At 59.5% G+C, this 45609-nt stretch carries 37 protein-coding genes and 1 tRNA gene (1 of these 38 cut by a window edge); 21 read left to right on the plus strand and 17 right to left on the minus strand.

Annotated features, from left to right (window positions below; translation table 11 throughout):
* On the minus strand, positions 1-61 hold the start of the coding sequence (locus ASD50_RS22030; RefSeq protein WP_056246615.1) for a GNAT family N-acetyltransferase. It extends 614 nt beyond the left edge of the window; 61 of the gene's 675 nt are visible here — the first part of the coding sequence; its start codon is at positions 59-61; the stop codon falls past the left edge of the window.
* Positions 62-142: 81 nt separating this feature from the next.
* Between ASD50_RS22030 and ASD50_RS22035 the strand changes: the two genes are divergently transcribed.
* Complete coding sequence (locus tag ASD50_RS22035) at positions 143-1330, plus strand: pyridoxal phosphate-dependent aminotransferase (protein ID WP_056246618.1); 1188 nt, start codon at positions 143-145, stop codon at positions 1328-1330.
* Positions 1331-1343: 13 nt separating this feature from the next.
* On the opposite strand, the gene ASD50_RS22040 is transcribed toward ASD50_RS22035, so the two are convergent.
* From ASD50_RS22040 to ASD50_RS22050, 3 genes are all read right to left on the minus strand, one after another.
* Complete coding sequence (locus ASD50_RS22040) at positions 1344-2099, minus strand: SDR family oxidoreductase (protein WP_056246620.1); 756 nt, start codon at positions 2097-2099, stop codon at positions 1344-1346.
* A gap of 263 nt (positions 2100-2362) precedes the next feature.
* Positions 2363-3103 carry a tellurite resistance TerB family protein gene (locus ASD50_RS22045; RefSeq protein WP_056246622.1) on the minus strand — a complete coding sequence of 247 codons (741 nt, stop codon included), beginning with the start codon at positions 3101-3103 and terminating at the stop codon, positions 2363-2365.
* 117 nt (positions 3104-3220) lie between these two features.
* Entirely contained in the window at positions 3221-4147 is a 927-nt protein-coding gene (locus tag ASD50_RS22050) for a rhodanese-related sulfurtransferase (protein ID WP_056246625.1), read from the minus strand.
* A gap of 118 nt (positions 4148-4265) precedes the next feature.
* Here ASD50_RS22050 and ASD50_RS22055 point away from each other — a divergent pair, with 118 nt between their 5' ends.
* Positions 4266-5138 (plus strand): N-acetylmuramidase domain-containing protein, encoded by an 873-nt coding sequence (locus tag ASD50_RS22055; RefSeq protein ID WP_056246628.1) that lies wholly within the window; start codon positions 4266-4268, stop codon positions 5136-5138.
* 90 nt (positions 5139-5228) lie between these two features.
* Positions 5229-5867 (plus strand): 2-dehydro-3-deoxy-phosphogluconate aldolase, encoded by a 639-nt coding sequence (locus ASD50_RS22060; RefSeq protein ID WP_056246631.1) that lies wholly within the window; start codon positions 5229-5231, stop codon positions 5865-5867.
* A gap of 85 nt (positions 5868-5952) precedes the next feature.
* Here ASD50_RS22060 and ASD50_RS22065 read toward each other — a convergent pair whose 3' ends face one another.
* The gene (locus tag ASD50_RS22065) at positions 5953-7701 is read right to left on the minus strand and encodes a DUF882 domain-containing protein (RefSeq protein ID WP_056246636.1); all 1749 of its coding nucleotides are present in this window, start codon (positions 7699-7701) and stop codon (positions 5953-5955) included.
* 304 nt (positions 7702-8005) lie between these two features.
* Positions 8006-9535 (minus strand): sigma-54-dependent transcriptional regulator, encoded by a 1530-nt coding sequence (locus ASD50_RS22070; protein ID WP_056246641.1) that lies wholly within the window; start codon positions 9533-9535, stop codon positions 8006-8008.
* 139 nt (positions 9536-9674) lie between these two features.
* Between ASD50_RS22070 and ASD50_RS22075 the strand changes: the two genes are divergently transcribed.
* From ASD50_RS22075 to ASD50_RS22120, 10 genes are all read left to right on the plus strand, one after another.
* The gene (locus ASD50_RS22075) at positions 9675-11510 is read left to right on the plus strand and encodes a M3 family oligoendopeptidase (RefSeq protein ID WP_056246745.1); all 1836 of its coding nucleotides are present in this window, start codon (positions 9675-9677) and stop codon (positions 11508-11510) included.
* Between the two features lie 40 nt (positions 11511-11550).
* Positions 11551-12702, plus strand: coding sequence for an aminodeoxychorismate synthase component I (locus tag ASD50_RS22080; protein WP_056246646.1), 1152 nt, complete (start codon positions 11551-11553; stop codon positions 12700-12702).
* Entirely contained in the window at positions 12651-13313 is a 663-nt protein-coding gene (locus ASD50_RS22085) for an aminotransferase class IV family protein (protein ID WP_056246649.1), read from the plus strand. The genes ASD50_RS22080 and ASD50_RS22085 overlap by 52 nt, the downstream gene beginning before the upstream one ends.
* Before the next feature lie 68 nt (positions 13314-13381).
* Complete coding sequence (locus tag ASD50_RS22090) at positions 13382-14296, plus strand: heme-dependent oxidative N-demethylase family protein (RefSeq protein WP_056246654.1); 915 nt, start codon at positions 13382-13384, stop codon at positions 14294-14296.
* A gap of 225 nt (positions 14297-14521) precedes the next feature.
* A complete protein-coding gene (locus tag ASD50_RS22095) occupies positions 14522-15967 on the plus strand; it encodes a homospermidine synthase (RefSeq protein WP_056246658.1) in 1446 nt (481 codons plus the stop codon).
* An 81-nt stretch (positions 15968-16048) separates the two neighbouring features.
* Positions 16049-16426, plus strand: coding sequence for a hypothetical protein (locus ASD50_RS22100; RefSeq protein ID WP_056246662.1), 378 nt, complete (start codon positions 16049-16051; stop codon positions 16424-16426).
* Positions 16427-16676: 250 nt separating this feature from the next.
* On the plus strand, positions 16677-18638 hold the full coding sequence (locus ASD50_RS22105; RefSeq protein WP_056246667.1) for a bifunctional metallophosphatase/5'-nucleotidase: 1962 nt from the start codon (positions 16677-16679) through the stop codon (positions 18636-18638).
* Between the two features lie 121 nt (positions 18639-18759).
* Positions 18760-19824: a ferrochelatase gene (hemH, locus tag ASD50_RS22110; RefSeq protein ID WP_082549793.1), complete on the plus strand. Its 1065-nt coding sequence runs from the start codon at positions 18760-18762 to the stop codon at positions 19822-19824.
* A 145-nt stretch (positions 19825-19969) separates the two neighbouring features.
* Entirely contained in the window at positions 19970-20917 is a 948-nt protein-coding gene (locus ASD50_RS22115; protein WP_056246673.1) for an SPFH domain-containing protein, read from the plus strand.
* Between the two features lie 23 nt (positions 20918-20940).
* Entirely contained in the window at positions 20941-21408 is a 468-nt protein-coding gene (locus ASD50_RS22120; RefSeq protein ID WP_056246676.1) for an NfeD family protein, read from the plus strand.
* 18 nt (positions 21409-21426) lie between these two features.
* On the opposite strand, the gene ASD50_RS22125 is transcribed toward ASD50_RS22120, so the two are convergent.
* Positions 21427-22431, minus strand: a complete 1005-nt coding sequence (locus tag ASD50_RS22125; protein WP_056246678.1) for a KpsF/GutQ family sugar-phosphate isomerase — start codon at positions 22429-22431, stop codon at positions 21427-21429.
* A gap of 145 nt (positions 22432-22576) precedes the next feature.
* On the opposite strand from ASD50_RS22125, the gene ASD50_RS22130 reads away from it, so the two are divergent.
* Positions 22577-24271 (plus strand): outer membrane beta-barrel protein, encoded by a 1695-nt coding sequence (locus tag ASD50_RS22130; protein WP_056246681.1) that lies wholly within the window; start codon positions 22577-22579, stop codon positions 24269-24271.
* Positions 24272-24289: 18 nt separating this feature from the next.
* On the opposite strand, the gene galU is transcribed toward ASD50_RS22130, so the two are convergent.
* Positions 24290-25192, minus strand: a complete 903-nt coding sequence (gene galU, locus ASD50_RS22135) for a UTP--glucose-1-phosphate uridylyltransferase GalU (RefSeq protein WP_056246750.1) — start codon at positions 25190-25192, stop codon at positions 24290-24292.
* Between the two features lie 228 nt (positions 25193-25420).
* Here galU and ASD50_RS22140 point away from each other — a divergent pair, with 228 nt between their 5' ends.
* Positions 25421-26647 carry a lytic murein transglycosylase gene (locus ASD50_RS22140; protein WP_056246752.1) on the plus strand — a complete coding sequence of 409 codons (1227 nt, stop codon included), beginning with the start codon at positions 25421-25423 and terminating at the stop codon, positions 26645-26647.
* 28 nt (positions 26648-26675) lie between these two features.
* Entirely contained in the window at positions 26676-27905 is a 1230-nt protein-coding gene (locus tag ASD50_RS22145) for a DUF459 domain-containing protein (protein ID WP_056246684.1), read from the plus strand.
* A gap of 27 nt (positions 27906-27932) precedes the next feature.
* On the opposite strand, the gene ASD50_RS22150 is transcribed toward ASD50_RS22145, so the two are convergent.
* Both ASD50_RS22150 and gltB read right to left on the minus strand, forming a co-directional pair.
* Positions 27933-29387 carry a glutamate synthase subunit beta gene (locus ASD50_RS22150; RefSeq protein ID WP_056246689.1) on the minus strand — a complete coding sequence of 485 codons (1455 nt, stop codon included), beginning with the start codon at positions 29385-29387 and terminating at the stop codon, positions 27933-27935.
* Positions 29388-29567: 180 nt separating this feature from the next.
* Positions 29568-34295, minus strand: coding sequence for a glutamate synthase large subunit (gene gltB / locus ASD50_RS22155; RefSeq protein ID WP_056246693.1), 4728 nt, complete (start codon positions 34293-34295; stop codon positions 29568-29570).
* A gap of 430 nt (positions 34296-34725) precedes the next feature.
* Between gltB and ASD50_RS22160 the strand changes: the two genes are divergently transcribed.
* Entirely contained in the window at positions 34726-35778 is a 1053-nt protein-coding gene (locus tag ASD50_RS22160; RefSeq protein WP_056246698.1) for a threonine aldolase family protein, read from the plus strand.
* A 65-nt stretch (positions 35779-35843) separates the two neighbouring features.
* On the opposite strand, the gene ASD50_RS22165 is transcribed toward ASD50_RS22160, so the two are convergent.
* Entirely contained in the window at positions 35844-36314 is a 471-nt protein-coding gene (locus tag ASD50_RS22165; protein ID WP_056246701.1) for an Hsp20 family protein, read from the minus strand.
* Positions 36315-36479: 165 nt separating this feature from the next.
* Between ASD50_RS22165 and ASD50_RS23340 the strand changes: the two genes are divergently transcribed.
* Together ASD50_RS23340 and ASD50_RS22170 are read left to right on the plus strand one after the other, a co-directional pair.
* Complete coding sequence (locus ASD50_RS23340) at positions 36480-36764, plus strand: hypothetical protein (RefSeq protein ID WP_156465223.1); 285 nt, start codon at positions 36480-36482, stop codon at positions 36762-36764.
* Positions 36761-37720, plus strand: coding sequence for an alpha/beta fold hydrolase (locus ASD50_RS22170; protein WP_056246704.1), 960 nt, complete (start codon positions 36761-36763; stop codon positions 37718-37720). Before ASD50_RS23340 ends, ASD50_RS22170 begins: the two co-directional genes overlap by 4 nt.
* Positions 37721-37725: 5 nt before the next feature.
* Here ASD50_RS22170 and hisN read toward each other — a convergent pair whose 3' ends face one another.
* Positions 37726-38499 carry a histidinol-phosphatase gene (gene hisN / locus ASD50_RS22175; RefSeq protein ID WP_056246707.1) on the minus strand — a complete coding sequence of 258 codons (774 nt, stop codon included), beginning with the start codon at positions 38497-38499 and terminating at the stop codon, positions 37726-37728.
* Between the two features lie 258 nt (positions 38500-38757).
* Positions 38758-39699, minus strand: a complete 942-nt coding sequence (locus tag ASD50_RS22180) for an N-formylglutamate amidohydrolase (protein WP_056246711.1) — start codon at positions 39697-39699, stop codon at positions 38758-38760.
* Between the two features lie 159 nt (positions 39700-39858).
* On the opposite strand from ASD50_RS22180, the gene cpdR reads away from it, so the two are divergent.
* Together cpdR and ASD50_RS22190 are read left to right on the plus strand one after the other, a co-directional pair.
* Positions 39859-40221, plus strand: a complete 363-nt coding sequence (gene cpdR / locus ASD50_RS22185) for a cell cycle two-component system response regulator CpdR (protein WP_006199474.1) — start codon at positions 39859-39861, stop codon at positions 40219-40221.
* A gap of 60 nt (positions 40222-40281) precedes the next feature.
* Positions 40282-40356: transfer RNA gene (locus ASD50_RS22190), tRNA-Val, on the plus strand.
* A gap of 336 nt (positions 40357-40692) precedes the next feature.
* On the opposite strand, the gene ASD50_RS22195 is transcribed toward ASD50_RS22190, so the two are convergent.
* The 4 genes from ASD50_RS22195 to istA all read right to left on the minus strand — a co-directional run bounded on the left by ASD50_RS22195 (position 40693) and on the right by istA (position 45441).
* Positions 40693-42474, minus strand: coding sequence for a recombinase family protein (locus tag ASD50_RS22195; protein ID WP_056246713.1), 1782 nt, complete (start codon positions 42472-42474; stop codon positions 40693-40695).
* On the minus strand, positions 42471-42701 hold the full coding sequence (locus ASD50_RS22200; RefSeq protein ID WP_056246717.1) for a DUF2924 domain-containing protein: 231 nt from the start codon (positions 42699-42701) through the stop codon (positions 42471-42473). Before ASD50_RS22200 ends, ASD50_RS22195 begins: the two co-directional genes overlap by 4 nt.
* A 380-nt stretch (positions 42702-43081) precedes the next feature.
* Positions 43082-43921 (minus strand): IS21-like element helper ATPase IstB, encoded by an 840-nt coding sequence (istB, locus tag ASD50_RS22205; RefSeq protein ID WP_156465225.1) that lies wholly within the window; start codon positions 43919-43921, stop codon positions 43082-43084.
* A gap of 20 nt (positions 43922-43941) precedes the next feature.
* A complete protein-coding gene (gene istA / locus ASD50_RS22210) occupies positions 43942-45441 on the minus strand; it encodes an IS21 family transposase (protein WP_056246723.1) in 1500 nt (499 codons plus the stop codon).
* Positions 45442-45609 lie beyond the last annotated feature (168 nt).

Here is a 45609-nt window from a genome sequence, read left to right on the forward strand (position 1 = left end):
CTTCCAGAACCTTTCTTTCCGGGCGCGGACGTGGCTGCCAGTTTTTCAGATCGTCGGACACGTGACACTCCAATCCATTGACTTTGGGCGGACACGCTCACAAGAAAGTGACCGCTTCGAAAGAACCACAGGAACCCGGAAAATGCTCCACACCATTTCGGCTTTCGACCGCCTTGGCGAAGAAAACGCCTTCGCCGTTCTGGCGCGGGCGACCGCCCTTGCTCACGAGGGCCGCGACATCGTTAATCTCGGTATCGGCCAGCCCGATTTCCAAACCCCGCCACATATTGTCGAAGCAGCGATCAAAGCACTGCGCGATGGTCACCATGGCTACACGCCGGCTACCGGCCTTTTGGCCGTGCGTGAAGCAGTCGCACGCCGCACGCTGACTACCACCGGCGTCGAGGTCTCACCTGAAACGGTGATGATCCTGCCGGGCGGCAAACCGACCATGTTCGCAGCCATCTTGATGTTCGGCGAACCGGGCGCGGAAATCCTCTATCCTGACCCCGGCTTTCCGATCTACCGCTCGATGATCGAATTCACCGGCGCAAAACCGATCCCGGTGCCGATTCGTGAGGAAAACGGGTTTTCCTTCTCCGCCGAAGAAACGCTGGCGCTGATCAACTCCAGAACCCGTTTGCTTATCCTTAATTCACCGGCGAATCCGACCGGCGGCGTCACACCACGGTCCGAGATCGAAAAGCTGGTGAAAGGACTTCAGGCGCATCCCGACGTCGCCATAATGTCAGACGAGATCTACGACGTCATGACCTATGACGGCGAGACGCACTGCTCGCTGCTGCAGTTTCCCGAAATTCGCGACAGGCTCATCGTACTGAACGGGTGGTCGAAGACCTGGGCGATGACCGGCTGGCGTATGGGCTGGTCGATCTGGCCGAATGGCGACAAGGGCGCGCATCTCTATGACAAGGTTCGCAAGCTGGCGGTCAACTGCTGGTCGTGCGTCAACGCGCCCAGCCAATACGCCGGCATTGCCGCAATTGATGGTCCGCAGGACGACGCCGACAAGATGATGCGCGCCTTCGACCGCCGCCGCAAACTTGTTGTCGAAGGACTGAATGTCCTTCCTGGCGTTTCCTGCATCACGCCAAAGGGTGCCTTCTATGCGTTTCCAAACATCTCAGGCACAGGTTGGAAAGCCAAGAAACTCGCTTCGGCCCTGCTCGAAGAAGCCGGTGTTGCACTGATTGGCGGCCCCGATTTCGGCGTTCTGGGCGAAGGCTACATGCGTTTGTCCTACGCCAACTCGGAAGAGAACATTCTCCGTGCGCTGGAGAGGATCGAAGCTTTCCTGAAGTCGAAGTAACCGTGGGGTCGGTCTACCCTCGCCCGACGTAAGGCATCTTGGTGGCCATTACGGTCATGAACAACACGTTGGAGTCGAGCGGCAGGCCAGCCATGTAGACCACGGCCTCGGCTACGCGACTGACGTCCATGACCGCTTCAGCGGCGATCGTGCCATTGGCTTGCGGAACGCCAACCGCCATTGGCGCTGCCATCTCCGTCAGGGCGTTGCCGATATCGATCTGGCCACAGGCGATGTCGAAAGGCCGCCCGTCGAGCGCGAGTGTCTTCGTCAGGCCGGTGATGGCATGTTTGGTCGTTGTATAGGGAACCGAGCCTGGGCGAGGCGCATGCGCCGACACAGAGCCATTGTTGATGATGCGCCCGCCCACCGGGTTTTGCCGACGCATAGTACGAAAAGCAGCTCGCGCGCAGAGAAATGAACCGGTGAGATTGACCGCCAGCACATCATCCCACGCATCGACCGGGATTTCATCGATAGTTGTTGATTTGTAGGCAATGCCTGCATTGTTGAACAGAAGATCGACCCGGCCAAACGTCTTTACTGTCTCTTCAAACAGATGATCGACCTGATCAGGGTTAGTGATGTCGCAGGATATGGCCAGCGCCCGCGCCTGCTTTTGACCTGCTTCCGACACGGCGGCATCAAGCAATTCCTTACGACGGCCGCAGAAAACTGTATTCCAGCCAGCCTCAAGCAGCGCCTGGGCGACGCTTTTGCCAATGCCGGTCCCGGCACCGGTTACGATTGCAGTTCCCTTGATAGCCATGCCTTTTCCTCCGCCGAACGTGCATCGCAAATGGCAGGGCGCATATCAAGCTACAGAACGAGATTGAAAGCAGCATCGGAGTGCCGGGGGGCTTCACCCGGCGAAGGCAAAAAAGGCCCTGCGGGCACGAAAAAAGGGCGGTCATTGGCGACCGCCCCTGATCTGGGCCACGCTCGGGAGGAGGAAAGCGGGTCCGACTGACGAAAATGATGCGCTCGTTGAATTAACAGAAGCCTAAGCCGTCAGCCTTGGCCGCAAAGCACTCACCAAGGTGATTTCGGATTGGACGCCTGCGCTGGAACCGGTGCCTTTGCGACACTGACTGTCGCCTCGACGTGCTCGACCAATGCGTCCGGCAACCCCAGCCGTCCGGCCAGCAGATCCAGATAGCCCCGCTCCGCACGTGTATCAGGGTCGATGGCCAGGCGCGATGCCGTGTAAAGCTCGACCTTCTGTGCGTCCGTTTGCGCAGCTGCGACCAATACATCCAGGTCCAGCGGAGCATCCAATTCGGCCTTCAGGAAGGCTTCGGCATCTGCATCCAAGCCCGCAAGGCTTAGCTTGTTGCCGATCTTGCGGCGCTCGTCGTCATCGATGCGTCCATCTGCCTTCGCAGCGGCGATCATTGCCCGAACAAGTGTGGAGGCGAACTCGGATTCACCCTGCGGTGCTTGGGAAGGATGGAAAGCGGTATCTGCGGGGGGCGGGAGCAATTCCGGTTGCCCCGCACTTGTGGTCTCGGCAGGAGCCTTGCCGTTCTGGTAGTTTTGATAGGCCTTGTAGGCGAGACCGCCGATTGCAGCGAGGCCGCCAAGCTTAAGCGCGGTGCCTGTAACCTGCCGGCCGGCACCCGTGCCAAGCAGAACCGCAGCGAGAGCGCCCGCCGCCAGCGGATTATCCTTCGCCATCTGCACGGCCTGCCCCGCCTTGTCCCGTACGGTGGAACCAGTTCCCGGAACCTGTGAACCCAGCAGATCGTCGAGCAGTTTCTTGGGGTCGAACATCAGCACCTCCGCAGTTGGCCCGGCTGGGCACGTTTCCTGTGTCGGTGAGGTAGGCGTCGAACCTTGGCATTACAATGACGGAACGACGTTTTGCCCGTTTGGCGCTCCGGCCAAAATTCAGCTGCCGATATGGCCCCTGCCCCGGCTTTCGGCCAACTGGACCTGACGCTGCCGTTCAGCATAGCGTGCCCGATCAGAGTCCGAGCGCTGATCATGGCAATAAGAGCATGAAATGCCTGCTTCGTACTTGGGCGATGCGATGTCCCTCGCCGTCAGTGGGTGGCGACAGGCCCTGCATAGCTCCGCCTCGCCCTCCTCCAACCCGTGCGACACAGAGACACGTTCGTCGAAAACAAAGCACTCGCCCTGCCACCGGCTCTCGGCTTCAGGCACTTGCTCGAGATATTTGAGGATGCCACCCCTGAGATGGAATACATCCTCGAACCCCAGCGACTTCACGAATGCGGTCGCCTTCTCACAGCGGATGCCACCGGTGCAGAACATTGCGATCTTCTTGTTCTCAAGATCGGCGCGATGTTCCTCGATCCAGCGGGGAAATTCGCGGAAACTTGAGGTATGCGGATCGACGGCGCCTTCAAAACTCCCGAGCGCCACCTCATAGTCGTTACGCGTGTCGATCAGGATCGTATCGGGATCGGAAATCAGCGCGTTCCAGTCACCAGCTTCCACATAGGTACCGACACTCCGGATCGGATCGACATCGTTGACGCCCATGGTGACGATCTCACGCTTGAGACGCACCTTCATACGGTGGAACGGCATTGCCGCTGCATGGCTATGCTTCACTTCCAGCCCGGAAAACTCGGGGATCGATTGAAGATGCGCAATCAGCTCTTCAATTGCGGCCCCGCCGCCTGCGACCGTTCCATTGATACCCTCGCGCGCCAGTAGAAGCGTACCCTTGATGCCGCGCGCGCAGCAGAATTCGGCCAGCGGCGTGCGCAAGCTTTCGAAGCGCTCCAACCGGCAAAATCGGTAAAGTGCGGCAACACGGAACGGCTCTTGCACGGTCTTTTCGTTCATGATGAGTGCCCGTATCGTTTCACAGGCGTGGATTCAAGCCGCAGATTTTTGTTCGGGATGCGCACGTCCCCATGGTTTGCGCAACACTGGCCGAGCCAACAGGAGATTCAGGGCCACCATGTTTAGCGATAGCGTTGTCAACGAGATCAAGCAGGCAGCCAACGATGCCGGCCTTGAGCCGGCTGCGTTGCTGGCAGTAACGGCCGTTGAGAGCGCGGGCCAGGTATTCGCGCTGGTCGAAGGCAAGCAGGAACCATTGATCCGTTTCGAAGGTCACTATTTCGACCGCCGGCTGAGCGGCGAAAAGCAGGAGCAGGCCCGAGCACAGGGACTTGCCTCCCCTTCGGCCGGAGCCATAGCCAACCCCAGGACCCAGGCCGGCCGCTGGAAGATGCTGGAAAAGGCAGCGGCGATCGACGCACAGGCGGCTTACGAATCCGTCTCCTGGGGCCTGGGTCAGGTCATGGGCGCGCACTGGCAATGGCTGGGCTATGCAAGTGTGGAAGCGCTGGTTGAGGAAGCTCGCTCTGGTGCTTTCGGTCAAGTCAGGCTGATGGTCAGGTACATCGAGAAAGCCGGCCTGGCGGATGCACTGCGAAGCCATGACTGGCCAGCTTTTGCCCACGGCTATAACGGGCCAGGCTACAAGAAGAATGCCTATGACGAGAAGATCGCCGACGCCTACGAACACTATGCCACCGGCAAGCCTTTAAGGGCCGCCACACAGTCTCCGCTACTACGGCCGGGGTCGCAAGGAAAGACGGTAGCAAACCTCCAACGCTCCCTTACGGCGCTTGGCTATCCAGCGTCAGTCGATGGCATCTTTGGCCCCGCAACCCTCGCAGCCGCCCAAAAATTCCAGGCGGATCACGGCCTCGACGCCGATGGCATCATCGGGAAAAGGACCAGCGAGGCGATCGAGGCAGCCCTTGCTTCAAGCGGGCTCTTCCGTCGTTTCTGGCTATGGTTGAAGAACTGGTTTGCAGGCTGATTTCCGTTCGTTCACTTGCGCCTCCCATCGTGGACATGCCGTTTTCCATCTGTTAAATCGGTTGAATTATCAAAATACCGAAAGCTCACCATGCCAACCAAGACCGAAAAGCTGCTCGCCCTGCTCAATGGCCAGCCTGTCATTCCTGTGTTGAAGATCTCCGATGTTGCCCACGCCGTGCCATTGGCGCGGGCTTTGGCGCGCGGTGGACTGCCCGCCATCGAGATTACGTTGAGGACAGCCGATGCTCTGGAAGCCATTCGCCGCGTTGCCGGCGAGGTCGAGGAAGCCATCGTCGGCGCAGGCACTATTCTCGACCGCAATCAGTTCAAGCAAGCGGTTTCAGCCGGCTCGAAATTCATCGTCAGCCCCGGCATCACACGCGAACTGTTGATCACAGCGGACGATAGCGAGGTTCCGTTTCTCCCTGGCGCCATAACACCCGGTGAAATCATGACGGCACGGCAGGCGGGCCTGGATTTCCTGAAATTCTTCCCCGCCGAACAGGCTGGCGGCGCCGCATTCCTGAAAGCCTTGGCGTCACCGATTGCCGATGTGAAGTTCTGCCCCACCGGCGGCGTCAGTGCCGCCAACGCCAGGGACTATCTAAATCTGCCGAATGTCGTTTGTGTGGGCGGTTCCTGGATTGCCCCCGACGATCTCGTCAGAGCAGGAGAATGGGCCCGGATCGAAACTCTCGCCCGCGAGGCGGCCACGTTGCGAAAGTAACTTAAGTCCGACAGTCTGCGATCTTCCAAAGACAAAAAGCCCCGCCTGTCATCAGGCGCGGCTTTTTGATTGAGCTAGCCGAAGCCTACTTGGCCTGGAAGCGCGCCACCGACAGGAACTTCACGGCGGTTCCCGTAAAGCGGTTGGCGTTGTTCATTTCGTCACCGGACTGGAAGCCGTTCGTATAGACTTCGGTGGGTGCGGTGCGAACGAGATTATAGGCATAGCGCGGCGCTGTCGTGGAATCCGATGCCTTGGCGACATAGTCGTTGCTGTGCAAGGCCCAGCGAGCGAGCTTCGGTTCCGCCGCCATGACGACAGCCTTTGGCTCCGGCTTGAGGTCTTGCGGCGTGGCGCGCGATTCCTTGCGCGTCGTCTTGACGTTGCCGCCGATTGCTCCGGTCGGATCTGCAGGGGTTCCAATCGCCGCAGTGCGTGGCGAAGCCTGATCGACAGCAGGATTGTTGAACGCCGAACGTTCCAGCGACACCGCAGCGACCTGATACTCATCGGCCGCGGCCTGCTCAAGCAGGGCCTTGACCTCGTCGTCAGGGCGCGCCGACGGGATTGCCGAGAAAGCGTCCGTGGCAGTCACATCATGCTGGCTGTTGTCGGCCAACGCCAACAGCGTCGAACCGTTGTCCTGCTGCGGCGCTGCGGAAGGCATGCCATGTTCCGGACGCCAGGTCGGCAAGGGGACCTTGCCAGCCATCACATCACTCGATGCCAGCTGGGTTGCTCCTTCGGTCGCCTGTGCAGCAGCAAAAGGAACATTCGCTGGCGCCTGAGTGAGCGCAGCCATATCGACCGCGCCGGCATCAGCCGCACCAAACGGCGCGGTATCCGGTGTAGCAGCACCTACGTCAGCCTTGGGCCGCGGCGCAAAGCCCGGCAGCGGGACGCTGCGCGCAGGCAATGCCGCAATGATGGTTTCAGGCGTCTCCTGCGGCGGGGCCGCTTCTTCCTCGGCAAGTTGAGGAACTTCAGCGCGTTGCGCATCCTTCGGCGACACGATCGCAATGCCCGGAACGCTCTTCTCAGCGGCAGCAGTCGCGACAGTCTTCTTGGGCGCCGGGGCGGCAGCCACTACGACATCGCTGTTATCCTCTTCCTCGTCGGCGCCACCGCCGAAGAATGCAGCCAGGAGGCCGCCGGATTTGCTGCTGCCCGAACCACCGGCGCTCGCCAGGGCAATAGCCGGGCTACCAGAACTCTTTCGGGACTTGTAGGCCGCCAGTGCCTGCTCATAGCCAGGCAATGGCTTGCCGTCGCTTGGAACATGCAGCGTCTTGCCATTCGGGAAAACCCGGGCAAGTTCCTGGCGACTGATGCCCGGCCAGTGGCGCACATTGCCGACATCCATGTGAACGAATGGCGAGCCTGAAGTTGGATAATAACCAACGCCACCGCCTTGCATCTTCAAGCCGATGTCACGGAGCTTCTTGAGCGGCACGCCGGGAATGTAGAAGTCCATCGCCTTGCCAAGCATGTGCTGGCTCTTCTTGGCGACGCCGCGGCTGCGGGTGCGCAGCATCGAATTGGTCGCCGGAGCGCGATAACCGCAAATCACGTTGATATAGCCGTTCGACCCGCTGGCGCGATACGCTTCCCATACGAGGTCAAGCAGGCGCGGGTCCATCTTGGTGGGCTCGTTGCGACGCCAGTCGCGCAAAAATGCGTTCGCCTCGCGCAGGCCGGACTGATCGTATCTGCCATTACGCTTGAAGACGATTTCCGCCTTCTCCTTCGTATGCAGATTGAAAAGCTTCAGGGTCCGCACTTCCGCACTTGCGGTCGTCGCCGAAGCTGAGACAACACCTACGGCCAAAGCCACCGCCGCCAGCCACTTTGACCAGACGTTGTGAGATTGCCGCCCGTTTTTTTGTCGTTCGATTCTGTTCAAATCAAAAGGCCTTGCAGGCTGCCGTTTGTCCCCGGATTTGCGCAAACGGATGTGGAGAATTCACATCCGAATATCAATCCTAATGGTTAATCATCGCTTATTGAAGCCGAAATGCGGTAACACCGTGGCGATATCCCGGCAAAAAATGCCCACCCGTTTTCTTGGTAAACCACCCGTTTAAGGCGCGTTAACAGGGTCTTAACGCGAAAAGCTAACCTCTGGCAAGCGCCGTATGTTATGAGGCCATGCGCTCGGGGCGACCGGTTTCGGGGTCGATGCCATATTCCTTGAGCTTACGGTATAGGGTCGAGCGTCCGATACCGAGTCGGCGCGCGACTTCGCTCATCTGGCCATTATAGTGGTCGATAGCGAACTTGATCATCTCAAGTTCGACCGACGCAAGCGGGCGCACATTGCCGCGTTCGTCCAGCACTTGCAGCAGTCCAAACCCGCCTTGCGCGCTACCCGAAACAGCATCATCGTCAACAGCGACAATCGCCGCGCTCGCGGGTTCGTCGTGGGCCGAAGGATCTTCGACTTTGACTCCGGCAACGGGGCGATCGAGATTGACGGTTCCTTCGACCTGCGCCCGGATCTGAGGGAACTCTTCCTCGGTCAAAACGTCGTCTTCGCACAATACGGATGCACGGAAGACCGCGTTTTCCAGCTGCCTGATGTTGCCCGGCCAGTCATAGGCCTGCAGCAGCGCAAGCGCATTTCTGGAAATGCCGCGCAGCCGCCTTCTGGGATCGGCGGGCGCCACCTTTTCCATGAAATGTTCGACCAGCAACGGAATGTCTTCCTTGCGATCCCTAAGCGGCGGCACGAAAATCGGATAGACGTTCAGGCGGTAGAAAAGGTCCTCGCGGAACTTGCCATCCTTGACCTGCTGCAAGAGGTTTCGATGGGTTGCAGAGATCAGCCGGATATCGACCTTCACGGTCGCGCGACCGCCGACCGGGTCAACCTCACCATCTTGAACGGCGCGCAGGAGCTTCACCTGAACGTCAAGCGGCAGGTCGCCGATCTCGTCCAGAAACAGCGTTCCGCTGTGCGCTTCGACGAATTTGCCGGTGTGCTTATCGGTCGCGCCCGTGAACGAGCCTTTTTCGTGGCCGAACAGGATGCTCTCGACAAGATTGTCGGGGATCGCGCCGCAGTTCACAGTAACAAAGGGTCGCGACCGGCGGTCGCTCGTGCCCTGGATGGCTCGCGCCACCAGTTCCTTGCCGACACCGGATTCGCCCTCGATCAAAATCGGAATATGCGACGCAGCGGCCTTCTGGCCCAGCCTGATGACACGCTCCATCGTCGGGCTATGCGTGACGAGATCCTTGAACGTAAGGGAACCGCTGCCACGCCGCGCGCTGCGCTTCACCTCGCCCTCGACGGCCTCGACCTTGAGCGCATTGGTGATGGCCGTTTGCAACCGGTCAGGAGAAGCAGGCTTCACCACGAAGTCGAAAGCGCCGTGTCGCATGGCCAGCACGACGGTTTCGATACCGCCTTGTGCAGTCTGGACGATAACCGGAATGGCGATGCCTCGTTCGCGCATGGCCTTGAGCACGCCGATGCCGTCAAGCCCGGGCATGGATAGATCAAGGATGACGACCGAGACGTCGCGCGCATTCGGCCCGTCTATCGCCTGAAGGCCTGCTTCGCCGCCGTCAGCGACAATCGCAGTGTGGCCGAATTTCACCACAGCCGCCTCCAGCAACCTGCGCTGCACCGGATCGTCATCGACTATAAGAATGGAACCTGCCATGAGTGCCCGAAACTATCCGCCCTTGGATTCTCCCCTATGGATCATCTTGGCACAGGGTTCTAAATAAGGTTTCAAAAAAGCCGGTGAATGAAATCCTTAGGATTTGACCGGCATTCAGCCCATCTCGAAAGGTATTGCGATGCGCACGGTTTCGGATCGACAGTTCGCGGCGGCCCCTGCCGGACACGCAAGCACCGATCTTGGCGATCTCCCCGAGTGGAATCTGTCCGATCTTTACTCGGGCATGGACGCGCCTGAACTGAAGCGCGATCTGGACAAGGCGGCGGCCGACGCGGTTGCCTTTGAAACCAGTTGGAAGGGTACTTTGGCCGCCGAGGCAGGGCGCGAGGCCCAGGGCAAGCTCGGTCAGGCGATGCGCGAATATGAGGCGCTTGAAGACCTCGTTGGTCGTATCGTCTCATATGCTGGCTTGGTCTATGCGGGAGATACGTCTGATCCGAAACGCGCCAAGCTTTATGGCGACATCCAGGAAAAGATGACCGATGCCAGCGCGCATCTTCTGTTCTTCGCCCTGGAGTTGAACCAGATCGACGACGGCGTGATTGAGAAGGCGCTGGCGACGGATGCCACGTTCGGCCACTACAAGCCTTGGATTCTCGATCTCAGGAAAGACAAGCCGTTTCAGCTTGAAGACCGTATTGAGCAACTTTTCCATGAGAAATCGATAACGGGGCGCGGGGCCTGGAACCGCCTGTTCGACGAGACGATGACGGACCTGCGCTTCGATATCGATGGCGAAGCGCTCACGCTGGAACCGACGCTTAACCGGCTCCAGAATGCGGATGGCGAGGTCCGGCGCAAGGCATCGGAAGCTCTTGCCGCGACCTTTTCGAAGAATATTCGCACCTTCACGCTGATCACCAACACGCTGTCCAAGGATAAGGAAATTTCCGATCGCTGGCGCGGCTTCGTCGACATCGCCGATTCACGCCACCTCGCCAATCGTGTCGAGCGCGAGGTGGTGGATGCACTGGCGAGCGCCGTGCGTGATGCCTATCCGCGCCTGTCGCACCGCTACTACGCCATGAAGGCGCGCTGGCTTGGCATGGACGTCATGAACCATTGGGACCGCAACGCGCCCTTGCCCGAGACCCCTCAGGCCACCATCGAGTGGAGCGATGCCAGGGACACCGTCCTGACCGCCTACAATCGCTTCTCGCCGCAGATGGCCAACATCGCCCGCACCTTCTTCGACCGCAACTGGATCGACGCGCCGGTGCGGCCCGGCAAGTCGCCCGGCGCCTTCGCGCATCCCACAGTACCCTCGGTCCATCCCTATGTATTGCTCAACTACATGGGCAAGCCGCGCGATGTGATGACGTTGGCGCATGAGCTGGGTCACGGCGTGCATCAGGTGCTAGCAGGCGGCCAGGGCACGCTGATGGCCTCGACGCCATTGACGCTTGCCGAAACGGCCTCCGTCTTTGGCGAAATGCTCACCTTCCGCTCGCTGCTCGACCAGACAAGCGACCGCCGCGAACGCAAGGCAATGCTGGCGCAAAAAGTCGAAGACATGATCAATACGGTCGTGCGCCAGATCGCGTTCTACGAGTTCGAGCGCAAGGTCCACACCGAGCGCAAGAACGGCGAGCTCACCTCGGACCAGCTTGGCAAGTTCTGGCTGGAAGTTCAGGCCGAAAGCCTCGGGCCGGCGATCAAGCTGCGCGAAGGCTATGAGACCTTCTGGACCTACATTCCGCATTTCATCCATTCCCCTTTCTACGTCTATGCCTACGCCTTCGGCGATTGCCTCGTGAACTCGCTCTACGCGGTCTATCAAAACGCCGAGCGCGGTTTCCAGGAGAAGTATTTCGACATGCTGCGCGCAGGTGGCACCAAGCACCATTCGGAACTCCTGAAGCCGTTCGGGCTCGATGCAACCGACCCGACTTTCTGGCAGATCGGGCTCGGCGTCATAAGCAACCTCATCGACGAACTGGAAGCGCTGGACTAAGGAACGGCTTTTCCCGGCAATATCGGCTGGTGCTCCCAAAGTGCTTAACTCGCCCTTCGCCCTGTTTCGTGACGACCTTGCCGGACGCGAGGTCCTGTTCGAGCGGCCCTCGGCCCTCATCACGCCAACCGAGGCGCATGAGTTCGAAGCGGCGTGGGCTGAAGTGCAACAGGCCTATGAAGCCGGCAAATGGCTTGCCGGCTATTTCTCCTATGAGGCCGGTTACCTGCTCGAGCCCAAGCTTGTGCCGCTTTTGCCCAAGGAGAGGCGAGCGCCGCTTTTCTGCCTCGGCGTCTTCGACCAACCGTCCGAACGATTGCCCGTCGCACAGGGCAGCACCGCCACCAACGGCCCGATCTTCGACGCGCGGGCAAGCTGGTCGTTCGATGTCTACCAACCCAGGTTCAACCGCTTGCATCGGCATATCCGCGAAGGTGATTGCTATCAGGGCAACCTGACCTTCCAGGTCGACGCCCACTGGTCCGGCACGCCGCTGGCCGCCTTCAACGCCCTCACCGAGCGCCAGCCGGTCCGCTACGGTGCGCTGGTCTCGCTCGGCGATGGCCCCGTCGTCTTGTCCCGCTCGCCCGAACTGTTCTTCGAGGTTTCCCGCGACGGCATCATAGAAACGCACCCCATGAAGGGCACTGCGCCTCGCGGCGCGACCCCGGAAGAAGACCGCAGGCTCAAGGAGTTCCTGCGCAACGACGAGAAGAACCAGGCCGAGAACCGGATGATCGTCGACCTTCTGCGCAACGACATTTCCCTGATCAGCGAAGTCGGCAGCCTGGACGTGCCGGAGCTGTTCCGCATCGAAAGCTACCCGACCGTGCACCAGATGGTGAGCCGCGTGCAGGCAAAACTCCTGCCCGGCCTCTCCATCCGCCAGATTTTCGCGGCGCTGTTTCCCTGCGGCTCGATCACCGGCGCGCCCAAGATCCGGGCGATGGAGGTGCTGCACGACCTGGAAAGCGGGCCGCGCGACGTCTATTGCGGCGCCATCGGCTGGATCGCACCCGGCGGCACGATGCGCTTCTCCGTCGCCATCCGCACCATATCGCTCTACCCGAACGGCGAAGCCGTCTACAATGTCGGTGGTGGCGTCGTGTTCGATTCCACGGCTGAGGAGGAATACAAGGAGTGTCTGCTGAAAGCACGCTTCGCGACGGGAATGCCGCCGGCTTCGACCTGATCGAAACGCTGCGCTGGGAACCGGACGCCGGTTTCGTCCGGCTGGAGCGGCACCTTGCCCGGCTTTACAATTCGGCTGCGGCGCTCGGCTTCTCGTGCCATCCCGACGATATCGGGCAAGCGCTGGGCAGGGTTGTCGCAAATGCCCAGTTCCCCCAGCGCGTGCGGCTCGTCCTGACAAGAGGGGGAACGGCCGACGCCACGGCACAGCCGTTCACGCCTTTGGCCGCGGACAAGATCTGGCGCCTGCGTTTTGCCCGCGCGAGGCTGGATTCCAGCGACGCGCTGCTCGCCTACAAGACCACGCGTCGCCAAATCTATGTTCGCGCCCGGGCCGAACATCTGGCCACGCAGGCCGACGAAGTCTTGCTGATGAACGAGCGCGGCGAAGCCTGCGAAGGCACCATCACCAATCTGTTCGTGGATTTCGGCGACGGCGCTCTAGCCACCCCTCGCCTCGACTGCGGTCTCTTGCCGGGCGTTTTACGCGAAGAACTGCTTGAACAGGCTCGCGCCGTTGAAGCCGTCATCCCCTACGAAGCATTGGCCAATGCCAGGGCGATTTTCGTCGGCAATTCGTTGCGTGGCCTGATCCCCGCAGAACTGGCCTAAACGGCATGAATTGCAGCAGCGCCGTCCCCTTGCTATCGACATGGCGCTAAACAACAGCCGGAACCGCCTTGGCATCCACTCCCGCCCACACACCCTATGATGGTTCGTCCAAGCTCTTTGCCATCGGGTTGAAGCCGCTCGACCTCGACGAATGGATCGAGATCGACGATACGTTCGATTTCCACCTCGCGGAAAAGCGGCGCATTCATGCCCAATATGGCTCCAGCGTCTTTGTTGAGGAACCGGACACAAGAGCCGCGCAGGCGGAAGTACTCGCCCTGCTTGTCGACCATCTCCCTGCCCGCCATGCGCAACACTACAAAACCGATGGCGCAAGGCTGACCGTTGCCGGGCAGCCCGAAATCGGTGCCGGTCTGCCGCCGCTCCACATTGCCTCGCTGCTGGTGCAGGAAGACCTGATCCTGATGCGCAAGAGCGCCGAAGGTTGGCGGCTGGTCGCGGGTGCGTTGTGCTTCCCCTCGTCATGGTCGCTCACCGAAAAATTCGGCAAGACGATGCAGGACATCCACATTCCGGTACCGGCTTTCGGCCCCGGCACACGCATGGCCGGCATGATCGAACGCATCTTCGACAACTTGGCCGTCGAGTTGCCCGTGGAGCGATACAACTGGTCGATCCAGGCCGGCGACGCCCTCTATCATCCGCTGTCTGACGAGCAGCGCATCGACCGCGCCACCATGCGCCCTTCCCGATTCAACGATAAGAACATCAACGCCAGCGCCTTCATCCGGGTCGAGCGGCAGACGTTGAGGAAGCTGCCCGTTTCCGGAGATATTCTTTTCACAATCCGCATCTTTCTTGACCCGCTTGCCGTGCTCTCGCGCCATGACGAGCGCAAGCGGATTGCCATCTCCTTCGCTGCGCAATTGGCAGCGCTGGACGAGGCGCAGCTTGACTATAAAGGTCTGACCGGCGACCGCGACCGGCTTGTTTCCGCACTGGAGCGCCTCGCCGGGCTTTGACGCCGAACCGTCCGCCCCCCGCAACGACCCTCGAAGGGGCGTGATTCCGGCATACGGTTAAATCGAATAAAGCAAAATAATAACAATGAATTAGCTGTTATCCGAACGAACGGCGCTTCCTTCGCGCGTCAATCGCTCTAGCATATGACATTAAACTATGGTTTAGCCCGCCGTTTGCGGGCAGTGCCCTTGGTAACATTTTGCGCGAATGGAGTTTGCAAAAGAATGGCGAATGAAAAGTGGCCGGTCCACGGTGAGATAACAGGTCCCATTGTCATGATCGGCTTTGGCTCGATCGGACGCGGAACATTGCCGCTCATCGAGCGTCATTTCAAATTCGACAAATCGCGCATGACCGTCATCGATCCCGATGACGCCAACCGCAAGCTGCTCGACGAGCGCAAGATTGCCTTCGTGCAGGAAGCGGTGACGAAGAAGAACTACAAGGAATTGCTTGCACCGCTTCTCACCAAGGGCGGCGGGCAAGGCTTCTGCGTCAACCTGTCGGTCGACACCGGTTCCGTCGACCTCATGCGGCTCTGCCGCGAGCTCGGCGTCCTCTACGTCGATACCGTCATCGAACCCTGGCTCGGCTTCTACTTCGACACCGAAGCGGACAACGCCTCTCGCACCAACTACGCTTTGCGTGAATCGCTGTTGAAGGAAAAAAGCAAGCATCCGGGCGGCACCACCGCCGTGTCCACCTGTGGCGCCAATCCCGGCATGGTGTCGTGGTTCGTCAAGCAGGCGCTCGTCAACCTCGCCACCGATCTCGGCCTCGATTTCACCCGGCCGGAACAGCATGACCGCGAGGGCTGGGCCGAACTGATGCAGAAAGCCGGCGTCAAGGGCATCCACATCGCCGAGCGCGATACGCAACGCGCCAAGAACCCGAAGCCGCTGGACGTGTTCTGGAATACCTGGTCGGTGGAAGGCTTCATCTCGGAGGGCCTGCAGCCTGCGGAACTCGGCTGGGGCACGCACGAGAAGTGGATGCCCAAGAACGCCAAGGATCACAAAAGCGGTTGCAAGGCCGGCATCTACCTAGAACAGCCGGGCGCCAACACCCGCGTCCGCAGCTGGTGCCCGACGCCCGGCCCGCAATACGGGTTTCTCGTCACCCACAACGAAGCGATCTCGATCGCCGACTTCTTCACCGTGCGCGGCAAGAAGGGCAAGGTTCACTACCGCCCGACCTGTCACTATGCCTATCATCCGTGCAACGATGCAGTCCTGTCGATGCACGAGATGTTCGGCGCAGCCGGCAAGCCGCAATCCGTGCATCACGTTCTCGACGAAGACGAGCTGGTTGACGGCGTCGATGAGCTGGGCGTGCTGCTCTACGGTCACGACAGGAACGCCTACTGGTACGGCTCGCAATTGTCGTTGGCCGAGGCGCGCAAGCTTGCGCCATATCAGAACGCCACCGGCCTTCAGGTCACCTCTGCCGTGCTTGCGGGCATGGTATGGGCGCTGGAACACCCAGAAGCCGGCATCGTCGAAGCCGATGAGATGGACTATCAGCGCTGCCTGGAAATCCAGTCCGCTTACCTTGGCCCGATGAAGGGCTATTACACGGACTGGACGCCGCTCGATAATCGCCCGGGCTTGTTCCCGGAAGACATCGACCACAAGAATCCGTGGCAGTTCCGCAACATACTGGTCCGATAGCGTAGCTCCTACCTCACCTGCACACCTTGCAATCGCCCGGAAATCGGGCGATTGAAAGGTTGCGGACCGAGGAGAAAACACATGAGCATCGCGCAAAAAGTTCTATCAGTCGGCTTGGGTCTGGCGGCCAGCGCTGTGCTCGCCGCTTGCACGACCAGCGGCCCGTCGGCGCCACCTGTCGCCGCCGCCCCTACAGGGGTCGAAGGTTCATGGATCGACGCCCAGGGCACAGGCTTGTCCACGCTCAACGCTGGCACATTCCAGACCGTAGCTACCGACACCGGCCAGAAGCTGTCTGACGGAACCTATACATTGACCGGGCCGACTTCTGTCGAGATCACCGGAACTTCGCTGATCCGCCAGTCGCCGATCAGCTTCAACTGCTTGCTGGTATCGACCAGCCAGTTGAACTGCACCAGCGCTGCCGGCCAGAACTTTGTTCTGACGCGTCGCGCCTGAGCGATGTCAGCGGTAAGGGCGCCTCTTTGGGCGCCCTGCCTTCCCGGCAATCGTCCGGGTGCTTCTCCCCCGTAACAATTTGAACCTACCCGGCGGGCATCGATCACGGTGCGCTCGTTCAATCGATTCCGCTTGCAACCAAAAATCGGCAATGTGAACATGTCGGGTGCCGACTGTTATATTGCGGTCAATTAAGGCAGCCAGGATCAGAAACCCAGCGCCGTCGGCCAAGTCCATCCGGGAGAGCATCATGAAAAAGTTCGTTGCCATAGCCGCCTTGTCGGCATCCACGCTCGGTCTGTCGGCCGGAGCTTCCTTTGCCGACTACACGCTCAACATTCTCCACATAAACGACTGGCACAGCCGAATTGAATCGAACAACAAATACGAATCCACCTGCTCTGCCGAGGAAGAGACCAAGGGCGAATGCATCGGAGGCGCAGCGCGCCTCATCACCGCCATCGCCCAGGAGCGCAAGAAGCTGGACGGCCAGAATGTGATTTTGCTGAACGGCGGCGACAACTTCCAAGGCTCGCTGTTCTACACGACCTACAAGGGCAAGGCCGAGGCCGAATTTCTCAACCAGATGAAATTCGACGCCATGACCGTCGGCAATCACGAATTCGATGACGGCGAAGACGCGCTCGCTCCCTTCCTCGATGTCATCCAGTTTCCCGTGCTGAGCGCCAACGTCAAGGCGAGCGCCGCGGCAAAGGTCGGCGACCGCATCAAGCCTTCGATTGTTCTCGAAATTGGCGGTCAGAAGATCGGCATCGTCGGTGCGGTCACGACGGAAACACCGGAGATCGCCTCTCCCGGACCGAACATCACCATCGAAGATGACGTGAAGACAATCACCGCCGAAGTCGAGAAACTAAAAGCCGAAGGCGTCAACAAGATCATTGCCCTGACCCATGTCGGCTACCCGCGCGACAAGGAAATGATCGCGAAAATTCCGGGCGTTGACGTCGTGGTCGGCGGCCATACCCATTCGCTGCTGTCGAACACCGACGCCAAGGCTGAAGGCCCTTATCCGACGATGATCGATAACCCTGAAGGCTACAAGGTGCCGGTCACCCAGGCTGCCTCCTATTCCAAATATCTCGGCGAATTCAAAGTGGTGTTCGACGACAACGGCGTCGTCAAGGAGGCCTCGGGCGATCCGATCTTTCTCGACAAGTCGATTACGCCCGACCAGGCGGTGCTTGACCGCATCAAGGAACTCGGCGCACCGATCGAAGAACTCAAGACCAAGCTCGTCGGCGAAAGCACCGCGCCTATCGATGGCAGCCGCGAGGCCTGTCGCGCGCGGGAATGCGAAATGGGCAACCTCGTTTCCGACGCGGTTCTCGACCGCGTCAAGGATCAGGGCGTGAGCATCGTCTTCACCAATGGCGGCGGCTTGCGAGCTTCCATCGACCAAGGCCCCGTGACGATGGGTGAAGTCCTGACGGTCCTCCCGTTCCAGAACACCATTGCCACCTTCCAGATCAGCGGCAAGGATATCGTCGCAGCACTTGAGAACGGCGTCAGCCAGCTTGAAGAAGGTGCTGGCCGCTTCGCCCAGGTCGCCGGCCTCAAATACGCCTTCGACAAATCGGCGGCTCCGGAAAGCCGGGTCAGTGCGGTCGAAGTCATGGACAATGGCAACTGGGTGCCGATCGATCCGGCCAAGGACTATCTGGTCGCCTCCAACAACTACGTCCGCCAGGGCGGCGACGGCTACAAGATTTTTGCCGACAACGCCAAGAACGCCTACGACTACGGTCCGGGCCTCGAGCAGGTCGTCGCCGACTACCTCGGCGCCCACAACCCTTACACCCCCAAGCTTGAAGGCCGTATCACCGAGATTGCCGCTGGTCAGGCTGCGACGGCCCCTGCGGCGGAGCCTGCAAAGCCGGCTGAACCGGCAGCCGCCGAGACCACGACACCGGCCCTGCCGTCCGCGTCGAGCGATATTGCAAACACGCCGCCGACAGTTTCGCCAGAGCCTGCACCGGCAGCTTCAACGGCAGCCGAGCCGGCTGCTGCAACGCCAGGTCAGGCGGCTGAAACGAGCCATGTCATCGTCGCCGGCGACACGTTCTGGGATCTGGCGGTCAAAGCCTATGGCGACGGCGCCAAGTGGAAAGCAATTGCCGAAGCCAACTCCGCCTACAGGCCGCGCCATCTTCCAATCGGCAGCACGTTGCAAATCCCGGCAGCGAACTGAAAAACAGACTTGTCGTCACCGGAAAGGCTGGTGACGACAAGTTGAACCAAGGTGCGGCCACAAGCTGCATTGCATCCACGCAGCGTATCGCTACCTTTACGGCGCGTGGAGAAATGACTGCATGACCCTTTCCGAACGGACCAGAACCCAGCCCTTGGAGAACTCTATTCCGACGACTACCGCGGCGCCCCCAACCAAGGCCGCCAAGGTGGGAGTCATGCTGGTCAATCTCGGCACGCCCGACGGCACCGATTTCAAGCCGATGTGGCGCTATTTGAGGGAATTTCTGTCGGATCCGCGCGTCATCGAGCTAAACAAGCTCATCTGGTACCCCATCCTGTATGGGCCGGTTCTGACCTTCAGGCCCAGCAAATCCGGGGCAAACTACGCGAAAATATGGAACCGCGAGCGCAACGAGTCCCCCCTCCACACCTTTACCCGTTCGCAAGGTGAAAAGCTCGCCGCCTCCCTCCGCGATCTCCCAAATGTCACGGTCGACTGGGCCATGCGCTACGGAAATCCCTCCACCGGCAGCGTCGTGCGCAAGCTGGTCGAACGCGGTTGCGACCGAATCCTGACCTTTCCGCTCTATCCGCAGTACTCGGCGACGACGACTGCCACCGCAAATGATCAGCTCTTCCGCGCCTTGATGAAAATGCGCCGCGCACCGGCCGTGCGTAGTGTACCGCCCTACTATGACGAGCCTATCTATATTGATGCTCTAGCCACCTCGATCATCAGACACTTGAAATCGCTGGATTTCGAGCCAGAGATGATCCTAACCTCCTATCACGGCATCCCGAAACCCTATTCAGACAAGGGCGATCCCTATCGACGCCACTGCCTTGAAACGACGCGGCTGCTCCGAGAAAAGTTGGGGTGGAGCGAGGACAGGCTCATTACCACGTTCCAGTCGCGCTTCGGAGCGCAGGAATGGCTGCAGCCTTACACGGACAAGACTGTCGAGAAGCTTGCCCATGACGGCGTGAAGCGCATCGCCGTCGTCAATCCCGGCTTCTCTTCCGACTGCATCGAGACGCTGGATGAGATCGGACGCGAAGTCCGCGATGAATTCCTTGGCGCAGGTGGTGAAAAATTCTCCCACATCTCGTGCCTGAACGACAGCTCAGAGGGGATGGCTGTTATCGAGATGCTGACGAGACGCGAACTTTCCGGCTGGGTTTGAGACAACCCGCCAATTGGTGTCCAAGCCGGTAGATACACAACTGGCTGCAATCAATGACGTGATTGTAACGTTATGGAAACGCACTTAAGTGTTTCTGTGATGCTGCTGTCACGGGCGGTTGGCCCACTATTCGAGGGGGAAGCAAATGGCGTTCACTGGTCTCGATGTAGTCATCCCGGTGCTTGTCGTCCTTGTGCTGCTGGTGCTGTTCACCGGCATCAAAACGATTCCGCAAGGCTATAACTACACCGTCGAACGTTTCGGCCGCTACACCAAGACGCTGACGCCCGGTCTCAATCTTATTGTCCCGTTTGTCGATCGCATTGGTGCGAAGATGAACATGATGGAACAGGTTCTCGACGTTCCGACGCAAGAGATCATCACGCGTGACAACGCTATTGTGGCAGTAGATGGCGTCGCTTTCTATCAGGTGTTGAACGCACCGCAGGCAGCCTATCAAGTCGCGGGTCTCCAGAACGCCATTCTCAACCTGACCATGACCAATATCCGCACGGTCATGGGTTCGATGGACCTGGACGAATTGCTGTCCAATCGAGACGCCATCAACGAACGCCTGCTGCGTGTCGTCGATGAGGCAGCTCACCCATGGGGCATCAAGGTAACGCGCGTCGAGATCAAGGACATCAACCCACCGGCAAATCTGGTTGAATCGATGGCACGGCAGATGATGGCTGAACGCAACAAGCGCGCTCAGATCCTCGAAGCGGAAGGACTTAAACAATCCCAAATTCTTGAAGCAGAAGGCCGTAGGGAAGCAGCCTTTCGAGATGCCGAAGCTCGAGAACGCGCTGCAGAGGCTGAAGCCCGAGCCACCCAAGTCGTGTCCGACGCCATTTCCAAGGGCGACGTTCAGGCGCTGAACTACTTCGTTGCCCAGAAATATACGGAGGCATTGGCCAAAATCGGTTCCGCCGGCAACTCCAAGGTTGTGCTGATGCCCATGGAAGCTTCTTCGCTAATCGGTACGCTCGGCGGAATCGGCGAAATTGCCAAGGATGTTTTTGGTGGCGACGGCGGCAAGCAGTCACGCCAGTCCGCCCGGCCACCCGTGGTCCGCTCCACCGAAAGCTGACAGCAACAGGTTAGATAATGCCCATGCTGGAACGCATATTCAACGAACTCGGCCCCTGGAACTGGATGGTCATCGGCTTCATCCTGCTGGTGCTCGAAATCATGGTTCCAGGCGTCTTCCTGTTGTGGATCGGTATCGCGGCGCTGATTACCGGCACGGTCTCGCTGGTCATCTGGGATGCCGGTTTCTGGATTTGGCAGACGCAGGTCGTTGTCTTCCTGATTTTGTCGCTGATCTGCGCCTATGTCGGAAAGCAGATCGTCTGGTCACGGCAGCGCGACACCGACCAACCGATGCTCAACCAACGTGGCGAACAGATGATCGGCCGTACTGCCACTTTGACAGAGCCGATCAGGGAGGGCCGTGGGCGCATCCAGCTTGGCGACACTTTGTGGCGCGTTTCGGGGCCTGACTTACCAGTTGGCGCACGTGTGCGTGTGACCGGGGCGACCGCGGCAGATCTGGAACTGACCGTCGAGGCCATCCAGTAGAGTCACGGCAATCCGGGATCAGGCAGCGCCGATGCGCAGCAGGTCGTGCAGATGCACAAGCCCGACCGGGCGATCATTCTCAACCACCATCAGCGTCGTAATCGCAGACGAATTGAGGATCTGCAGGGCGGTCGCGGCAAGCATTTCCGGACCGATTGCCTTGGGCTGCGTTGTCATCACTTGATCGACGTTCATCGCCAACAAGTCGCTACCGATCTTCCGTCGGATATCACCGTCCGTGATAATGCCAGCCAGAGCGCCATCGTCAGATACGATTGCGACGCAGCCAAAGCCCTTGCCGGACATTTCAAGGATTGCGTCGCGCATCCCGGTTCCGGCCTGTACGAGCGGAAGCTTGTCGCCGGTATGCATGATGTCGCGGATTTTGGTCAGGTTGGCGCCGAGTTGCCCACCGGGATGAAAGGTGCGGAAATGGTCAGGCGTGAAGCCCCTCGCCTCCAGAAGGGCAATCGCCAGCGCATCGCCGACGACAAGTTGAAGAAGTGTAGACGTCGTCGGGGCAAGCCCATGCGGACAAGCTTCGGCGACGCGCGGCAGGAGCAGCACCACGTCTGCCTCGCGCGCAAGCGCCGACTTTTGTCCGGCCGTCACGGCGATCAAAGGTATTGAGAAGCGGCGTGAATAGGCAATTATTCCCTTCAGTTCGGCCGTCTCGCCCGACCATGACAGGGCAATGATTGCATCATCGGCAGCAATCATGCCGAGGTCACCATGATTGGCCTCGGATGGGTGGACGAAAAAGGCCGGCGTTCCGGTTGAAGCCAAAGTGGCAGCAATTTTCGAACCGATATGCCCGCTCTTGCCGACGCCGGTGACGATGACACGCCCGCTAATGCCGGAGATCGTCTCGACAGCTTCTGCAAATGGCGAGGCAAGTCCGTCCTGAAGTGCCTTCACCAGCGCTTCTAGGCCACCTTGACTGGTGGATACGGTTCGAAGAGCCGACGCGATCGAAGCTTGACGATCCGGCTGAGTCTTCTTGGTGGAGATGCCCGCGCTCATGGCGAATGCGCTTAGCGCGTTGCACTTTGCCTGTCCAACAATTTGCTTTGTCCCAGTGTTCCAAAAGGCCGCGCCTCAACCCTCCGTTAACCATCCCAATTTACGGTTCGGTAAGCATGGCGCGCCGGCGCCTTTCGAGGTTGTAATGCCGCGTCTTCAATCCAGAACCAGAACAGCCGAGCGGGCCGAAACGATCCGCATGCTGCTTTTGGCGGCAACTGCCCTGTTGCCGATGTCAACCGTTTCAGTGCTGGCGCAGAACCTGGAACTGCGCGGTGAGGTTTCTGAATCTGCGATTCTGAGCGATCAACAGACCAAGACGCGGGAAATGGCCCAGGCTCAGGCTGCCCAGGGAACAAGCTCCACGAGCGGGGTGCCCTCTCCCGTCTACCACCCATCGAACGCAACCAGCGACAGCACCGACACTGGCCTTTCAACCGGCAGCATCTTTGGGGCACAACAACCCACCGACACTTTCGCAGACGACGCGCCTCCGCTGCCGCGTCGCCGCCCGGCGGCTACATCTTCACAGCCCGAACAGGCCACGACCGAGGAAATCTCGCCGCCAGCGCAGGATGATGATCCTCCGCTAGACTTGCCCACCAATAGCCGCGCCACCACCATCGATACAGAGGAAGACCTTCGGCTCAATCCTCGCGCCGAGCGCACTGGCGCAATCGAATCCGCCACGAGAGAGCAGGAGGCAGATCCCTTCGCCCCTACGGGCATTCGCGTTGGATCGTTCACCTTGCGGCCATCCGTGGAGCAAGGCATCACCTCGACGTCAAATGCAGACTCAAGCAATGGCGGACGCCCGGCAACGCTTTCCGAAACGGCGTTGCGCCTCAATGCGACCTCAGACTGGAGCAAAAACTCCGCCAGTATCGACGGCTATGTGCTTCTTCGAAAGACCTTGTCCGGTGACGAAGTTGAAGACGCACGTGGCCGCCTCGATACAAATCTCAACATCGACCTCGACAATGAGTGGCGAGCAGTCGGCAAGCTGGGATACGAAGCAGCGCCTGAATCCGCATCATCACCGGTCGTGATCACCGGCACCACCTCAGAGCCACTACGACAGACCATCGACGGCAGTCTTGGTATCGAGAAGGATGTCGGCAAGGCGCGCATCGGCCTGACCGGCGCTGTCGAGCGCGATATCTACGGCGACGCCGAGCTTTCAACGGGTGGCCTGCTGTCCCAGAAGGACCGCAACTCCACCCTTTATACGGCCACCTTGCGTACGGGGTACGAGATCTCACCGGCCCTGACACCATTTCTGGAATTCGAGGCAGGGCGGCGGCTCTACGACGAGCGTATCGACACCGGCGGCTTCGAGCGGTCGGCAAACCGGCTAGGCACACGCGCTGGCCTCGAATTCGACCTTGGCGAAAAGCTGGCTGGTGAATTCTCCGCTGGCTGGCTGCGGGAATCGTTCGACGACAATCGCGTTGCCCCAATCTCGGCAGCAACGGTCAATGCCGACCTGAGGTGGTCGCCTGAGCGCGGCACCACAATCGGCTTGAGAGGAACAACTGCCGTGGAAGGAACGACAACCCCCGGCGAAGGCGGTTCGATCTTCTATTCAGGCCGCCTGTCAGCAGAACGGCAAATCCGCGCCAATCTGACTGCGACGGCACTTCTTGGCCTGGATTGGCGTGACTACAGCGGCTCTGATGGCCACGATCTGATCTTCAGCGCCGAAGCAGGATTGACCTGGTGGCTGAACCGCTATGCCGGCATCACCACGCGCGCTCGGCATGAAACCCTTTCGAGCAACCTGCCCGGCCGCGACGCCAGGACCAACAGCATCTATGTGGGCCTGACGCTCCGGCGCTGACCGGACTTGTCCGTTATTTCAGCCGGTTGAACGCTGGCGCTGCGGGTGCATCTCGTCCAGCAAAGTGCGGATGACTTCGGACATGTTCTCGTTCATGTCGCTGCGCCACAACGCAAAGGCGACATTGGCTTCGACAAAACCTTCCGGAGAGCCACAATCAAAAGTGCGGCCATCGTACTTGTAGCCGTAGAACGGCTGCTGCTTGCCAAGCTTCAACATGGCGTCGGTAAGCTGGATTTCGTTACCGGCTCCGCGTTCCTGGCTTTCGAGTATCTTGAAAATCTCCGGCTGCAGGATGTAGCGACCGTTGATGTAGAGGTTGGATGGGGCGGTGCCGGGCTTGGGCTTCTCGACCATTTCAGTGACGCGAAAACCGGTATGCGTTTCCTCGCCGCGTCCGACGATACCATACTTGTGGGTCTCTGCCGGATCGCATTCCTGCACCGCGATGATGTTGTTGCCCGTTTCTTCGTAGAGTTCGACCATGGCCTTGAGGCAGCTTTTCCGCGACTGCATGATCATATCCGGCAAAAGCAGCGCAAACGGCTCATCGCCAACCAGTTCGCGCGCGCACCACACCGCATGGCCCAAGCCAAGCGGCACCTGTTGGCGTGTAAAGCTTGTCTGACCCGGGCTTGGTTGCAACTGCTGCAGGCGCGAGAGCTGGTCGCCCTTTCCGCGTTGGGCAAGGGTATCGTAAAGCTCGAACTGAACGTCGAAATGATCCTCGATGACAGCCTTGTTGCGGCCCGTCACGAAGATGAAGTGCTCAACACCAGCCTCTCGAGCTTCATCCACGACATACTGGATGACGGGTTTGTCTACGACGGTCAGCATTTCTTTCGGAATGGCCTTGGTAGCCGGCAGAAACCGCGTGCCGAGCCCAGCTACCGGAAAAACTGCTTTCCTTACTTTTTTCATATTGCCAATCATCCATTCCGTTCTTGTTGGCCTGCCCTGCACTTCGTGCCCAGACCCTCCATCGTACATTGTCATGCCGAAATTGAGGAAGGTTGAACGCTTGATCGCGAGAGGCTGCAGCCGTTAATCGATGATGCGCATTTTCGTTCCGCCAGGCTTCTATGGTAAACTAATTCCTAACCGAATTCGGCGATCAATGATCTTTCCGACATAGTGAAGGAGGAAAAGATGCCAGTTCGCAACGCCGCAAAAAGCCTTACGCGCGCCTTGACCGTGGCCGGTCTGTCCTTCGCCCTCCTTGTGCCGGCAGGTTCTGCCTTCGCGGACGCGGGTTTCCGCCAATGGGTATCGAATTTCCGCGCCACAGCCGTACAAAACGGCGTATCGGGCAGGGTATATGACGCAGCCTTTCGCGGTATCACCGAGATCGACCCCGTCGTTCTGGAAAAGGCCCGCTACCAGCCCGAATTTACCGCCCCGGCATGGGACTATTTCGACAATCGCGTCCATGACGAATCGATTGCCACCGGCCGCGAAATGGCCCGCAAGTGGAAGCCTTGGCTGGACCGGATCGAACAGCGCTTCGGCGTTGACCGTTACGTATTGCTGGCAATCTGGTCGATGGAATCGAACTACGGCAAGATTCTCGAGCGTCAGGACGTCATGCGCAATGTCGTGCGCTCGCTGGCAACCTTGGGCTATGCCGACAGCAAGCGCTCGAAATTCGCACGCACTCAGTTGATCGCCGCACTGAAGATCCTGCAAACCGGCGATATTGACGAAAGCCATCTCTCCGGCTCCTGGGCAGGCGCGATGGGCCACACCCAGTTCATCCCAACGAGCTACCAAGCCTATGCAGTTGACGTGGACGGCAATGGCCGGCGCGACATCTGGAACTCAATTCCTGATGCGCTCGGAACCGCGGCAAACCTTCTGCGAAAGAACGGCTGGCAGAGCGGCAGGACCTGGGGCTACGAGGTAGAACTCCCCCAGGGCCGCAAATTCCCGGCAGGATCGATGTCCCTCGACAAATGGCAGGCCCTTGGCGTAACCCGCGCCAGTGGCAAACCCTTCAAAAACGGATCCGAGCAAGCTGTGCTGAAATTGCCGGGTGGCCGCGAAGGACCGGCATTTCTGGTGATAAAGAACTTCTCGGTCATCAAGCGCTATAACAATGCCGACAAATATGCATTTGCCGTCGGCCTTCTTGCCGACCAGATTGCCGGCTATGGCGAACTGGTCCAGGATTGGAACCGCCCGTTTACGAAACTTTCCTTCGAGGAACGGCAGGAATTGCAGAAGCGCCTGTCCGAACACGGCTACTATAGCGGCAAGTTCGACGGCAAGATCGGTGAAGGCTCCAAGGCGGCGATCATGGCCTTCCAGGCGCAGTCCGGCTTGACCCAGGATGGCCATCCGAGCATGGAAGTGCTTAAGTCGCTGCGCCAAAGGTAGCCTTAGCCCTGAAGAGTGAGAGGTCGACTTGGTTTCGGTACTGCGCATCCGGGATACTCTGTTACGCACGCCGATCCTGATCGTGGCCTTTGCAGCGCTTCTGGCATTGTTTGCCGAGGCAATGAACGTCCCCGCAATAGCGCAGGAGCCGCAATACCGTTCGTGGTCGTTGCGTGACCTGTTCAGGCCACGCAAGAGCGAACGCGTCGCCTCGCCTGAAGCTATTCCAACGCAGCCGCCGAAGGCCCGGACGCAAACGCGCAAGTCGACTGTACGCAGCGTTCCAGCCGAACCGCCAAAACCAGTCGTAGAAAAATCCCCCGACGCACGCACGATCCTCGTCGTCGGCGACTTCATGGCCGGCAGCCTGGCCAAGGACCTTGAAACGGTGTTTGCCGAAAACGCGTCCGTCAAAGTGGTCGACCGCAGCAAAGGCTCGTCAGGCTTTGTGCGCGACGACTTCTACAACTGGCCGGCGGAAATCAGCGGCCTGCTCGAAACCGAAAAACCTGCTGCAATTGTCGTCATGCTGGGCTCGAATGACCGGCAACAGATGCAGATTGGCGAAGTCCGCGAACTCCCGCGCTCCGAAGCATGGACCAAAGAATACGAAAATCGGACCCTCGCTTTCGGCAAGCATATTTCGACCTCCAAGGTCCCCTTCCTCTGGGTCGGCATGCCGGCGTTCCGGTCAAGCAAGATGACGTCGGACATGCTGGCATTCAACGAAATCTATCGCGCCTCAGCCGAGCAAAGCGGCGGCGAGTTCGTGGACATATGGGACGGATTTGTCGACGAGAACGGCGCCTTCATCACCAGGGGGCCGGACATCAACGGCCAGCCTGTGACCTTGCGTGCCGACGACGGCATCAATCTCACGCGCGCCGGCAAGCGCAAGCTGGCGTTCTACACGGAGAAGCCGTTGCTGAAGATCCTCGGCCTCACCTCGCCGGTCGCAACTGCGCCAGCGTTGACGCCGATGGGCCTTTCGGTGGAAACCCCTGCCGAAGCCGCTGTTCCGGTCAATATCGACCGCACGCCGCCTATGCTGCTCAACGATCCGGCCCTGGACGGCGGCGCCGATCTTCTAGGTGCCGCGCCGCCTCACACAAGCGCGACCACCGCGAGAAAGGTCGTCGGCGCAGGTGACGAACCGGCAGCATCTCCGGGCCGCGCAGACGACTTTTCCTGGCCGCAGAAAAAAGCACCTGAGGCCGCAAAGGATGGCGGTGACAAGACTACCGCTATCGTTCGCTAAGTCCTCAGCATTCCGAGGCAATGAGGATCAACGCGGTAGAACGGTCGATCCCATCAGCGCCTCGTCGATGGCGTGCGCGGCCTGCCGACCTTCGCGGATCGCCCACACAACGAGCGATTGACCCCGGCGGGCATCACCCGCAGCAAAAAGCTTTTCGACATTGGTGCGATAGTTGCGATCATTCGCAGCGACGTTCTTGGAACGACGCACGTCGACCACCGTCTTGATCCCTTCGCCCAATTCAGCCAGCACGCTGTCGGTGAACGGTCCCGCAAAGCCGATGGCAATGAAGGCGAGATCGGCTCTGATGACGAATTCGGTCCCGGCTATCGGCTTGCGCTTGTCATCTACCTCGCAGCACCGGACGCCGGTCAATTGCCCGTCCTCGCCAATGAATTCAAGCGTTGCCACTTGAAACTCACGCTCTGCGCCTTCGGCTTGAGAAGACGAGGTACGCATCTTGGTTGCCCAGTAGGGCCAGACCGCAAGCTTGTCTTCCTTTTCCGGCGGCTGCGGCCGGATATCGAGTTGCGTCACCCGCACCGCCCCTTGGCGAAACGCCGTGCCGACACAGTCCGAGGCGGTATCACCGCCCCCGACGACGACGACATGCTGGCCGTTGGCCAAAATCGGCTGGGACGGCCATGCTGTCGACTGAATATCTTCGCCACCGACACGACGGTTCTGCTGAACCAGATAAGGCATGGCGTCATGCACGCCATCAAGGTCATCACCAGGAATTCCGGCTGCGCGCGGGGTCTCGGAACCGCCGCAGTAAAGCACGGCATCGTAGTTCGAGATAAGATCGGTCACCGGCTTGTCGACGCCAACATTGATACCGCAGAAGAAGGTGACGCCTTCACCCTGCATCTGTTCGATCCGGCGATCGATGAAATGCTTCTCGATCTTGAAGTCCGGGATACCGTAGCGCATCAGGCCGCCTGGACGGCTTTCACGTTCATAGACGTGGACCTCGTGGCCGGCACGGCCAAGCTGTTGGGCAGCCGCCATACCGGCAGGGCCAGAGCCAATGATCGCGACACGCTTGCCGGTCTTGGTCTGGGGCGGATAGGGGCGGATGAAACCGATCTCGTACGCCTTGTCGGCAAGCGCCTGCTCCACCGTTTTGATGGCCACGGGAATATCCTCGAGATTCAGCGTGCAAGCTTCCTCGCAAGGCGCGGGGCAGATACGGCCGGTGAACTCGGGAAAATTGTTGGTGGAGTGCAGGTTGCGGATCGCCGTTTCCCAATCGCCGTTATAGACGAGGTCGTTCCAGTCCGGAATCTGGTTGTGCACCGGGCAGCCCGTCGGGCCGTGACAGAACGGAACGCCGCAATCCATGCAGCGCGCCGCCTGCTTTTCCACTTCGCTGTCCGACAACGGCAGCGTAAATTCACGAAAATGCCTTATGCGATCAGAGGCTGGCTGGTACTTGTGCACCTGCCGGTCGATCTCCAGAAAACCTGTTACCTTGCCCATGCGTATGGTCCTTGGACTTGCGTTCGACCTCGCTTTTTCGGCGGTCGGTCGTGCGTACGGATCGGAAAACCGGGAGAACCCGGCGCAATGAAGCCTATCGGCTTCCCGGTCAGCGCGAACGCGCCTCCGGTTTGTGTCCAACCGGTTTTCGTCGCGCAAGAATGGCGGCAGCTATCGTCGTCATTCCGCCGCCACGCTCATGCGAGCGCGCTCCATCTCAAGCAATGCACGCCTGTACTCGACCGGCATGACCTTGCGGAATTTTGGCCTATAGGTCGCCCAATTGTCGAGGATTTCGCGTCCTCTCTTCGAACCGGTGTAGTGCACGTGGTTCGAAATCAACTGGTATAGCCGCTCGTCGTCGTGGCTGGTCATGTCGCCCGATACGTCGACGCGACCCTTGTGATCGATGTCACCGCCATGGTGGTGCAGCTTCTCGAGAATATCGTCTTCTTCCGGCACCGGTTCGAGCTCTACCATCGCCATGTTGCAACGGTGGGCAAAGTCGCCCGCTTCATCGAGCACATAGGCAACACCGCCCGACATGCCTGCCGCAAAGTTGCGCCCCGTCTTGCCGATGACGACGACTACCCCGCCGGTCATATACTCACAACCGTGATCGCCGACACCTTCGACGACGGCGACTGCACCCGAATTGCGCACGGCAAAACGCTCGCCTGCAACACCACGCAGATAGGCCTCGCCCTCAATCGCGCCGTAAAGGACCGTGTTACCAACGATGATGGAGTCTTCCGCTACGATCTTGGCTTCATCCGGCGGCCGGATGACAATGCGTCCACCCGACAGACCCTTGCCGACATAATCGTTGCCGGCCCCGATCAGTTCGAATGACACCCCACGCGTCAGGAACGCGGCGAAGGATTGGCCCGCCGTCCCGGTCAACTTCACCGAGATCGTGTCCTCGCGCAGGCCCTTGTGCCGGAAGCGCTTGGCTACTTCTCCCGACAGCATCGCGCCGGCGGAACGATCAACGTTGCGGATGGGCAGTTCGATTGTCACAGCCTGCTTGGCTTCGAGCGCAGGCTTCGCCAGTTCGATCAGCTTGCGGTCGAGCACGTCGTCGATCGGATGCTTTTGCCGTTCGGTCCAATGGGTCTGATCCTGAGGCGCTTCCGGCTTGTGGAACATCCTGGAGAAATCGAGGCCCTTGGCCTTCCAGTGCTCTATGAGCGCCCGCTTCTCCAAAAGATCGGTATCGCCTATGATCTGGTCGAGGTGGGTGAACCCCATCTCGGCAAGCAGTTCGCGTACTTCTTCGGCAACATAGAAGAAATAGTTGATGACATGCTCGGGCGTACCCTTGAAGCGCTTGCGCAGCACAGGGTCCTGCGTCGCAATGCCGGTGGGGCATGTATTGAGATGGCACTTGCGCATCATCACGCAGCCAGCCGCAACCAGTGGCGCGGTCGCAAAACCGAACTCATCCGCACCAAGCAGCGCGCCTATGATCACGTCGCGCCCGGTACGCAGCCCGCCATCGACCTGTAGGGCCACGCGGGAACGCAAACCATTGAGCACAAGCGTCTGGTGGGTTTCGGCCAACCCGACTTCCCAAGGGCTACCCGCATGCTTCAAGGAAGTCAGCGGAGATGCGCCGGTGCCACCATCGTAACCGGAAATGGTGATGTGATCGGCACGCGCCTTGGCCACGCCGGCGGCGACGGTGCCGACGCCTACCTCCGAAACCAGCTTGACCGATACATCCGCCGCCGGGTTGACATTCTTCAGGTCATAAATGAGCTGCGCCAGATCCTCGATCGAGTAGATGTCGTGATGCGGCGGTGGCGAGATAAGGCCAACGCCTTGCGTCGAGTGACGTGTCTTGGCAATGGTGGCGTCGACCTTGTGGCCAGGAAGCTGGCCGCCCTCACCGGGCTTTGCCCCCTGCGCCACCTTGATTTGCATCATGTCGGAATTGACAAGATACTCGGTCGTCACGCCAAAACGGCCCGACGCAACCTGCTTGATTGCCGAACGCTCCGGGTTCCGGCCACCGCCAGGCAGCGGCAGATAGCGGTCAGGCTCCTCGCCGCCCTCGCCCGTATTCGACTTGCCGCCGATCTTGTTCATGGCAACCGCAAGCGTCGTGTGAGCTTCTCGGGAGATGGAACCAAACGACATGGCGCCGGTCGAGAAGCGCTTGACGATTTCGGCGGCCGGCATGACCTGATCGAGCCGAACCTTCTTGCGACCCACCTCCTCAGCCGTTCTGATCCTGAACAGGCCACGGATGGAATGGGCATTCGCGACCGCGTCGTTGACCTGTTCGGAGAAAAGCTTGAAGGTTTCCCACGAACCTTGGCGAACAGCATGCTGCAGTGTTGCAACGGCATCTGGCGTCCAGGCATGAGCCTCGCCACGCATGCGGTACATGTATTCGCCACCGACGTCGAGCGAGTTGCGCAGGACCGGATCATCGCCGAACGCGGCTTGATGCCTTGTTACCGTCTCTGCCGAAATCTGCTCAAGTCCAACGCCCTCGATCAGCGTGGCAGTGCCGGTGAAGTACTTATCCACGAAATCGGTCTTGAGCCCGATGGCATCAAATATCTGCGCACCGCAATAGGACTGGTAGGTCGAGATGCCCATCTTGGACATCACCTTGAGAATGCCCTTGCCAATCGACTTGATGTAACGGGTGACCAGTTCGTGTGCATCCACCTCCGGCGGAAACGCACCATTGGTGTGCATGTCGGTCAGCGTATCGAAAGCAAGATACGGGTTGATCGCTTCCGCGCCATAGCCGGCAAGGCAGCAGAAATGGTGGATTTCACGCGGTTCACCGGATTCGACAACCAGTCCAACCGAAGTACGCAGGCCCTTGCGGATCAGATGATGATGGACCGCCGCCGTCGCCAACAGTGTCGGAATATCGATGCGGTCCGGGCCGATCTGGCGGTCGGATAGTATGATGATGTTGTAGCCACCAGCCACGGCCGCTTCCGCGCGCTCGCACAACCGCTCGATGGCCGCTGGCATGCCAGCGGCGCCTTCCGTGGCGGCATAAGTGATGTCAATGGTCTTGGTATCGAACCGCTCCTCCGTGTGACCAATAGAGCGGATCTTTTCCAGATCCGCGTTGGTCAGGATCGGTTGGCGAACTTCCAGCCGCTTGCGCCGCGACGAACCGATGAGATCGAAGATATTCGGGCGCGGCCCGATGAAGGAAACAAGGCTCATCACCAGTTCTTCACGGATCGGGTCGATCGGCGGGTTTGTTACCTGCGCGAAGTTTTGCTTGAAATAGTTGTAAAGCAGCTTCGGCTTGTCCGACATGGCCGCAATCGGTGTGTCGGTACCCATCGAGCCGACCGCTTCCTGGCCGGTCGTCGCCATGGGCGACATCAGGAGCTTGAGGTCTTCCTGCGTGTAGCCAAACGCCTGCTGGCGATCGAGCAAAGAAACGTCCTTGCGCAATGCACGCGGCTCGACCGGATTGAGGTCTTCCAAAATGAGCTGCGTGTTCGCAAGCCACTTCTTGTACGGGTGCTTCGTTGCGATCTCCGACTTGATCTCCTCGTCGGAAATAATGCGGCCCTTGACCAGATCGATGAGAAGCATGCGGCCTGGCTGCAGGCGCCACTTGGTAACGATCTTGTCTTCCGGCACCGGCAGTACGCCGGCTTCGGAGGCGAGGATCACGCGATCATCATCGGTAACGATGTAGCGCGCGGGCCTGAGACCATTGCGATCCAGCGTCGCACCGATCTGGCGTCCGTCCGTGAAGACCACTGCCGCTGGTCCGTCCCACGGTTCCATCAATGCGGCGTGATATTCGTAGAACGCCTTGCGGTCGTCATCCATGAGCTTGTTGCCGGCCCAAGCTTCCGGGATGAGCATCATCATCGAGTGGGCAAGGCTGTAACCACCCTGGAACAGGAACTCGAGCGCGTTGTCGAAGCACGCCGTATCCGATTGGCCTTCATAGGAAATCGGCCACAGCTTCGATATGTTGTTGCCGAACAACTCGCTGTCGACCGACGCCTGGCGAGCAGCCATCCAGTTGTTGTTGCCGCGCACCGTATTGATCTCGCCGTTGTGCGCGACCATGCGATAGGGGTGCGCCAACTTCCACGACGGAAACGTGTTGGTTGAAAAACGCTGATGGACAAGGATCAGCGCCGTTTCGAAGCGCGGATCGTTGAGGTCTCTGTAATAAGGGCCAACCTGATTGGCAAGGAACATGCCCTTATAGACAATGGTGCGCGCCGAGAGCGACACGCAGTAGGCCCCGGTGTCCCTGTTATGATTTTCGGCGTAGATGCGTCCCGAAATGACCTTACGGAGCAGATAAAGCCGCGCCTCGTATTCTTCATCATCGTCGATATCAGGCGTGCGTCCGATGAAAACCTGACGATGGAAAGGCTCCGCCTCGAGGATTTCCGGTGCCCTGGACAATAAAGAGTTGTCGACGGGGACATCCCTGAAGCCGAGGAGGGGCAATCCTTCAGACTGCGCAGATTCGGCAATAATCTCGTCGATATGCAAACGCAGAGCACTATCCTGCGGCATGAACCAATGGCCGACGCCATATTGACCGGCGGGCGGTAGATTCACCCCTTGCTTGGTCATCTCTTCACGAAAGAAGCGGTCGGGTATCTGGACCAGCACGCCCGCGCCGTCACCCACCAGGGGATCGGCCCCCACGGCGCCCCTATGCGTCAGATTGTCGAGCATCAACAGCCCGTCTTCGACAATTTGGTGCGACTTCACACCCTTCATGTGGGCAATAAAGCCAACCCCGCAAGCATCATGCTCATTGCGAGGGTCGTAAAGACCCTGCGCGTTTGGCAAACTGCCGCCCGGGGTCGCACGTTTGACGCCGTTGGCCTTGATCTGCGCGGCCGGCTCAACATCCGTCGTCACAGAAGGCGTCACGTACGTCATCGTCGTCTTCCTCCATTCAGCGCCGGAGAGGCGCCCGGTTGCTTTGGGAAGCTTCTTGCCCCCAAACTTTCAGTCTTGCAGCCCGTCTTGCGAAAACCTGGCCGAACTCTGTGGCCCGTATGGAATACCGCTGGCGGCAGCAGCCGGAATGGCATTTCACCATACGCCAATCCGCCTAGCGTTGCGCAAATAAATAAGACAGCATTACTGTCCTAAATTTCCTATGACAGAATTCTTGAAACCACACAAGACCGTTTCGAAAAAAATGCCGACAGAAGACGATAGAAAATTACGCCAATGGTCTCAGTCGGGCAATTTTTGAACATTGCAAGAGAATGGCTGGCTTCATGGGAACCACATAGGCTGGCCCTTGCACGAACAGAAATAAGTTGGTCAATCTCCCGACGATCTTTCAGGTATGGACCGACAAATGTTCTTCGCTTCCGACAATTGGGCCGGCGCCCATCCCGCGATCGCGGCCCATCTATCGGCCAATGCCGGCGGATTCTCCCCCGCCTATGGCGATGGCGCATTGGACAGGGCGGTCTATCAGCGCTTCAGTGAAATCTTTGAGCGGGAAGTGGCCGTCTTCTTTGTTGCAACGGGCACGGCCGCCAATTCTCTCTCACTGACAGCTTATAACAAACCGGGAGGCATCTCTTTTTGCCACCGCGAATCGCACGTCATCGAGGACGAATGCGGCGCTCCGGAATATTTCTCGGGCGGGTCACGTCTCAATGCGGTGGATGGTCCGCTCGGCAAGATCGATCCAGCAAATCTGGAAAAAGCTCTCGACCGCCTGACACCGGAATTCGTGCATGCGGGTCGCCCAATGGCAGTCTCCATAACGCAGTCGACCGAAGTTGGAACCGTCTACAGTCTCGATGACATCGAAGCTATCTCTGGAATCGCGAAACGGCATTCAGTTCCTTTGCATCTCGACGGCGCACGCTTCGCCAATGCGATGGTCGCCTTGAATACGACGCCAGCGGAAATGACCTGGAAACGTGGCGTCGACATCGTGTCGTTCGGTGGCACCAAGAACGGTTGCTGGTGCGCAGAGGCAGTGGTGTTGTTCGATCTGGACAAGGCCGGAGAACTTGCGTTCCTGCGCAAACGCGCCGCACAGCTTTTCTCGAAATCGCGCTTCATCGCCGCTCAGTTCGACGCATACTTTCAAAACGATCTCTGGCTCGATACCGCCCGGCACGCCAACGCGATGGCGTCCCGCCTCGCCAAGGCAATCAAGGCCTCGAAAACTGCACGGCTTGCGTGGGCACCCGAAGCGAATGAAGTCTTCGCCATCATAAAGCGGGATGACGCCGAGAGATTGCAGAGTTCGGGTGCGGCATTCTACGACTGGCATTTGCCCGCCGGTTTTTCAAAGCCAATCGGCGAAGACGAGGCGCTCTATCGTTTTGTTACCAGTTTTGCGACGACGGTCGAGGAGATCGACCGTTTTGCGGGACATATTGGGGCTTAAAAGTTCGAGGCAAAAAAAGCGGCGCCTCACGGCGCCGCCCTTCTCTCGGGAGGATGAGAGAATTTTTAGTGTGCAGCCGCCTTTGCCTCGATCTGCTTGGCCTTCGCAGGTGCCGAAGTGATCGCGATCTTGCGCGGCTTCAATTCCTCGGGAATGTTGCGCTTGAGATCAACGAACAGAAGACCGTTTTTCAGCTCAGCGCCAAGAACGTCGACATGGTCGGCAAGCTGGAACCGGCGCTCGAACGAGCGCGAGGCAATACCGCGGTAAAGCACCTCGGAACCCTCGCCTTCGGTGCCTTCCTTGCGCTCACCCTTGACCGTCAGCACATTGCGGTGCGCCTCGATCGAAATCTCGTCATCCGAGAAGCCGGCCACCGCCATTGAAATGCGATAGGCATCGTCGCCGGTCTTTTCGATGTTGTAGGGCGGATAGGTTTGCGCGCCATCCGGCTGGGCAAGCGAATCCAGCATGGTGAAGAGGCGGTCAAAGCCTACGGTAGAACGATAGAGGGGGGAAAAATCAACATGACGCATGGTGTGTTCTCCTGTCGAGCAACAAGGTTTGCGTTGTGGTTCGATCAAAACCCTAACGGCGTCTCGTGAACCAGCGGTCCCGACATCGGCGGCCGCAGAGTTCATTTGGGTGTGCTGGCCGGCTGTTTCAAGGTTCATTTCGAGGCAGGCATAATGAAGCGATGAATGCACGATGAACCGGTCAGTCAAAGCTCGTTCAGCCACATCGCGCTATTTCCTGATCACAACGGAACTGCGGATCAGATCAGCCGCACCGTGGCCGAGCCGGGTGTAACGTCCCTTCCTCCCGGATCGACAAGGCCGGGAGCCCTCCTTCGGGCGGCTTCCGGCCTTACACCCGAAAATCCTTTGCAATTCACGCATTTGCTTTCTATCACCGTGCTGATGCTTCGCCAGCCGGACACAGACCCTTACGAGGCTCCAAAAGAGACGGGCCAAAGCGCCGAATGACGGACCTTTTCTTCCATACTCCCGACAATCCGGTGCCGGACAATGCAATGACAGGCTTCCTGACCGCGCGCGATGGTCGGAAAATCCGCTATGCGCGCTTTGCGCCGACTGGCCGCCCGGACAATGGCACCGTCGTGCTTTTGCAAGGCCGAAACGAATGCATCGAAAAATACTTCGAAACCATCGCTGACCTGTCTGCAAAGGGATTTGGCGTCGCGACATTCGATTGGCGTGGTCAGGGTGGCTCCGACCGGCTGCTCCGCAACCCGCAGCGCGGCTACGTCAAGAGCTTTCACGACTACGCATCCGACCTGGAGCAGTTTTTCGAAGAGATCGTACTGCCCGATTGCCGCGGCCCCTACTATATACTCGCTCACTCGACAGGAGCGCTGGTTGCGCTGCTTACCGCATCCTCGATGGTCAACCGCGTCCAGCGCATGGTGTTGTTGACACCGTTCCTCGGCATTCCCGGGCAACGCATTTCAATGACCAGGATTCGTCTTGTCACGACCGTCCTCAGCCTGTTCGGCCTTGGCCGGTTCTATGCGGCATGGGGCCCGCGTCCAAAACAATCGGCGCCTTTCGAAACCAACAATCTGACATCGGATGCCGTGCGATATCGGCGCAATACGTCGATCTATAAAGCGCACCCGCAACTGGCTCTCGGCGGCCCGACGATCCGCTGGCTACGCGCGGCAAGCTCGGCGGCAATCGCCGTCAGCGATCGAGAGTTCATGGCCAACATTCGCATACCGACGCTGATCATCGCTGCCGGTGCCGATACTGTCGTATCAACGAAGGCGGTTGCCTCTTATGCAAGGCATCTTCGGTTAAGTTCGCTCCTTACCATTGATGGCGCACGCCACGAACTGCTCCAGGAAGCGGATCTTTACCGCGAACAGGCGCTTGCTGCTTTCCATGCCTTTATTCCGGGCACTGATGGCAGCGCCGCTTAGCTTTGTCAGCCTCGTAGCGAGGTCATTGCCGCAGCGTGGAGTTCGGGCGTCGCAGCAGCGAGAATGTCACCCCCTTGTTCGGCGGGCCTGCCATCAAAAGTGGTGATGACCCCACCCGCCTTCTCGATGATCGGGATCAATGCCACGATGTCGTATGGCTTCAGGCCCGGATCGGTAACAATGTCGATATTGCCCGCAGCCAGCATGGCAAAGGCGTAGCAGTCGGTGCCGTAACGGGCCAACCGCACCTGTCGCTCGAGATCGTCGTAGTTGGAACGCATGTCCCCCTGAAACAGTGACGGAGTAGTGGTGAACAGGATCGCCTCGGATAGCTGCGTCGTCTTGCGCGTCGCAAGCTTGCGCGGCCCGCCCGGTCCCTCATAGTGCGATCCGGAAGCGTTGGCGTAATAGAGTTCACCCGTGAAGGGTTGCGACATCAATCCGGCAACCGCATCGCCATCTACTGTCAAGCCGACCAGTGTTCCCCAGACAGGCACTCCGGAAATAAAGGCGCGTGTGCCATCGATCGGATCGATGATCCACACGTATCGGCTCGAGAGGTTCTCGCTGCCGTGCTCTTCGCCCAGGATGCCGTGATCCGGAAACCGGGCATTGATGAGTGCCCGGATCACCCGTTCCGCTTCCTGGTCCGCCTCGGTAACCGGATCGAAACCGCCTGCCAACTTGTTGTCCACCGTGCCTTGGCTGCGGAAACGCGGCAAGGTCTCGGCTGCCGCAACATGCGCGAGCTGCCGAATGAAGTCGGTTGAGATATCCAAAGCTGTCTCCAAAATGCGCCAACGCAAATCGTCGGTGTCGGCCTTGTCATATCAAGATCGTGGCTGGAATGTCACGTGCCGAACAACTGCAGCAAGTTCTGCAAAGCCTGGCAAGCCGTGATCGCTTGACATTTGTGCAATGCACAATAGGCTCGTCTTCGGACAGGGTTTCCTGTCCATGCCCTCCTTGGGCGTTTCCTCCCTAGACTCAAGACCGCGTCGTGCAAACGATGCGGTCCTTTTTTTATTCTGCACGGACTATTCGGCCGCCAGAGGAAGGTCGAGGAAATGGTGATCGGGGATCGCCATCAGGTCGGCGCAAAACAACGCCATGTCCCGGGCAAACGCATCGAACCCGGATGCCTTCTGCAAAGTCTTCTCATTCATGTAGAGACCACGGTTCACTTCGATCTGGAGTGCATGCAGGTGGCGCACCGGGCGCCCATAGTGCTCCGTAATGAAACCGCCAGCGTAAGGTTTGTTGTGGGCGACGGTATAGCCCATCGCCGACAGCAAGTTGATCGCAGTTTCGGTCAAAGCTGCCGATGCCGAAGTGCCGAAACGGTCGCCGACAATGAAATCGGGCCTGAATCCGTTTTCGCCAATCCGTATGCTGGCCGGCATGGAGTGGCAATCGATCAGGATCGCAAAGCCGAATGCTGCATGGGTTCGGGCGAGCAGCCGCTTCAGCGTTTCATGGAACGGCTTGTAGACGATTTCGATGCGGGCAATCGCCTCGGCAAGTGGCAAGCGGCCCGAATAGATGTCGAGCCCCTCGCCTACCAGCTTCGGAACGGTGCCCAGACCGCCTGCAACGCGCGCCGAACGGATGTTGCAGTAAGACGGCACCGGCTCGACAAACATGCGCGGATCGAGTTCCCACGGCTCCCGGTTGACGTCCAGATAGGCGCGCGGAAAATTCGCCGCCAGCATCGGCGCCCCGAGCATGATCGCACCGCCGAACAACTCATCGACATAGCAATCCTCGGAACGGCGGATAGCATTGCGGTCGAGCCGCGCCATCGCCAGGAACCGCTCGGGATAGTACCGGCCGCTATGCGGAGAGCTGAAAATGAACGGGACGCGCTGCTCCGCCCCCGCACGAATCTCGAAGGGCCGGACAACCGAAAAATCCTCGGCGGGCGTAGTCAATGGGATGGGACCTGAAAGCAGAAACACATCATGGTCAAAAACTGCCATCTTGAGTGCGGTGTGTCCAGCAACTCGGCGGTCTAGCCGGTGCCGCTGCGAGTTCTTTCACATGAACGTTCACTTGATCTTTACCGCCGCGCTTTCATATAGAGGATGGTTAACGGGCCAGCCGGGGGCGGTCCGGGCGGGTGATTCGGACGGAACACGATGGCACGCATTCTTCTTGCGGAAGACGACGACGACATGCGCCGTTTCCTGGTCAAGGCGCTGGAACGCGCCGGCTACCAGGTCAGCGACTTCGACAATGGCGCAAGCGCCTATGAGCGACTGCGCGAGGAGCCGTTCTCGCTGCTGCTGACAGATATCGTCATGCCGGAGATGGACGGTATCGAACTTGCCCGCCGCGCAACCGAGATCGATCCCGACCTCAAGGTGATGTTCATCACCGGTTTTGCGGCCGTCGCGCTCAACCCCGATTCCAAGGCTCCGAAGGACGCCAAGGTTCTTTCCAAACCATTCCATCTGCGCGATCTCGTCAACGAGGTCGAAAAGATGCTTCAGGCCGCCTGATCTTTTCGTTTCCCGCTATTGACGTACCGGGGCAAAAGTGGTGTATGCGCGGCTTCGGATGGGCGTATAGCTCAGCGGGAGAGCACTACGTTGACATCGTAGGGGTCCCAAGTTCGATCCTTGGTACGCCCACCATCCAGTCCTTGATTTCTAAGTATTTTCTGCCCGCTTGCGAATAGTACCGTTCTTTCAGACGCTTGCAGGCGGCAAGGTCTGAGATAGTGGCACAGGATGGTCTCAGAAGGACGGTTCTGGCGCCTATTGGCGGCTGCGTCTCTGTCGGCACTTTCCGGTGACCACTATTTGAGGCAGCTGATGCTGTTGGATCGCGGCGATGGTTAGCCATTGCGGCATGACGGGACTGGGATCTAGGGGCATCGCCCCATCTACGAGCACGAGTGCTAATCTTCATTGGCACAGATACGCAACGATGTGGAAACACTGCGGTTGGAGTTCCCACTGTGCGTGGTGTCAGATGCCGAGCATCTTCGCCTGGTCAGCCCAATTGATCGGCAGGTCGATATGGCGTGCAAGATGCCGCACACTCAATTCGGCTGGTTGTTGGCCAGTGAGAATCGCTTCAGTGATGCGCGGTGAGAGGAAGGCAAGTGGCAGAAGACGACTGACATCTTCTGGATGGACGCCAAAGCGTTCTGCAACATCCTTGCGACCAAATCCTTGTCCATTCGTCAGCATGTCCAGATAGGCATGTGCTTTGGCTATCATGCCAATCAATGGCTGATCCGGGTGTCGCAGCGACGAGCCCTGCCCTTCGATCACCAATCGGCGTCCGATGCCTCTGCGGCGGAGCGAAAGCGGCAGTTCGATGATATGCAGATCCGGGTCGCTGGCATCATTGAGCGACGCCGTTGTTTTTGTTGTGCGTCGACGTCTATCGTCGCTGTCAAATTTGCCAGCTTTGCCAGACGGGAGATTTGCACCGGCGAGCCAATTGGCGACTGCTTCCTTCTCGATCCCGATTTTGATGCAGTCACCGGCAAGCCCAATGCGGCGGATCGCCATATGAACGATCTCTCTTGTGTTGGAGGAGAATCGCCCGGCCGTTTCCAGAAGGTTCGATGCCTCCTGTGCCTTTGTGAACGCCTGTTCAATGTATGCGGCCTGTCCTGCCGTCTGCATCCATTTCGACAGGGTGGGTTTGTCTGCTAGGAGTTCCTTGAGTTGCCAAAGCACGATTGGCTCGATCTCGGATGCAGGGATACGCCAGCCATCCTGGTTATTTGAACGTCCATCCTTCAGTCGCCTCGACATATAGTAGCGATAGCGTTTGCCTTCCTTGTTGGCATGGACTGGGCTTAGCCGATCCCCGGTCTCGTCGAACAAAAGGCCAGTCAGAAGATGGATATCGCTTTTGGCCGATGTCCCCCGCGGACAGGGTGCTTGTTCGGCAAGCCTCCCCTGAACCCTGTTGAAGATCTCTTCGGTGATGATGGATTGATGCTCGCCTGCATAGACAGTGGCGCCATGACGGATGCGTCCAATATAGATTGGGTTGGACAGCATATAATAGAGCTTGCCCTTGCTGACCCTCTTTGGCGCTCGACGGCCGCCCTGCCTGCCATGTTCATGAAGTCGCGAGAGATGTGTTGCATCACCATCGCCATTTAACTCCCGTGCAAGAGCAGGAACGGATTGGAGTTCCAGGTAGCGTTTGAACAATCTTGTGATCTCGGCAGCCGCTTCCTCGTCGATGACAAGCTTTCTGTTTTCTACCCGATAGCCGAACGGAACAGTCCCTCCCATCCACATGCCCTTGGCCTTTGAGGCGGCGATCTTGTCGCGGATGCGTTCGGCTGTGACTTCTCGTTCGAATTGGGCAAAGGACAACAGCACATTGAGCGTCAGCCTGCCCATGGAGGTGGTGGTGTTGAACTGCTGGGTGACGGAGACAAAGGAAGCGCCTGCTCCATCGAAGATCTCGACGATCCTGGAGAAATCCATCAGGGAGCGGGTAAGCCGGTCGATCTTGTAGACCACCACCACATCGATCTTCCGCTCACGGATATCCTGCAACAGCCGCTGCAGGGCTGGCCTGTCCATCGTGCCGCCGGAGATGCCGCCATCATCATAGCGCTCGGGCACAAGCTTCCAGCCCAGTCCTGCCTGTGAGGCGACAAAAGCCGCACAGGCTTCATGCTGGGCATCGAGTGAGTTGAACTCCTGGTCGAGACCTTCTTCTGTCGACTTGCGGGTATAGACCGCACAGCGGAGCTTCTTTTGAGGCGCACTCATAGCCCAAAGAACCTCGGGCCTGACCAGTGGACGCCGGTGATCTTGCCTGCGATGGCCGTCAGCGAGGGATAGACCTTTGCCTCAAAGACATAGCCACCTTCGATGACATCAACGACATGGGTCTTGCCGTTCCAGTCCCGCAGCAACCTTGCGCCCGGCTGAAGCTTGCGGCGCTGCCGGGGCGGACGAACGGCAGCGGTGGGCGGCGGACGCGAGACACCAGCCATAATCAGAGCAGAGTTGTTCGAAGTGGCTAGCGATGCACCTGACCTTAGCGATAGTTGTAGAGGGAAAGTTGATTGGTCCCGTTCCCGAGGTGTCCGGCTCACCGCTAACGATTGATACGTTTGCCGTTCCGTTCCCTGTCAACGGCGGAGCAAAACCAGGCCACTGGGGCGGAGTAAAACCAGGCCAGTCCAGGTGCGGCAGAGGCCGCTCACGAAGCGCGCTTTTCCATAGCGGCTGTCAACGGCGGAGCAAAACCAGGCCACTGGGGCGGAGTAAAACCAGGCCAGTCCAGGTGCGGCAGAGGCCGCTCACGAAGCGCGCTTTTCCATAGCGCCGTAGCGAGCGAGCGGCCGTCAGGATTTGGCATGGGTGTCGCGGGTCAGACGGTGCTTGGCTGATCGCCCGTTTCGGCGGTGGCCTGGTTTTGCTCCGCCGCGACAGCCATGGCAGCGGCGCGACGCCGTCCGGCAGATTGTTTGAGGCGGTAGCTGTCGCCATTCATGGTCAGGATGTGAACGTGGTGGGTCAGGCGATCGAGCAGCGCGCCGGTGAGCCGCTCGGACCCCAGGACCGACGTCCAGTCTTCAAAAGGCAGGTTCGAGGTGACGATTGTCGATCCGCGCTCGTAGCGCTGGGAGAGCACCTCGAACAGCAGTTCCGCTCCGGTCGGCGACAGCGGCACGTAGCCGAGTTCATCGACAATGAGCAGCTTCACCGCCTGCAGTTCACGCTGCAGCTTCAAAAGCCGTTTCTCGTCGCGGGCCTCCATGAGCTGATGCACGAGGGCGGCTGCGGTGGTGAAGGCGACGGGGAATCCCTTCTGGCAGGCGGCAAGGCCAAGCGCCAGCGCGACGTGGGTCTTGCCGGTGCCGGAATTGCCGAGCGCGATGACGTTCTCGCGGCGCAGAATGAACTCGCAGCGCGCCAGCTCCAGCACCAGCATCTTGTTGAGGGAAGGAATGGCGGTGAAGTCGAAGGTGTCGAGGCTCTTCACCGCCGGGAACCTGGCCTGCTTGATGCGCCGCTCGACGACGCGACGTTCCCGGTCGATGAGTTCCAGTTCGACCAGGCGCAGCAGATAGCGGGGATGATCGACGCCGTCGCGCGCGCATTCGCGGGCGACCTTGTCATATTCCCGCAGCACCGTCGGCAGCTTCAATTGCTTGAGATGATGGCTGAGCAGCACCTGCGGCGTTCCGCTCGTCGTTCCCGCCGGCATCATATCCATGGCCTTCCCACTCATGCCGCTCTCCCGGGAATGAGGACGGCGTAATCGGCCGCCGATGTCGTCTTCACGCTGGTCTTCGGCAGATGCGGATAGGCACTGAGATCGAGCCGCGCCGGACGGCGCTCAATCCGGGCCAGCGCGATCTGCTTGACCGCATCGAAGCCGATCGCGCCGAGCCGGATCGCCTCGGTGACGGCATAGATCACGACATCCTTCGGGATTGCCTCCATCAACCGCAGCACCTGGATGAACTCGCGCTTGCCGCGATTGCCCATCCGCGCTTCCATCAGATGACGCAGATGCTGGAAGGCTTCGGGCAAGTTCCAGTCCTTCAACGGTGCGGCCTGATCGAGCGCGTTCGGCTTGGTCTCGATCAGCGCCAGATAATGCAGCGGGTCGAAGACGAAGGTGCCGGAGCCATACGAACGCTGATGCCGGGCGATCTCCTCACCGGCGCACAGGATGACGGTCTGATCGACGAAGCCCTTCACGATGACGTCCTGGAAGCCAAAGGCCGTCGGCACCGAGTAGTCATTGCCGCGATAGCGCACCAGCGCCGTCGACGAGACCCGGGCCGCCCGCTTCTCGCAGGGCTCCAGCGGGACGGCGGGCAAGTCCCTGAACGCGCGAAGATCGGCTTCGAGACGCTCGCCGATGGTCGCGGCATGGCGTCCGGCACGTTCCGCCTGCCGCGCCCGGCAGCGTTCGGCCAGCATGGCGTTGAGGTCATCGAAGCTCGCCGCTACCGGGATCGGCGTCAGGAAGTTCGAGCGGGCATACTTCACCAGCCCCTCAACCTTCCCCTTGTCATTGCCTTTCCCTGGCCGACCGAACCGATCCCGGAACAAATAGTGGCTCACCAGCTCGGTGAAGGCCCGCGTCCGCTCGCGCTTACCGTCGCCGCAGATCTTCGCCACCGCGATCTTGAGATTGTCGTAAAGCACCGACAGCGGCACGCCGCCGAAAAAGGCGAAGGCACAGACGTGGCCGTCCAGGAAGGCTTCCGTCGTCTCGGCCGGATAGGCCTTCACGAAGGGCGCATCCGACTGCGGCAGATCCATGCAGAAGAAGTGCAGCTTGCAGCGAACCCCGCCGATCACGCCGACCGCCTCGCCAAAATCCACCTGCGCATGGCCCGGCGGATGCGACAAAGGCACGAACGTCTCGCGCCCCCTGGCACGGGCAATGCGGACATAATCCTTCACCACCGTGTAGCCGCCGCCGAACCCATGCTCGTCACGCAGCCGCTCGAAGATCCGCTTCGCCGTGTGTCGCTGCTTCACCGGACCAGTCCGGTCCGCCTCAAGGATCGCGTCGATCACCGGCAGCAGGGCACCAAGCTTCGGCTTCGTCACTGGCTTGGAGCGCGTGTAGCCCGGCGGCAGCGAGAAACGGCACATCTTCAGGACCGTCTCGCGGCTCAGCCCGAAAACACGCGCCGCCTCACGACGGCTGTTGCCTTCAACGAAAACGAAATGCCGGACGGCGGCATAGACTTCCACGGCAAACATCCCGGCCGACCCCCAAAGGGACCAGCCTAGCCACTGGACGGTTTTTACGCCGCCCGCACCAGCATTACGCCGGCGCTCCTGTGGCCTACTTTGTCACCGCCGCGCACACACGATGGAACTGGAAGACGGACAGGGCCCACAAGGCGTTGTCGGAAGCCTTTGCCGACC

The organism is Mesorhizobium sp. Root552, from assembly GCF_001427285.1.
In the GTDB taxonomy this organism is placed as follows: domain Bacteria; phylum Pseudomonadota; class Alphaproteobacteria; order Rhizobiales; family Rhizobiaceae; genus Mesorhizobium.

Coding starts and splice junctions, on each gene's coding strand:
- ASD50_RS22180 (WP_056246711.1), bottom strand. CDS start 39,699: ATGGCAGTTTTTGACCATGATGTGTTTCTGCTTTCAGGTCCCATCCCA.
- ASD50_RS22040 (WP_056246620.1), bottom strand. CDS start 2,099: ATGGCTATCAAGGGAACTGCAATCGTAACCGGTGCCGGGACCGGCATT.
- ASD50_RS22125 (WP_056246678.1), bottom strand. CDS start 22,431: ATGAGCGCGGGCATCTCCACCAAGAAGACTCAGCCGGATCGTCAAGCT.
- ASD50_RS22165 (WP_056246701.1), bottom strand. CDS start 36,314: ATGCGTCATGTTGATTTTTCCCCCCTCTATCGTTCTACCGTAGGCTTT.
- gltB (WP_056246693.1), bottom strand. CDS start 34,295: ATGACGTACGTGACGCCTTCTGTGACGACGGATGTTGAGCCGGCCGCG.
- galU (WP_056246750.1), bottom strand. CDS start 25,192: ATGAAAAAAGTAAGGAAAGCAGTTTTTCCGGTAGCTGGGCTCGGCACG.
- ASD50_RS22055 (WP_056246628.1), top strand. CDS start 4,266: ATGTTTAGCGATAGCGTTGTCAACGAGATCAAGCAGGCAGCCAACGAT.
- ASD50_RS22035 (WP_056246618.1), top strand. CDS start 143: ATGCTCCACACCATTTCGGCTTTCGACCGCCTTGGCGAAGAAAACGCC.
- ASD50_RS22100 (WP_056246662.1), top strand. CDS start 16,049: ATGAGCATCGCGCAAAAAGTTCTATCAGTCGGCTTGGGTCTGGCGGCC.
- ASD50_RS22075 (WP_056246745.1), top strand. CDS start 9,675: ATGCGCACGGTTTCGGATCGACAGTTCGCGGCGGCCCCTGCCGGACAC.
- ASD50_RS22045 (WP_056246622.1), bottom strand. CDS start 3,103: ATGTTCGACCCCAAGAAACTGCTCGACGATCTGCTGGGTTCACAGGTT.
- cpdR (WP_006199474.1), top strand. CDS start 39,859: ATGGCACGCATTCTTCTTGCGGAAGACGACGACGACATGCGCCGTTTC.
- ASD50_RS22050 (WP_056246625.1), bottom strand. CDS start 4,147: ATGAACGAAAAGACCGTGCAAGAGCCGTTCCGTGTTGCCGCACTTTAC.
- ASD50_RS22140 (WP_056246752.1), top strand. CDS start 25,421: ATGCCAGTTCGCAACGCCGCAAAAAGCCTTACGCGCGCCTTGACCGTG.
- istB (WP_156465225.1), bottom strand. CDS start 43,921: ATGCCGGCGGGAACGACGAGCGGAACGCCGCAGGTGCTGCTCAGCCAT.
- ASD50_RS23340 (WP_156465223.1), top strand. CDS start 36,480: ATGCACGATGAACCGGTCAGTCAAAGCTCGTTCAGCCACATCGCGCTA.
- ASD50_RS22200 (WP_056246717.1), bottom strand. CDS start 42,701: ATGGCTGGTGTCTCGCGTCCGCCGCCCACCGCTGCCGTTCGTCCGCCC.
- ASD50_RS22105 (WP_056246667.1), top strand. CDS start 16,677: ATGAAAAAGTTCGTTGCCATAGCCGCCTTGTCGGCATCCACGCTCGGT.
- ASD50_RS22095 (WP_056246658.1), top strand. CDS start 14,522: ATGGCGAATGAAAAGTGGCCGGTCCACGGTGAGATAACAGGTCCCATT.
- ASD50_RS22195 (WP_056246713.1), bottom strand. CDS start 42,474: ATGAGTGCGCCTCAAAAGAAGCTCCGCTGTGCGGTCTATACCCGCAAG.
- hemH (WP_082549793.1), top strand. CDS start 18,760: ATGACCCTTTCCGAACGGACCAGAACCCAGCCCTTGGAGAACTCTATT.
- ASD50_RS22160 (WP_056246698.1), top strand. CDS start 34,726: ATGTTCTTCGCTTCCGACAATTGGGCCGGCGCCCATCCCGCGATCGCG.
- ASD50_RS22115 (WP_056246673.1), top strand. CDS start 19,970: ATGGCGTTCACTGGTCTCGATGTAGTCATCCCGGTGCTTGTCGTCCTT.
- istA (WP_056246723.1), bottom strand. CDS start 45,441: ATGTTTGCCGTGGAAGTCTATGCCGCCGTCCGGCATTTCGTTTTCGTT.
- ASD50_RS22070 (WP_056246641.1), bottom strand. CDS start 9,535: ATGGCAGGTTCCATTCTTATAGTCGATGACGATCCGGTGCAGCGCAGG.
- ASD50_RS22150 (WP_056246689.1), bottom strand. CDS start 29,387: ATGGGCAAGGTAACAGGTTTTCTGGAGATCGACCGGCAGGTGCACAAG.
- ASD50_RS22170 (WP_056246704.1), top strand. CDS start 36,761: ATGACGGACCTTTTCTTCCATACTCCCGACAATCCGGTGCCGGACAAT.
- ASD50_RS22130 (WP_056246681.1), top strand. CDS start 22,577: ATGCCGCGTCTTCAATCCAGAACCAGAACAGCCGAGCGGGCCGAAACG.
- ASD50_RS22120 (WP_056246676.1), top strand. CDS start 20,941: ATGCTGGAACGCATATTCAACGAACTCGGCCCCTGGAACTGGATGGTC.
- ASD50_RS22060 (WP_056246631.1), top strand. CDS start 5,229: ATGCCAACCAAGACCGAAAAGCTGCTCGCCCTGCTCAATGGCCAGCCT.